Origin of the sequence: Prevotella merdae (assembly GCF_900290275.1) — a bacterium.
Lineage (GTDB): Bacteria > Bacteroidota > Bacteroidia > Bacteroidales > Bacteroidaceae > Prevotella > Prevotella merdae.
The window spans coordinates 1,289,020-1,346,690 of record NZ_LT985324.1 but is presented as its reverse complement, the minus strand read 5'-3'; the positions used below and the strand labels follow the sequence as shown (position 1 = coordinate 1,346,690).

The 57,671-nt window shown below is 43.6% G+C and carries 47 protein-coding genes (2 of these 47 only partly in view); 22 read left to right on the top strand and 25 right to left on the bottom strand.

The features are described from left to right. The 6 genes from C9991_RS12290 to C9991_RS12265 form a co-directional block, all read right to left on the bottom strand. On the bottom strand, positions 1-3,097 hold the 5' portion of the coding sequence (locus tag C9991_RS12290) for a helicase-like domain-containing protein (RefSeq protein WP_106812764.1). It extends 2,759 nt beyond the left edge of the window; only the first 3,097 of its 5,856 coding nucleotides appear in the window; the start codon lies at positions 3,095-3,097; its stop codon lies beyond the left edge, outside the window. Continuing rightward, complete coding sequence (locus C9991_RS12285; RefSeq protein WP_106812763.1) at positions 3,084-3,533, bottom strand: DUF1896 domain-containing protein; 450 nt, start codon at positions 3,531-3,533, stop codon at positions 3,084-3,086. The genes C9991_RS12290 and C9991_RS12285 overlap by 14 nt, the downstream gene beginning before the upstream one ends. 180 nt (positions 3,534-3,713) lie before the next feature. Then, the gene (locus tag C9991_RS12280; RefSeq protein WP_106812762.1) at positions 3,714-5,942 is read right to left on the bottom strand and encodes a type IA DNA topoisomerase; all 2,229 of its coding nucleotides are present in this window, start codon (positions 5,940-5,942) and stop codon (positions 3,714-3,716) included. Positions 5,943-6,040: 98 nt separating this feature from the next. After that, entirely contained in the window at positions 6,041-7,699 is a 1,659-nt protein-coding gene (locus tag C9991_RS12275; RefSeq protein ID WP_106812761.1) for a DUF3945 domain-containing protein, read from the bottom strand. Between the two features lie 31 nt (positions 7,700-7,730). Further along, the gene (locus C9991_RS12270; RefSeq protein WP_081978971.1) at positions 7,731-8,009 is read right to left on the bottom strand and encodes a helix-turn-helix domain-containing protein; all 279 of its coding nucleotides are present in this window, start codon (positions 8,007-8,009) and stop codon (positions 7,731-7,733) included. A gap of 77 nt (positions 8,010-8,086) precedes the next feature. Continuing rightward, on the bottom strand, positions 8,087-8,386 hold the full coding sequence (locus C9991_RS12265) for a helix-turn-helix domain-containing protein (protein WP_106812760.1): 300 nt from the start codon (positions 8,384-8,386) through the stop codon (positions 8,087-8,089). Between the two features lie 241 nt (positions 8,387-8,627). On the opposite strand from C9991_RS12265, the gene C9991_RS12260 reads away from it, so the two are divergent. After that, positions 8,628-8,915: a helix-turn-helix domain-containing protein gene (locus C9991_RS12260; protein ID WP_071122342.1), complete on the top strand. Its 288-nt coding sequence runs from the start codon at positions 8,628-8,630 to the stop codon at positions 8,913-8,915. A 93-nt stretch (positions 8,916-9,008) separates the two neighbouring features. Next, entirely contained in the window at positions 9,009-9,347 is a 339-nt protein-coding gene (locus C9991_RS12255; protein ID WP_106812759.1) for a helix-turn-helix domain-containing protein, read from the top strand. A 101-nt stretch (positions 9,348-9,448) separates the two neighbouring features. On the opposite strand, the gene C9991_RS12250 is transcribed toward C9991_RS12255, so the two are convergent. From C9991_RS12250 to C9991_RS12240, 3 genes are all read right to left on the bottom strand, one after another. Further along, positions 9,449-9,844 (bottom strand): virulence RhuM family protein, encoded by a 396-nt coding sequence (locus C9991_RS12250; protein WP_232823328.1) that lies wholly within the window; start codon positions 9,842-9,844, stop codon positions 9,449-9,451. Next, positions 9,841-11,112, bottom strand: coding sequence for a site-specific integrase (locus tag C9991_RS12245; RefSeq protein WP_106812758.1), 1,272 nt, complete (start codon positions 11,110-11,112; stop codon positions 9,841-9,843). The genes C9991_RS12250 and C9991_RS12245 overlap by 4 nt, the downstream gene beginning before the upstream one ends. A gap of 314 nt (positions 11,113-11,426) precedes the next feature. Next, positions 11,427-12,749 (bottom strand): ATP-binding protein, encoded by a 1,323-nt coding sequence (locus C9991_RS12240; protein ID WP_106812757.1) that lies wholly within the window; start codon positions 12,747-12,749, stop codon positions 11,427-11,429. A 315-nt stretch (positions 12,750-13,064) separates the two neighbouring features. Between C9991_RS12240 and C9991_RS12235 the strand changes: the two genes are divergently transcribed. The 9 genes from C9991_RS12235 (at position 13,065) to ilvC (ending at position 24,436) form a co-directional block, all read left to right on the top strand. Then, positions 13,065-13,553, top strand: a complete 489-nt coding sequence (locus C9991_RS12235; RefSeq protein WP_232823327.1) for an RNA polymerase sigma factor — start codon at positions 13,065-13,067, stop codon at positions 13,551-13,553. Positions 13,554-13,613: 60 nt separating this feature from the next. Next, complete coding sequence (locus tag C9991_RS12230) at positions 13,614-14,309, top strand: DUF4974 domain-containing protein (RefSeq protein WP_106812756.1); 696 nt, start codon at positions 13,614-13,616, stop codon at positions 14,307-14,309. Between the two features lies 1 nt (position 14,310). After that, positions 14,311-16,869 (top strand): outer membrane beta-barrel family protein, encoded by a 2,559-nt coding sequence (locus tag C9991_RS12225; RefSeq protein ID WP_106812755.1) that lies wholly within the window; start codon positions 14,311-14,313, stop codon positions 16,867-16,869. A 117-nt stretch (positions 16,870-16,986) separates the two neighbouring features. Next, complete coding sequence (locus C9991_RS12220; RefSeq protein ID WP_106812754.1) at positions 16,987-17,982, top strand: endonuclease/exonuclease/phosphatase family protein; 996 nt, start codon at positions 16,987-16,989, stop codon at positions 17,980-17,982. A 314-nt stretch (positions 17,983-18,296) separates the two neighbouring features. Continuing rightward, the gene (gene ilvD, locus C9991_RS12215; RefSeq protein WP_106812838.1) at positions 18,297-20,096 is read left to right on the top strand and encodes a dihydroxy-acid dehydratase; all 1,800 of its coding nucleotides are present in this window, start codon (positions 18,297-18,299) and stop codon (positions 20,094-20,096) included. Between the two features lie 19 nt (positions 20,097-20,115). Continuing rightward, the gene (ilvB, locus tag C9991_RS12210) at positions 20,116-21,825 is read left to right on the top strand and encodes a biosynthetic-type acetolactate synthase large subunit (protein WP_106812753.1); all 1,710 of its coding nucleotides are present in this window, start codon (positions 20,116-20,118) and stop codon (positions 21,823-21,825) included. 46 nt (positions 21,826-21,871) lie between these two features. Next, positions 21,872-22,396 carry an acetolactate synthase small subunit gene (gene ilvN, locus C9991_RS12205; RefSeq protein WP_106812752.1) on the top strand — a complete coding sequence of 175 codons (525 nt, stop codon included), beginning with the start codon at positions 21,872-21,874 and terminating at the stop codon, positions 22,394-22,396. 70 nt (positions 22,397-22,466) lie between these two features. Beyond that, on the top strand, positions 22,467-23,237 hold the full coding sequence (locus C9991_RS12200; RefSeq protein ID WP_106812751.1) for an acyl-[acyl-carrier-protein] thioesterase: 771 nt from the start codon (positions 22,467-22,469) through the stop codon (positions 23,235-23,237). Between the two features lie 149 nt (positions 23,238-23,386). Continuing rightward, positions 23,387-24,436, top strand: a complete 1,050-nt coding sequence (gene ilvC / locus C9991_RS12195) for a ketol-acid reductoisomerase (protein WP_106812750.1) — start codon at positions 23,387-23,389, stop codon at positions 24,434-24,436. A gap of 447 nt (positions 24,437-24,883) precedes the next feature. Here ilvC and C9991_RS12190 read toward each other — a convergent pair whose 3' ends face one another. Further along, on the bottom strand, positions 24,884-26,797 hold the full coding sequence (locus tag C9991_RS12190) for a hypothetical protein (protein ID WP_106812749.1): 1,914 nt from the start codon (positions 26,795-26,797) through the stop codon (positions 24,884-24,886). Between the two features lie 220 nt (positions 26,798-27,017). On the opposite strand from C9991_RS12190, the gene C9991_RS12185 reads away from it, so the two are divergent. Beyond that, positions 27,018-27,989: a helix-turn-helix transcriptional regulator gene (locus C9991_RS12185; protein WP_106812748.1), complete on the top strand. Its 972-nt coding sequence runs from the start codon at positions 27,018-27,020 to the stop codon at positions 27,987-27,989. A gap of 94 nt (positions 27,990-28,083) precedes the next feature. On the opposite strand, the gene C9991_RS12180 is transcribed toward C9991_RS12185, so the two are convergent. Both C9991_RS12180 and C9991_RS12175 read right to left on the bottom strand, forming a co-directional pair. Beyond that, positions 28,084-30,276: a beta-N-acetylglucosaminidase domain-containing protein gene (locus C9991_RS12180; RefSeq protein WP_106812747.1), complete on the bottom strand. Its 2,193-nt coding sequence runs from the start codon at positions 30,274-30,276 to the stop codon at positions 28,084-28,086. A 35-nt stretch (positions 30,277-30,311) separates the two neighbouring features. After that, entirely contained in the window at positions 30,312-33,542 is a 3,231-nt protein-coding gene (locus C9991_RS12175) for a S41 family peptidase (RefSeq protein ID WP_106812746.1), read from the bottom strand. Between the two features lie 381 nt (positions 33,543-33,923). Here C9991_RS12175 and hsdR point away from each other — a divergent pair, with 381 nt between their 5' ends. The 6 genes from hsdR to C9991_RS12150 are packed head-to-tail and all read left to right on the top strand — an operon-like array spanning position 33,924 to position 40,434. Continuing rightward, entirely contained in the window at positions 33,924-36,287 is a 2,364-nt protein-coding gene (gene hsdR, locus C9991_RS12170) for an EcoAI/FtnUII family type I restriction enzme subunit R (protein ID WP_106812745.1), read from the top strand. A 14-nt stretch (positions 36,288-36,301) separates the two neighbouring features. Continuing rightward, positions 36,302-37,810, top strand: a complete 1,509-nt coding sequence (locus tag C9991_RS12165; RefSeq protein ID WP_106812744.1) for a class I SAM-dependent DNA methyltransferase — start codon at positions 36,302-36,304, stop codon at positions 37,808-37,810. A 4-nt stretch (positions 37,811-37,814) separates the two neighbouring features. Further along, positions 37,815-38,831: a DNA-binding protein gene (locus C9991_RS12160; protein ID WP_106812743.1), complete on the top strand. Its 1,017-nt coding sequence runs from the start codon at positions 37,815-37,817 to the stop codon at positions 38,829-38,831. Continuing rightward, positions 38,824-39,297: a type II toxin-antitoxin system death-on-curing family toxin gene (locus C9991_RS12155; protein ID WP_106812742.1), complete on the top strand. Its 474-nt coding sequence runs from the start codon at positions 38,824-38,826 to the stop codon at positions 39,295-39,297. The genes C9991_RS12160 and C9991_RS12155 overlap by 8 nt, the downstream gene beginning before the upstream one ends. A 49-nt stretch (positions 39,298-39,346) precedes the next feature. Continuing rightward, positions 39,347-39,583, top strand: coding sequence for a hypothetical protein (locus tag C9991_RS17100; protein WP_232823326.1), 237 nt, complete (start codon positions 39,347-39,349; stop codon positions 39,581-39,583). Between the two features lie 2 nt (positions 39,584-39,585). Then, positions 39,586-40,434 carry a restriction endonuclease subunit S gene (locus tag C9991_RS12150; RefSeq protein WP_232823325.1) on the top strand — a complete coding sequence of 283 codons (849 nt, stop codon included), beginning with the start codon at positions 39,586-39,588 and terminating at the stop codon, positions 40,432-40,434. Here the strand turns inward: C9991_RS12150 and C9991_RS12145 are convergent. Next, entirely contained in the window at positions 40,414-41,238 is an 825-nt protein-coding gene (locus C9991_RS12145; protein ID WP_106812741.1) for a restriction endonuclease subunit S, read from the bottom strand. The two genes, C9991_RS12150 and C9991_RS12145, sit on opposite strands and share 21 nt — an antisense overlap. A gap of 352 nt (positions 41,239-41,590) precedes the next feature. Continuing rightward, complete coding sequence (locus C9991_RS12140) at positions 41,591-43,039, bottom strand: IS1182 family transposase (protein WP_106810833.1); 1,449 nt, start codon at positions 43,037-43,039, stop codon at positions 41,591-41,593. Positions 43,040-43,421: 382 nt separating this feature from the next. On the opposite strand from C9991_RS12140, the gene C9991_RS12135 reads away from it, so the two are divergent. After that, on the top strand, positions 43,422-44,228 hold the full coding sequence (locus tag C9991_RS12135) for a tyrosine-type recombinase/integrase (RefSeq protein WP_106812740.1): 807 nt from the start codon (positions 43,422-43,424) through the stop codon (positions 44,226-44,228). A 200-nt stretch (positions 44,229-44,428) separates the two neighbouring features. On the opposite strand, the gene C9991_RS12130 is transcribed toward C9991_RS12135, so the two are convergent. From C9991_RS12130 to kbl, 6 genes are all read right to left on the bottom strand, one after another. After that, positions 44,429-44,893 carry a hypothetical protein gene (locus C9991_RS12130; protein ID WP_106812739.1) on the bottom strand — a complete coding sequence of 155 codons (465 nt, stop codon included), beginning with the start codon at positions 44,891-44,893 and terminating at the stop codon, positions 44,429-44,431. A gap of 96 nt (positions 44,894-44,989) precedes the next feature. Continuing rightward, entirely contained in the window at positions 44,990-46,513 is a 1,524-nt protein-coding gene (locus C9991_RS12125; protein ID WP_106812738.1) for an ATP-binding cassette domain-containing protein, read from the bottom strand. 26 nt (positions 46,514-46,539) lie between these two features. After that, the gene (gene ruvC / locus C9991_RS12120; RefSeq protein WP_106812737.1) at positions 46,540-47,109 is read right to left on the bottom strand and encodes a crossover junction endodeoxyribonuclease RuvC; all 570 of its coding nucleotides are present in this window, start codon (positions 47,107-47,109) and stop codon (positions 46,540-46,542) included. A gap of 9 nt (positions 47,110-47,118) precedes the next feature. Beyond that, positions 47,119-47,760, bottom strand: a complete 642-nt coding sequence (locus tag C9991_RS12115; RefSeq protein ID WP_106812736.1) for an MBL fold metallo-hydrolase — start codon at positions 47,758-47,760, stop codon at positions 47,119-47,121. An 88-nt stretch (positions 47,761-47,848) separates the two neighbouring features. Further along, positions 47,849-48,472 carry a 16S rRNA (guanine(527)-N(7))-methyltransferase RsmG gene (gene rsmG, locus C9991_RS12110; protein ID WP_106812735.1) on the bottom strand — a complete coding sequence of 208 codons (624 nt, stop codon included), beginning with the start codon at positions 48,470-48,472 and terminating at the stop codon, positions 47,849-47,851. Positions 48,473-48,645: 173 nt separating this feature from the next. Beyond that, positions 48,646-49,833, bottom strand: coding sequence for a glycine C-acetyltransferase (gene kbl, locus C9991_RS12105; RefSeq protein ID WP_106812734.1), 1,188 nt, complete (start codon positions 49,831-49,833; stop codon positions 48,646-48,648). A 340-nt stretch (positions 49,834-50,173) separates the two neighbouring features. On the opposite strand from kbl, the gene C9991_RS12100 reads away from it, so the two are divergent. Continuing rightward, complete coding sequence (locus C9991_RS12100) at positions 50,174-51,130, top strand: NAD-dependent epimerase/dehydratase family protein (RefSeq protein WP_106812733.1); 957 nt, start codon at positions 50,174-50,176, stop codon at positions 51,128-51,130. 176 nt (positions 51,131-51,306) lie between these two features. Here the strand turns inward: C9991_RS12100 and C9991_RS12095 are convergent, their stop codons facing one another. The 5 genes from C9991_RS12095 to C9991_RS12075 all read right to left on the bottom strand — a co-directional run bounded on the left by C9991_RS12095 (position 51,307) and on the right by C9991_RS12075 (position 57,018). Next, the gene (locus C9991_RS12095; protein WP_106812732.1) at positions 51,307-52,188 is read right to left on the bottom strand and encodes a nucleoside phosphorylase; all 882 of its coding nucleotides are present in this window, start codon (positions 52,186-52,188) and stop codon (positions 51,307-51,309) included. Positions 52,189-52,266: 78 nt separating this feature from the next. Beyond that, positions 52,267-53,457, bottom strand: a complete 1,191-nt coding sequence (locus tag C9991_RS12090; protein ID WP_106812731.1) for a hypothetical protein — start codon at positions 53,455-53,457, stop codon at positions 52,267-52,269. Positions 53,458-53,530: 73 nt separating this feature from the next. After that, entirely contained in the window at positions 53,531-54,475 is a 945-nt protein-coding gene (locus C9991_RS12085) for a glycosyltransferase family 2 protein (protein ID WP_106812730.1), read from the bottom strand. 76 nt (positions 54,476-54,551) lie between these two features. After that, a complete protein-coding gene (locus tag C9991_RS12080) occupies positions 54,552-55,544 on the bottom strand; it encodes a glycosyltransferase family 2 protein (RefSeq protein ID WP_106812729.1) in 993 nt (330 codons plus the stop codon). Continuing rightward, positions 55,537-57,018 carry an oligosaccharide flippase family protein gene (locus tag C9991_RS12075; RefSeq protein WP_106812728.1) on the bottom strand — a complete coding sequence of 494 codons (1,482 nt, stop codon included), beginning with the start codon at positions 57,016-57,018 and terminating at the stop codon, positions 55,537-55,539. The genes C9991_RS12080 and C9991_RS12075 overlap by 8 nt, the downstream gene beginning before the upstream one ends. Before the next feature lie 186 nt (positions 57,019-57,204). Between C9991_RS12075 and C9991_RS12070 the strand changes: the two genes are divergently transcribed. Together C9991_RS12070 and C9991_RS12065 are read left to right on the top strand one after the other, a co-directional pair. Further along, complete coding sequence (locus C9991_RS12070) at positions 57,205-57,621, top strand: helix-turn-helix domain-containing protein (RefSeq protein WP_106812837.1); 417 nt, start codon at positions 57,205-57,207, stop codon at positions 57,619-57,621. After that, a protein-coding gene (locus C9991_RS12065; protein ID WP_106812727.1) for an IS630 family transposase crosses the window boundary here: on the top strand, positions 57,597-57,671 show its beginning. 543 nt of this gene lie beyond the right edge of the window; the window shows 75 of its 618 coding nt (coding positions 1-75); its start codon is at positions 57,597-57,599; the stop codon falls past the right edge of the window. The genes C9991_RS12070 and C9991_RS12065 overlap by 25 nt, the downstream gene beginning before the upstream one ends.

Here is a 57,671-nt window from a genome sequence, read left to right as displayed (position 1 = left end):
TCCGGTTGTACATTGTGGTCAAGCGTTCCTTAAAGGAGTCAGACTGCTCCTCCAGCCATTCAGAGAACCCGTTGCGAATTTCGTCAATCTTGGCATTGGCAAGCTGTATGCCCTCGCTGTCACGCACCTTGATGTCGTTGCCGTGTTCATCCTCACCGATGCTCTTCATCATGTCGGGACAGGTGTTGTGCAGGGCATGTTTCAGAAGACTCATGCCGTCATAGTGGCGGTAATAGCCCCTCACCCTATACTCATCCCTGATGGCCATGGTCTTCATACTGCATTTTTCCGAATATTTGTCCATGCTGTCGGGATAGACGATGCTGACCTGTGTATTTAATAGGTGGCTCATGTAAGCGGAATACACACCTGTAGGAATCCAACGCTCACCGAAGTTGAAGTCCAGGTCCTCAAAGGCTATCGGTTCGGGAAAGCTTGCCTTCAAGGCTTCCAACGACTCCCTCACGATTGGATGGTCTGGATTTTCCTTCAGCCATTCTTCTATACGCTCCGCTTTCTCTATGACATTACCAGCAATGAAGCGGTCGGCTATCTCGTAGCCATCTATGAGCGGATTGTAATAGATGCGTCCTTTAAGCGCTTCCGTCAGTTCCTGTTCCGGCATATCCGATAATTCTGTCATATACGGCAAGTCGATACGGCCGAACTTGTTGAGCGAGGCAGTGAGCGCTTCCTCTGGAGAATCCACATGACTGACCTCGTCAAGCGAAAAAGAGACCGGGTGGTCAAAGATGTCTGATTTTGTGAACAGTCCGTTTTCTACCCGTTCCAACGACAGCATGTCGCGCCCAGAGGCATCCATGAGGATGAACTTCACGTTCTGCTTGGCATTGAGGTTGCCGAAGCGGATGAAGAAAGTATCATAATAGACATTCAGACTCTCACGCATCTGCTTGTTTTCCGTCTGTTCTTCCGCTTCATAGGTGTAAAGTTTCTGATAGGCATCACGGAGGGCGATATACAAGACAGCCTTTTCTTTCTGCTCCATATTCAGATCCAACGGCATGAAGGTAGCACCATACTTGGTAAGGTCTTTCAATACACCGATGTTTCCGGCAGAGTCGAGCACCATAGAACCCTCACGATGAAAACTTTCCAGTTTCTCATCAAATGGACGGGGCTTCATTGCATCCTCTTTCTTCCTTGCCTGCTCTTCCCGCTTTCTTTCTTGCTCTTTTTGTTGTTCCCGCTCATGATTTGTTTCTTCCAATGTGCTCTGAATCTTGGAATCTTCTTTTGGCTCATTCCCTTTTGACTGTCCATGCCCGATTTGAGCTTTGAGAACTTCAATCGGTTCCATCGGAGGTTTGAATTTTGGATCAAGCGTATCTTCAACGCCCAAAGCCTTGAGTTGTTCCTGACGGTGCAGTTCCGCCTTTTGACGCAGCATCACCCTGTCTTCGGGAGCCATGGTCATCATCATCTCGTAAAAGCCGTTGATTGGCGGATTCTCTTCCCAAGAGATGCTTGCGTATGGTTCATCACCAGGCAGGATTGGTTTTGTCTCCTGTGTTGTTTCCTGCTCTTTTGCATCTGTCAACGAAGGCTTTTCTTCTTTTTCCACAGGCTTTGTCACAACTTCAAAAGTCGGATTGACGCTTTTTACCAACGGACTTGCTCTCTTCCTTGACACTTTCTTGGCGGCAGCACCCACTGTTACCTCTGCTTTCTTCTTCGTTGAATGGACAGCCTGACGGTTTTCTTCTTCCATTCCCCAAAGGTCAAACAGAGTCATTTGGACTGGCGGCTGCTGATGATTGGACTTTTGGGATAGCTCAGCATCATCATTAGGCTTTTCCTGCTTTTGCAAGGATAATACCGTATCGTTCTGCTTTTCCTCAATGGAAGGCTTTATCTTCTCTGTTTTTTCTATCTTTTCTGTTTCTTTAACCTCCTTAACTTCCTCAGCCTTTGTTTCCTCTATCCCCAAGTATCGGTTCAAATTGAGGTTCTTCTTAAAGTCTTCATGGAGCATCTTTCGCAAATCCTCTGCAATGCCTTCCACGCCATCCTCATGCGTGTATATCATTGCAGGCTTGCCGAACGGGTCAGTATCCAACTTTGCCGTTGTATGGATAATGCGTTCCGGATGCTCCAGAAAGTAGTTGTTTGTCGGAATGCGGTTCTCGTCATTATAGACGGTATCAAGCAGGTTGTCGTCTCCTCGCAGCGACTCCTTTTGGCTGTTTTTCTGGAGGATGATGAGGTCACTGCCCACTTCCGTATTGGCATTTTCCGTGAACAGGTTGTTGGGAAGACGAATCGCTGACACGAGATCAGCATGATAGAGCATCATAAAACGCGCGGCACTGTTGTTTTTGGCATTCAATACGCCTTGTGAGGTGATGAAGGCAACCAACCCACCATCCCTTACAGTATCAAGAGCCTTGACAAAGAAGTAGTTGTGTATGCGTCTGGTAACAAGTGCCCTCATGCCTTTCATGGCTGTATAGGACGGATCAAATACGGCAACATCGCCAAAGGGAATATTTGAGATGGCGAGGTCGAAGTAGTCATTGAAAGGCTTTTCTATCTTCTCGAATCCCTCTATGCGCACTTTCTGCTCCGGGTGCAGATGGCGGAGTATCTTTCCCGTAAGCAGGTCTTTTTCAAATGCCATAATGTCTGCCTTGGGATTGTTATCCAAGACGGAATCGACAAAGGCACCGATGCCAGCCGAGGGTTCAAGCACCTTTTCGGGGATGACCTGATGCTCTTTCAACACATCCGCCAAAGCCTCCGTAACGTCTGACGGCGTGTAGAATGCCGTGAGGACAGACTGTTTCAGACTGTCCATCAACTGTTTGTACTCGCTTTCATTCTTGCTGTTTTCACGGATAAGTCTATGCAGCTCCACTGTTGGAGCAAACAATTCAAGGTCTGACTTTGCCCAATGGACGGCATCCGCCAGTTCCCTGGCAGGGTTCAGGATGCACTTCAATCCACCGAATCCGCAATAACGCTCCAGAAGGAGACGCTCACGGGCAGTCGGCGTGCGCTGTTCCCTGTCAAGGATGAATGCCGTTTCTATCGCCTTGATGTTGTCGTTCAGCCGTTGTTTTCTATTGTACGCCATTAGACTCTATGAAAAGGGCTACGGCTCCAGTCAACTCTGTGTAGAGCTGCTCGTAGTCCGGTGACTGGGCAAAATCGTCATCGGTGAGGTCGTAAATGGAATACACGTTGTCAACCAAAGGCAGGAGGTGCTTGACAAACGCTTCCTGATCTTCTACTGCTACCTCCAGGGGAAACTCACGGTCAACAACATCATACAGGATGCTGTACTTGGAAAAGCGGAGACCTTTCAGCAATGCTGACATGGCAAGCTCTTGTGCCGCATCGGCAAAGAGGGCATCACGCCGTGCCTGCTCATATACTTCTGCGGCATGGTCTGCACGTTCGCGGATAAAGTCCGCATCGCTGGCTTGTGGAAAACGGTTCTCTCTGAGGTGGTTCAAGAGGTACAGTCCGTAATAGGACAGTTCTGTCTGTGCCTGTTTCTTTCTGTTCATCTGTCTGTTGAATGGATTAAGTGGTGAATAATAAACCGTGGATGGCGGTTGATGTTTGTGTGAAAGCAAGAAAAAGGCACTCGGTATCCCTCCGAGTGCCGCCACTTAATCCACAGTAAATAAAAGCATCCTGAATAAAGACACCATTTATGAACCATGTTTCGGTGGCAAAGGTACAAACTATTTCTTGTATCTCTTCACATTTCCTCGCTTTTCTGCTGTTTTGCGCTCTGCAAAGACGAATTTCGTGTTGAAATTCTCGTCAAAGGCTATGGCTGCGGAGAACGATTTGCCTTGCTTGCTGGTGAAACCATTGAGCGTTCTGGTCTTGCTCTTGGTAAGCAAGTCGGTGATGTCGGCATCAGTGAGCAACTTTCCTGCTACCTGCTTGAACACTGGCATACCGCACTCCTTGTTGCTGCATCTTACTACCTTTCCGAAGAACTGCATGGTACCTTGCTTGCATTTAGGACACTGGCAGCCGGAATCCTTGTGGCTGAAAAGTCTGTCACAACCTAACAATTCCGCAGTGATTTCACGGGTATAGCCTTCGATACTATGGGTGAACCCGTCTGCACTTGCTTCACCTCGTTCAATCTTGGCAAGTTCCGCCTCCCATTTGCCCGTCATCTCCACATTGGCAATCGCCATGTTCTTCACCACGGAATGCAGGGCGAGTCCTTTTTCCGTCGGCACAAGTTTCTTCTGCTGGCGCACCATATACTCTCGTTTGAGCAGGGTTTCGATGATGGCGGCACGTGTGGCAGGTGTGCCAATACCGCTGTCCTTCATTGCCTGGCGCATCGTATCATCTTCTATCTCTTTGCCTGCGGTTTGCGTTCCGCCAAATCCGGCTGCACTCGGCAAATCCAAACAAGTTTGGACCTGCTCTCGCTTGCACGGATTTTCCATTGCTGCAAGCAATGTGGATTCCGTATGCAATGGCTTTGGTTTGGTCTTGCCCTCCGTGATGGTGCAGCCAGAAAGAGTGACATGCTGTCCTTCTTGCCAGTTGGGAATGACTTGATCCTTGACCTCATTGTCTGTTGCGTCTGCATCCTTGTCCTGCCTGTTGTTCTTTTCCTTGAGCGACAACGCTCGCCAGCCAGTCTGTCGGATGATGGAGCCACTGATGCCAAACTCAACTTCATGATCCACTTGCGCCGATACTGATGTGATGTCCTTGATGCAGTCTGCCGAGAACGCTTCAATCATCCGGCACAATATCATGTCATAAACGATCTTCTCGTCCTTGAAAAGACCAATGGCTGCATTTTCTGTGATGAGCAGGGCATGGTGATCGGTCACCTTGGCGGCATTCACGCTGTTCTTGCTGTAGTCCTCACTGCCAGGCAAGAGTTTCACTTTTTCTCCATATTCCGAATGATTCTCCAGATTCTTGAAGAGTTTGGGAAGGGTGGCAAATACATCATCCGAGATATAGCGGCTTGATGTTCTTGGATAGGTGATGAATTTTGCCTCGTAGAGTTTCTGGGCGATGGAGAGTGTATGCTCTGCCGTGAAGCCATGCTGGGAGTTGGCTTCTTTCTGCAAGGTGGTAAGGTCGTAAAGGAGCGGTGCCTTCTCCACCTTTCGCTTGGTTGTGACCTTTGTGATGATGGCAGAGCCGGTATCTTTCACCTTATTATATATATCGGTTGCGGTAGCTTTGTCTGTCCAGCGGTTGACTGATGTGAACTTCAGTATATTGCCACTGTCTGCATCAACCACACCGAAGTGTACCTGCCAGAACGGTTTCGACTCGAAACGCTTGTGTTCCCAATAGCGTTCGCACACCATGCCAAGGGTCGGGGTCTGCACACGACCTACGGAATAGGTGCCACGTCCTGCAGCTATCGTCAGGGCTTGTGTGCCGTTGATGCCTACGAGCCAGTCTGCCTCACTTCGTGCCTTGGCTGCATGATAGAGATTGTCATACTCCTTGCCATCCCTGAGGTTCTGAAGTCCCTCACGGATGGCGGTGTCCGTAAGCGAACTGATCCAGAGACGGTCGAAAGGCTTCCTGCAACCGAGATACGCATAGAGGTATCGGAAAATCAACTCTCCCTCACGTCCGGCATCGGTTGCTACGATAATGCGCTCACTGCTGTCAAACAGCTTGCCGATAATTTTAATCTGGGCAAGCACACCTGCATCTGGTTTGCAGCCGTTCTCTGTCTTGACTTGTCGGGGAACAAGAACGAACGGGTCGGGAATCACAGGCAGATTCTCTGCATGGAATCCCTTCATGCCGTAAGTTTCCGGCATGGCTGGCTGCACTAAATGTCCGAATGCCCATGTCACATAATAGCCATTGCCCTGCATATAGCCTTCCTCACGCTTGTCAGCTCCAACAATGCGGGCGATTTCCTTGGCTACGCTTGGTTTCTCTGCGATGATTGTCTTCATTGTCAGTTGTTTTTGTGACATCCGCAACCGTGGGATAGACGGTCGCAGATGTCGGTTGTTATAATGGATGATTAACTCTGTGGATCAAGTGGCGGCAACTACATCTTCACGCTTCTTGCCTTTCTCTTTGGCTTCTGTTCCTCGGCGTTCTGTTCCTTCTGCTGCTTTTCGTTCTTTGGCGCAGACTGTCCCGGACTCAGCGGATCCTTGGTGTGCTTGGTCGCCTCATGGGTCTTGCCCTGCTCGTTGACGGCGACTTGTACCTTGTTCTCGTTGGTCGGAATCTGTTCCTTTGCTTGTTTGAGGTCTGGATTGTTGCGGTAGGAACGTGGCTGCATCTTGTCGAAGTCGAACTTCACATAGGCGGTATAGGTGCCGCTGCCGTTCTTGTTGGGCACTTCCTTGATCTCGATGGTCTTGCCTGCCACATAGTCGTCCTTCTGCTGCTCGGTCAGTTCCTTCTTGAAATAGGTGTTGAGTCGGCGGATGGTCCCGTCCTCATTGAGCCAGTGGTTGGGATCTTGCTGCTTCTTCTGGCCGCCCGCATCACCTTCTGCCTTCTGCTCCTGCTTGTCAACGGTCTGCTTCTTGTCCCCATTCTGTTTCTGACCTTGCGCCTGTCTTGTGCTGCCAGGCACGAACTCCACGCCACGCTGTTCCACATTCACCTGCAACAGCGGTGTAAACTTGCGCCCGTTGGCAAGCTCAATCTCCTTGCGAAGCGGAATACCTGAGTAGAGCACTCTCTTGTCGTCCTTGGTAATAGGTGTCTTGCCGATGGTATCGGGTATGCGCACCTTGTTGGTAGGGATGTCAACAATCTCATTGGTGAGACGATCGATACTGATGAAATGAGGACGCAGCTCACCTGTATTCTTGTCGGGGAAATCCACAACCTTTCCGAGGTTACCGTTCTGCAACAGGTTCTTCTTGTCCTCTGGAGTGAAGGTATAGCCTTTGTAAGCTACATCGAGTTTTGGCTCGTTGCGCACGAAATGCGGCACGAGTTGCAACTGGTCGTTATCGTCCTTGCGGAATGACAGACGGGCCTGTATCTCTATCTGTTCACCACCGAAGGTCGGCTTCACTATCACAAGCCCCGTCTTGCCGTAGTTGAGCAGGGCTTTCATATCCTTCTCATTCATACTGTTGAAGTCTATGCCATATTTGGCACCAAGTTCCTGCAGGTTCACATCGTTACCACTGATGAGGTTCTGCTTTACACCCGGAGCGGTCTGTGCCTGCTGTTCGGTTGCGGTCTGTTCTGGTTTCTGTTCCATGTCGTTCTCTTTTTCGTTGGTTTGTTCAGATGATACATTCTCTTTTTCTTTGTTAGCTTGCGTCTTGGACGCATCGTCCGATGATGCGGTTTCTTTCGCCTGACCTTCCGATTGCTTTGCCTCTTTCTCATAATTGGAGGTGTCAACCTTGTGGGCGGAAAGAATCTCTTTGTTAGCCTCCGGATCTTTCAGTAACTCCTTCATCACGCCAAGCAGGTTTTCCACCTGGTCTGCCGCTATGCGGTAGAATCCGAATCGGCTTGGCTCCTTGCACTGGCGGAAGAAGTTTCTAAAGAAACTGTCCAACAAGTCACTGTTGCGGTCAAAACGCAGGAAGTCGGACGTGTTCTCCGCCTTGGCGGGCGCTCGCTTCGGTGTGCCGTCCCTGCTGAGTCCGGCGACGACGCTGATCTCGCCCGTCTTCTCGTCACGGACTACCAGCACGTCCTGTTCATCACTCTTTTTCTTTTGTACCATAATTGTAAATTTTTAATGGTGAATACTGTTGTTATTTGAATTTCTGATGAATGCGGGTCAAGTAATGCTCCACATTCTCTTTCTTGAATTCTTTGACATTATTCTCTACAAACTGCATAACATCCTCTTCCGTGTAGTATGTTTTCTGCCCCAAACGCTTGTAGGGAAGCACTCCCAGACTGCGATAGCGTTGAAGGGAACGAGGGGAGATTTGAAATAAGAGGCAGAGGTCTTGGTTGTCGAGCAATTTTTCATTGATGGCAGAACTTCCTTTTTGCTCCGTCTCTCGTTCGTGTCTCAACATCAGCATATCGTAAATGCTGTCTATCTTTTTGTGTAGGTCATGGAGATATAACTCCAGTTTTCTCAATGTTCCATCTTCCATGCTCATGTTTCCTTTGCTATTGTTCGTTCCTCAACCATTCTTTCAATGGCTTCAACTTGGTATCGGCATTGATTACCAATTTTAATATAAACAATGCGGTTCTCTGAGCGCATTCGCTGCAAGGTGCGCTTGCTCACACCAAGCATCTTAGCTGCATCGTCATTGGTCAACATCGGCTTGAATCCCTTACCCGTCAAGTTCTCTTGAAACGCCATGTTTGCCAATCGCACGTACTGGACTATTTCTGTCAACTGTTCTGTCAGCTTTTTGAAGGCTGCACTTTCCATTGTTATTACTTCCATCCTAATTCCGTTTGAAATGTTATATAATTCGTTGTTTTGATTTCTCGGCGGCAAAATTAAGCATTTGCGAAATACCCGTTTAACAACTCATTAATGACCCACGTATAATTTTCTTGATTTTTCTTGCCAAGCGGTCGGCAAACCCCAGAAAAGCACTGCCACAGTTATTCATTTTCATTGTTTTTCAACATACACACATTAACTTTGCACCCGAATTTGTTGAACCAATAAAACAGAGAATATGGAAGTAGTAACAATGGAAAAGAAGGCATTCGACTTGATGATGGCAAGATACGATGCCTTGGTAAAGAAAGTTGAGTTGCTGAAGCATAAGGCTAACGGCAAGCGTCTGAACAAATGGCTTACAGGTCATGAGGTCTGCCAGCAACTTCGCATCAGCCAGCGCACCTTACAAAAACTTCGTGACCGCCGTTTCTTGGGGCATACCCAAATAGGTCGCCAATTCTATTACTGCCCCGAAGAGGTCAAAGCCATCGTTCCGCTTATCGCCAGAATCAAATCGGTATAGCGTAAAGCCAAACTCGCCCAAGGCAAAGCCGAAAACTTCACCCTGGGCGAGCCAACACATTTTATATTCACCACTTAATCCAAATTGTAAACAATGAACATGAACCAACTTCTTACGCATGAGAGCAAGTCGATAGACACCGCCATGCAATCCTTGAAGAAAGCCAACAACTGGCTATCCTCATTCATCGAGTCCTACAACCCTCCTTTGGACGGGGAGCGATACCTCACCGACAAGGAACTCTCCGAGCTCCTGAAGCTTAGTCGCCGCACCTTGCAGGAATATCGCAAACAAGGCATCTTGCCCTACATTATATTATGTGGCAAAACCCTCTATCCGGAATCCGAGATACAAGCACTTCTCACTGGTAATTACCGCAAGCCGATAATCGACGGCACTGTTTCACAAGGGGAGGGTACTGCTTCATTATAGCGAAACAAGAATAGCGTACAGGGTACAACGACAAAAATCGTTCTCTCTGTACGCTATTATATTATAAAGGTGTAGGAATCTTATTAAAAAGATGAAAAATTCTAACTTGCACCTCTTGGCATCGTTCCGTTCATCACAATAATCATCGGATACTCGTGTTTTACTTGCTCTGCTTGGCAATCCTTGCGGTTCACAACCTTACTGATAAGCCATTGTCTGAACAACAAGGCTTGGTATGTATCCATTTGAAGTGCTATGGCGATAATCACTTCCATATCATAGACATGCGCAGAATATCCATTTTCAAGTTTGACGTATTGCGAATGCTGGAAATCTTTCAGCACACTTTGTTTCCAAATGCGCTTGATGGTATTCTTCACTGCTGTCCCTGTTACATTCAACAGTTCGGCAATCTCCCAAACTGTCATCCACACCTCACCATGATGTGGGGCGTAGATGACCATATCTTCTTGTATTGTTATCACTTGTCGTTTCATACTCTGCCATTTATTGTGTTAGTATTATCGTTGCAAACATTTCCAAACGTGAATTCCTCAATGTTATTAATCTGCTGAGACAACTTTTCCACGTCTTTGCTCAATTTCTCCTTGGTTATTTTGGCATACACCTGAGTTGTCTTTATGTCCTTGTGACCAAGCATTGAACTCACGGTTTCTATTGGGACTCCGTTGGAGAGGCAAACCGAGGTTGCGAACGAATGACGGCTCATGTGCCAGGACAGCGGCTTGGTGATACCACATTTTTTGCCCAGTCTTTTGAGCGAATCCATACAACTTTTGTAGTTGGGTACAGGAAACACCCTGCCGTCTTCACATAATCCACGGTATTTTTCCATAATCTGCTTGGGATAATCAAGCAACTTGATGTTGGCTTCCGTTCCTGTCTTCTGTCGATGGATAACAATCCATTCACCTTCATCGAAAAATTCCTTGATGTTCTCTTCCTTCAAGTTGTACAGATCAATGAAAGCGAGACCTGTAAAACAACAGAACAGGAATAAGTCACGCACCATACTCATCTTCTTTCTTGTGATAGGTGTCTCCATCAACAGATGAATCTCTTCTTTGCTCAGAAACTCTCTTGTGGTCTCTTCTTCCTTGTACTCATATCGTCTGAATGGGTCTTTTACGAGCCATTCATTATCTATGGCACGGAATACCATTGCACGGAGATTGCGGACAAACACCATCGCAGAGTTTATCTTCAAGTGCTTGTCGGTTCTGAGAAAAGTCTCGTAGTCTGTGATAAAAGGCAGCGATAACTCTTTCAGAGCAATATCCTTCACATGGTAATGCGTCTGCAAGAACTCGCCAACATAGGCACACCCAATTCTATACTTCGTGTATGTACTCAAAGATTTCATGCCAGCCTTATATTGCTTTTCCATTTCATCACGGCTTTGAGAATAGACTTTCATCAGGGTATGGCAACGATACTCCAAGCCAAGAAAGGCGTTCTTCACCTTGTCGGCAGTGACGAAGTTGTCCCTGTCCATAATCTCCTGATAATGCTTACTGATACTCACACGCATCTTGTCCAATTTGCGGTTCACTTCCAAGGCCTGCATACTCTTACCTATCATGCGTCCGCCCTTGGTGTCCCACAAATCTGGATTGGCAGTTGTCTTGCAACTGAACTGCGACTGTGTTCCGTCCACTGTGATACGTCCCATAACTGGAACAGTACCATCTTTCTTTACTACCTGTCTTTTGAGGTAGAAGATAATTGAAAATGTACTCTTCATAACGTCATTCTTTTTTGCGTTCAAAATTAATACATGAAGAGTCTTTTCTTGCTACGCATTTCACGGCAGAACACGGCAAATTTGGTTCGTAACCAAAAATCTTACGTTACTCATCAGTAACTCACTATAAATCAGAGTATTAAAATTCAATTCGTAACCTTCCTTATTCTTCCGAACTTCAACATTCCCCATTTGGGGTATAGGTTACGGATAGGTAACGTTCCTCTGTCTCATCTTGTCATATTCCCGTCTTCGTCTGTCCTCGTCACTTTTAACCAGAATGAGGAAAGTAACTGATAACCAGTAAACTTTCCTCATTCTTCTCTCAAACACTTTTTATATGTACTTTCACCTTTAAAAACTCCGTATAGTGGCATATTGGTGATATTCTCTTGTTGGCGGTATGGCAACATTGAATAGCGTATGGCTGATATGTCAGGATGTTCCATAAGATAATTGTGCAATGAAGTGGCCTTTATGCTTGTTCCGCCCTTCACCTCTATAGGCAATATGGCACCATTGCGTTGAACAAGGAAATCCATTTCCATACGAGAGGTATCGGAACTGTAATAGTAGATGTGATTGATGCCCGACGCAAGTAACTGTTGAAGAACATATTGTTCTGTGAACGCTCCTTTATACTCTGTAAACACGTTATCGCCAAGCAACACATCCTTCGCAGCGGTATCTGCCATAGCCCCCATCAGTCCACAATCGCATAGATAAAGCTTGAATGCCGACAAGTCTTCATAAAACTTCAAGGGCAATTCCGGCTTTGTCACCTTTGTTATCTTATACACCAAACCAGCATCTACCAACCATTGTATTGCCAGTTCAAACTCCTTGGCTCTGCCACCTTTCTTCAATACACCATACACAAACTTCTTGTTCTCTTTAGATAGTTGACCCAATATCGACTGCCATACCATGTCTATGCGTGGCACCTCTTGCGTAGGAGCATGTTTGGAGAAGTCGCTGGCATAGTTGGAGAGTATTTCGTTCTGTATATTGCGCACTTGGTTTAGCAATCTGTTTTCTACATATGTCTTCACTACTTCAGGCATTCCACCCACGTAATAGTATTGGCGCAAATAGTCTTTCAACTTTTCGTGGAACGCATTCATCAATTCGTAGTCCTTGCTGTGCATTAGTTTAAGCAACTGGTCTTCGCCCATAGCCATTAGGAATTCTTCAAAATCCATAGGGAACAGACGCATTGTCTGTACCTTGCCTACCGGAAAGGATACACCTGCATGCAAGGCAACACCCAATAGCGAACCTGCCACCACTATATGATACTCTGGAGCATCTTCGCAGAAATACTTCAATGCTTCCAATGCCTGTGGGAATGCTTGCACCTCATCCAAGAATATAAGAGTCTTGCCAGGGATTATATCCACTCCAGTCAAGGCACTTAATCCTCGAATGATTCTTGCAGTATCAAAGTCGCCTGCATATATAGCATGCAGGTTCTCATTTCTATCACAACTGACGTAAGCAAGATTGTCAAATTCATTCAGACCGAATTCTTTTAGAATATAAGTCTTTCCACATTGTCTTACTCCATTTAGTATCAATGGTTTATGATGCTCTTGGTTCTTCCAATCTACAAGTTGGGTATATATCTTTCTTTTCATAGATTTACACTTTTAGACACATGATAATGTCAGAATATTACACTTTTAGACATATAATAATAGCTAAATATTACACTTTCTGACACATAAAATCATCGCAAAGCTACACTTTTCGACACATACGACCAAATAAACATAGAAAAACAATTAGGTTATTATATTTTTTTAAGCATAATAACCTATCTTTTTTATTACCTTTGTATAAAATAGGCTAAAATGTTTTCCCAAAAGAAACATGAATAATTCTTCATTTTAGGGGTGATTGATTTATGGAAAGCTTGTCTATAAGAGTAGAAACAAAAAGAAAATGACGTAATGACTGAAAATAATGAACAGCAGATGGAACAGCTGTTTCACGACCATTACGAACGGATGTATCGCTTAGCCTTTGCCTTGCTACATGACAACGATGAAGCGAAGGATGTGGTGAGCGACGTGTTCTCAAGGTTGTGGAATAAACAGCTGATTCCTGACCAGGCTTATCTGATGCGAAGCGTGAAGAATGCTTGCATCAATATTATTGCCAAGAAGAAACGGGATGAAAGGCTTAAACAGCTTCTTCCTCTCTCGGAAGAGAAACTAACGGAGGAAGAGCCTTACCGCCTGGAAGAGCGATGGCAAGCAACGGTGGATTGCATCGACAACGACTTGACCAATCAGACCGCTTCCGTTATCCGATTGTGCTATCGCGAAGGCATGTCGTATAAGGATACAGCGGAAGAATTAGGCATCAGCATCTCGGCTGTGAACAAGCACATCGTGAAAGGTTTGCGAACGCTCAGAGGAAAGTTGAAAGGAAAGTAGCATAACAATTATTATATTGTATTAAGCTTACAATAGAAACCCTAAAATGAAGAAAAGAAAATGAAACAAGAGTTATATAGTATAGATTCTAAGAAATGGGATATGCTCCTCGACCTCTTGGAGCGTCTTGAAAGCTATTCCGAAACACAGAAGGCCGAACTTTTGGGCGATGAGGAAATGAAAGAACTCTATCAGCAGATGGTAGATACCCGACAGGCACTTGATTTCGACAAGTCGAAGGAAGAGATGAAGATGCCTTCGATAGATGAGGAATGGAAGAAACTGAAAGAAGAAAAGAAGCAAAGCACCGAAGTGGTTTCTTTTTGGAGTCCGATGAGAAAGGTGGCAGCCGTTGCTGCAGTCCTTGTTGTCTCAGGCTTCGCCTTTGCAGCCATTCATCTGGCTTTGCTTTCTCGTCAGACATCAGACAAGAACAATACCGAACTCATTGCTGCAAGCAAGGATTCTGTGCTGGAGGTTTCTTTCACTCGGAAAGCTAACATAGAAGAAAAGGCAGATTCTGCAAGTATTGCCAAGTTTCCGTTGGTTTATGAAAACGCTGAGCTTAAGAATATCCTGACCCCTATAGCAGAGCATTTCCATCTTAAGGTGACTTATCAGAACGAGTCGGCCCGACATATCCGTCTGTTTCTTCAACTGAAGGAGGATATGAGCATAGATGATATCATCAAACTGATGAATCATTTCGAGAAAGTGAACATTCGTCATGAAGGTCAAACCCTAATAGTGGAATAAGATGAAAAGATTAAGATACGTTATATTGCTCGTGGGCTTGATGAGTATTTCTCTTCACTCCGCTTATGCCCAACGCATTACCCACAATTTCCGCAACACTTCAATGTCAGAAGCTCTCACCGTCCTTGCCAAGAGCACAAAGGATTATCACATCAATTTCATATATGATGAGTTGGAGGACTTCACGGTTACCACTGATGTGGTGAAGCGAACCGCTCCTGATGCCATCAGGCAAATCATTGGTTTCTATCCGATGAAGATGACGATAGATGGCGACAATATATTCGTGGAATGCACGCAGAAATCATCTACAAAAATGATTGGTCGCGTAGTTGACAGCAATAATCGCCCGATAGATTATGCCAATGTAGCGTTGCTTAATGTGGGTGACTCTTCATTGATAAATGGTGGTGTGACTAACGAGAACGGTCAGTTTGTGATTCCCAGCAAAGCCCGTAAGGCAATAGTAAGGGTGAGTTGTGTGGGCTATCAGACCGTATTCCACTCATACAATACCGGTATGATAGGAGCAATCGTTCTGCATGAGAATACGATAAACCTTAAAGGCGTGAAGGTAAAAGCTATGCGCGAGAACATAAAGTTGGGACAGGAGGGTATGATTGTTGATATAGAACACTCCGATCTTAACAAGATTGGTACAGCAACTGATGTGTTGCGCGAAATGCCTCGCGTTGATGTCAGTTCGGATGGAACGGTGAATGTGTTTGCCAAAGGTTCGCCGCTTATCTATATCAACAACCGACAGGTGAGAGATCTTAACGAACTGCATCAACTTAAATCGGATAATATAAAGAATGTAGAGATTGTCACCGCACCAGGTGCTAAATATAATGCAGAGGTTAAGTCCGTAATACGTATCAATACAATACGCCGTCAGGGCGAAGGATGGAGTGGCGAGAACTATACTACTACAATGTTCAACAAGTGGTGGGGTGGTTCGCAATACATGTCGTCAATATATCGTACTAATAAGGTAGAAGTATTTGGTGAACTATGGGGTTCAACGACACCCGGAGGTGAGGATAATGTATTGTCTAACGAAATCAATGGTACGAAGAATATATTCATTGAACAGGCAGCACCGCTTAAGTATCGTTCAAAAGGAGCCGGAGCTAAGGCTGCCTTTGCTTATTCCATAGATGATGACAATACATTTGGATTGAGCTACGAAAATCAGTCGGGTTTTGGCAAAGGAGAGATGACCGGCTCTTATCAGAAGATAATGGAAAACGGAAAGCAAACAGCATTCGTAAACGAAGCGGCCAATATGAGTGATTGCTTTAGTCCTACACATAACGCTAATGCATATTATGTAGGTAAGATAGGCAAGTTGGGTGTGGATTTCAACGCTACTTATTTCTGGAAAAAGAAAGGTAGGACGATGTCAATCAAAGAGAGTAGTGCAGATATTGAGAGTCGCGACGTGCATACATGCAACAGACAGCATAGTGATATGGCTGCCGCCAAACTCATTCTGTCTTACCCAGTTTGGAAGGGAACGCTAAGCATAGGCACCGAATTTACATCCTCACGTATTCGTGGCGAATACGCTAATGCCGAACAATATGTCGCTGCGTCGAATACAAAGATAGAGGAACATAACATTGCTGGCTTTGCTGAGTATGGCTTGAAGTTTGGCGACATCACGGTAAATGCAGGTGTGAGATACGAGAATGTAAAGTCCGATTATTATTATTTCGGGGAATTGCAGACTGAGCCGAGTCGTAGATATTCCGATTGGTTTCCTTCTGCTTCTATGTCATGGAATAGTGATAAATGGGCATTGCAACTTGCTTATACATGCAAGACTCAGCGACCCAGCTATAACAGTCTGCGTGATGAGGTGCAGTATGATAATCGCTATACTTATGAGGGTGGAAATCCTTATCTCTGTCCTTGTATAATAAATAATGTGGACTTGAATGTGGTGTACGATTGGTTGTCGTTCAATGCCGGCTACAACTATATCGACAAACCTATGGTGTGGATAGCTACATTATATCAAGGTAAGGACATTGTCTTTCTGCGCAATGTCAACTTCAATAATAGTCAGGATGTGTATGTGTCGATAGTGGCTTCGCCCCGTTTCGGTTGGTATAATCCTATGACAGAGATAGATTACACACAGTCGTTCTTGTGTACTGATGGTTTTGATATCAACAAACCATCAAACAGACCATGCTTCAACTTCCGTCTAAACAATCGTTTCAACATAACGCCTACACTAAAGGCTTTCCTCAATATGAGATATAAGACGGGTAGGTTTAATGACCTGCAAAAAACAAAATCATTTGCTCGTGTGGACGTGAAGTTCACAAAGTCATTCCTCAACGACGCTCTTGTAATAGGCGTTTATGCCAACGACTTGTTCAAGACCGACAAGGAACAATGGACAATGTATGGCAGCCATACCGTAATGAAAAAAGACTGTTATGGCTATGAACGTTGTGTAGGTATGACCTTATCGTATAACTTCAATACAGCAAAAAGTAAGTATAAAGGTACGGGTGCCGGCAATGAGGAGAAGAGCCGCTTGTAGCTTTGGGTTTGTCTTTATGAAAGTTTTCGTTTCAGGTGTTTGTCAACTCAGATTTAATGCTTACTTTTGTGTTAGTGATTATACCTTGAAGTTGAATCTATAAAAAAACTACAACAAATGACTCTATCAATGCTTCTAATCTCCCTCTTCACATTCGTAGAACTTAACTGCGAAAATCTTTTCGACTGTAGGCACGACTCTTTGAAGAATGACACAGAGTTTTTGCCGGATGGTTCGTATCATTGGACGCGTACACGCTATTGGCGCAAGCTTAATAGAGTGGGGCAGACAATAATAGCGTGTGGAGAGAAACAAGTAGGCGTGTTGCAAGGCAAGGAACTTAAAGATGTAGACTATGTAAAAGGTCGGTCTTGGCAGTTGCCAGATATGGTTGCTCTATGCGAGGTAGAGAACGATAGTGTGTTGCACGACCTTACAAGGCGTAGCTTGTTGCGCAATGCCCGGTATGAATATGTTATGACAAACTCGCCAGACGAGCGTGGCATAGATGTAGCATTGGTATACTCTCCTTTTTCTTTTAGGTTGATAAATAGTCATAGTGTGAGGGTGGAGCCAATAAGGAATATGCGACCTACACGTGACATACTATATGCTTCGGGTATTATCGCATCTGGAGATACCTTGCATGTTGTTGTGGCACATTTGCCCAGCAGACGTGGTGGCGAACGACAATCGCGACCTTTTCGTATAGCGGCAGCCAGTAAGGTGGCCGAAGTGATAGACTCTATATATAATAATGTGTCGAAAGATGCGAAGATAATCATTGCTGGCGACTTTAACGACTATAGCCAATCGGCAAGCGTGCGTCTGTTGTGCAGCAATCGTATGAAAGACATCTCGGAAAAGGCAACAGGACACAACGGGGCTAAAGGAACATATCGTTATCAAGGCGAGTGGGGAAGCTTAGACCATATACTTGTAAGCGAATCGTTGGCTGCAAGTGTAGACAATTGTTATATATACGATGCTCCGTTTCTTATCGAACCAGATGATAAGTATGGTGGCGTGAAACCGCGCCGCAATTATCTTGGTCCGCGTTATCTTAATGGTTTTAGCGACCATTTGCCACTTGTTGCCACTTTTGGGTGGTAGCCAAGATAAAGCATGAGGTGTGATAATTCTTTGTATTTAGTTAAAGTGATAAGTTCAGATAACTCTTGATGATGTATTGTATGAAGATTGTTGTAAGATAAATTGCACAAAATAAAATAAATTGTGTCATATGGCTATTAATTTGTTACTTTTTTATCTGTTTTTACTGTATAACCTTTGCAAAAGAGCAAAAATTACTTAGAATTTGTTGGCTGTTATACAAAAACTAATTACCTTTGCACTATGCAGGTGTTGTTCAGGACACTTTATACAAGAACATAAAAGAAATAGATAAAACAAGAAACAATATGCAAATGAAACATCAGTTAAGAAGCGCAGTGTGTACCGAAGGCCGCCGTATGGCAGGAGCTCGCGCTCTTTGGGTCGCCGCAGGTATGAAACACGAACAGTTTGGCAAGCCCATTATTGCTATTGTCAACTCGTTCACACAGTTTGTACCTGGTCACACACATCTACATGAGATAGGACAGATTGTTAAGCAGGAAATTGAGAGTATGGGTTGCTATGCAGCCGAGTTTAATACTATCGCTATTGACGATGGTATTGCTATGGGACACGATGGTATGCTATATTCATTGCCGTCACGCGACATTATAGCCGACTCGGTGGAATACATGGTCAATGCCCATAAGGCTGATGCTATGATTTGCATTTCTAATTGCGACAAGATTACTCCGGGTATGCTTATGGCGTCGATGCGCCTTAACATTCCTACTGTGTTCTGTTCGGGTGGACCTATGGAGGCTGGTCGTTGGAATGGCGAAAATGCCGACCTTATTACAGCTATGATTAAGGGTGCCGACAAGACGGTGTCCGACGACGACCTTGAGCAGATAGAGAAGTGCTCGTGTCCAGGCTGTGGTTGCTGTTCGGGTATGTTCACAGCCAACTCAATGAACTCCTTGACCGAAGCTATTGGTATGGCTCTGCCTGGCAACGGCACCATCCTTGCCACACACAAGAATCGTATCGAGCTGTTTAAGGCTGCTGCCCGCCAGATAGTGAAGAATGCCTTTGCTTATTATCAGGATGGAGACGATAGTGTGTTGCCACGCAACATTGCCACACGCAATGCTTTCCTCAATGCCATGACTCTTGATATCGCAATGGGAGGTAGTACTAACACTGTGCTGCACTTGCTTGCTATTGCTCAAGAGGCAGAGGCAGAGTTTACTATGGCAGATATAGATAAACTTAGTCGTCATGTGCCTTGCCTGTGCAAGCTTTCGCCAAATACTCAGAAGTATAGTGTACAGGAGTGCAACCGTGCAGGTGGTATTCTTGGTATTTTGAACGAGCTTAACCGTGGCGGACTGATACATGGCGAAACAAAGCGTGTTGATGGATTGACACTTGCTGAGGCTATGAACGAATATGATATTACGGGTGAGAAAATATCGGCTGAGGCAGACCGCATTTATCATAGTGCACCAGGTAGAAAGTTCTCTACAAAGATGGGCAGTCAGGATGCACAATGGGAATCGCTTGATGTAGATCGCGAGAATGGTTGTATACGTTCTCTCGAACATGCTTATACCAAAGATGGTGGATTGGCTGTTCTGTTTGGCAATATTGCTCAGGACGGATGCGTGGTTAAGACTGCTGGTGTTGACCCTTCGATATGGAAGTTTAGTGGTCCTGCAAAAGTGTTTGACTCACAGGAAGCAGCTTGCGAGGGTATACTTGGTGGAAAGATAAAGAGTGGCGACTGCGTTGTTATAACCCACGAGGGTCCTAAGGGAGGCCCTGGTATGCAGGAAATGCTCTATCCTACATCTTATATTAAGAGTATGCACCTTGGTAAGGAGTGTGCTCTCATTACTGACGGTCGATTCTCTGGTGGCACATCTGGTCTGAGTATCGGACATATATCTCCTGAGGCTGCAGCTGGCGGCAACATTGGAAAGATTAAGGATGGCGATATTATCGAGATTGATATCCCCAACCGTTCAATAAATGTCAAGCTAAGTGATGAGGAACTTGCCGCACGTCCACAGCAACCACTTACACGCGACCGTAAGGTGAGCAAGGCATTACGTGCATATGCGCAGAGCGTTAGTTCGGCAGATAAGGGTGGTGTGAGAATAATCTAAAGCAAAGGAGAAGGACTATATGGAAAAAATTACAGGAGCAGAAGCCTTGATGCGTTCTCTCAAGAACGAGGGTGTAAAGACTATCTTTGGCTATCCCGGCGGAGCTATAATGCCGGTGTTTGATGCTCTATACGATTATACAAGAGGCGAGAAAAAAGTTTTCGATCATATTCTCGTGCGTCATGAACAGGCAGCTGCTCATGCTGCAGAAGGTTTCTCGCGTGTTAGTGGTGATGTCGGAGTATGCTTGGTGACAAGCGGTCCTGGTGTTACCAATACATTGACTGGCGTAGCCGATGCGATGATCGACTCTACCCCAATCGTGGTTATTGCTGGACAGGTAGGTGTAAGCGCTCTTGGTACTGATGCATTCCAAGAGGTAGACCTTGTGGGTTTGGCTCAGCCTATCAGCAAGTGGAGTTATCAGATACGTCGTCCAGAGGATGTGGCTTGGGCTATAAGCCGTGCTTTCTATATAGCACGTACAGGTCGTCCAGGTCCGGTAGTTATCGATTTTCCTAAGAGTGCTCAGGTAGGTACATGCGATTGGCAGCCTGCAAAGGTTACATCTGTTCGCAGCTACGATCCATATCCAAAGATTCAAGACGATCATGTAGCTGCTGCTGCCAAACTTATAAATAATGCCGAGCGTCCGTTAGCACTTGTTGGACATGGTGTAGAATTAGGTGGTGCGCATAATGAACTTATAGAGTTTCTTGAAAAGGCAGACATACCGGCTGCCCGCACATTGCTTGGACTCTCTGCGCTCCCGTCAGACCATCCTCTAAATGTTGGTATGCTTGGTATGCATGGCAGTTATGCGCCCAACGTTCTTACACAGCAGGCCGATGTTATTATAGCTATTGGTATGCGTTTCAGCGATCGTGTTACCGGACGTCTTGACACATACGCTAAGCAAGCCAAGATTATACATCTTGATATAGATAATGTAGAGATAGACAAGAACATTAAGACTGACGTGTCGATTGTAGGCGATTGTAAGATGTCGCTTCCGGCCATCACTCGTTTGCTTAATAAGAACGAACACAAGGAATGGATAGACAGTTTCAAGCCATATCTTGAACAGGAAACCCAGAAGGTTATAGAGCCTGCCATACATCCCAAGGATGGTCCGCTGCTTATGGGCGAAATTGTAAATGCTGTAGCTGAGGCAACAAATGGCGAGGCTGTATTGGTGAACGATGTTGGTCAGAACCAGATGTTCTCATGTCGTTACTTTAAGTTCAAGCGCAAGCTTAGTGTTGTTACAAGTGGTGGTCTTGGCACTATGGGATTTGGATTGCCAGCTGCAGTAGGTGCAACATTTGGCTCGCCCGAACGTACAGTATGCCTATTTACTGGCGATGGCGGATTCCAGATGAGTATACAGGAACTTGGCACTATCATGGAACAGCAGGCTCCAGTTAAGGTGATACTTATGAACAACAACTACCTTGGCAATGTGCGCCAGTGGCAGGACATGTTCTTCAACCATCGCCAGTCGTTCACAAAGATGCTTAACCCTGACTATGCACAGATATGCAGTGGTTACCATCTTAACTACGATGTGGTGATAGAGCGCAACGACTTGCATGCTGCTATAGAGAAGATGCTTGCAACACCTGGTCCATATATCCTCGAATGTGCCGTTAAAGAGCAAGACAACGTTCTACCTATGACACCTCCGGGTAAGAGTGTGGACGAAATGCTTCTTGAGATTAATGTTTAACCATTGATGAAGCATTGGACAGTAATAATTAAACATTGAAGAAAAAGTGGAACAGAAATTATATACATTACTGGTTTACTCGGAGAATATCGCCGGTATACTCAACCAGATAACCTCAGTGTTTACACGCCAGCAGGTCAATATAGAGAGTCTTAATGTGTCGGCTTCCAGCATAAAAGGCATACATAAGTACACCATTACGGCTTGGAGCGACGAAGAACAAATAATAAAGATAACAAAGCAGATAGAGCGCAAGATAGATGTGATTAAGGCCGACTACTATCTCGATAGCGACCTCTTTATCCACGAGATTGCAATATACAAGATTTCAACTCCCGTGCTGATGCAGAATCCAGAGATATCGCGTGTTATACGACGCAGCGGAGCACGTATGATGGAGGTAAACCCTACATACGCTACTGTACAGATAGCAGGATTGACAGAGGAAGTGCAGAATCTGTTTAGTGCTTTCAACGACTTTGGTTGTCTGTTGCAATATTCGCGTTCTGGTCGTGTGGCTGTAACACGCAGCTTCAACGAACCGGTACAGGATTATCTGCATAATAAATAAAGATATTTATTAATCATCGCCCACTCTGCCCAATAGGGCGGGGTGGGACTTTTCTATTTTATATTTAACTATGAATCTACTAAGCAAAGTTGGAAGCTATGACTTCCTTGTAGAGCCTTTCCACTGTGATTTCTCTAATCGAATATTTATTGGTCATCTTGGCAATCATCTGCTAAATGCAGCCGACTTCCATAGCAACGAGCGTGGCTATGGTATGGACTATCTCAACACTGTGCACAAGACATGGGTGTTGTCGCGATTTGTTATGGAGATGACCGATATGCCTAAGGCATACGACCGCATAACTGTTGACACATGGGTGGAGAATGTTATGAAGTTCTTTACAAGCCGAAACTTTACCATTCGCGATAAAGAAGGTAAGATGTATGGCTATGGTCGCAGTATTTGGGCAATGATAGACACCGAAAGCCGCCAGCCTGTAGACATATTGCAGGAGCGTGACGGACTGATTACAAAGTATATTGAAACAGATAAGGAATGTCCTATCGAACCTTTCAAGCGTGTTAAGGTGGCCAAGACAACTGAGGTAAGTCACAGTATTGACACACATTATAGTGATGTGGACGTTAATGGACATATCAACTCGGTTAAGTATATTGAACACATTCTTGACATGTGGCCATTGGATTGGTACAATAAGTATAGATTGCAACGTATCGACATTGCCTATGTGGCAGAATCATACTTTGGCGACAAACTTCATTTCGCTGTTGAGCAACGTTCGGACGAAGAATACGACATAATGGTGCTAAAAAGCAATGATAATAGCACAGATATGAAAGAAGTGTGCAGATGTAAACTTATTTTTGTAAAAAACTGATAGAAAAATTTGCTGGTTAGTTATAATTTATTACCTTTGCAGTCGTAAAAGAAACAAAATAACACCTCGACCAGTATTTGTACGAACAACTGATATAAAGAAAATATAAACCCGCGGTCGTTTGTAGACCGCCTTAAAACTATTGTAATATGGCACAAATGAATTTCGGTGGCGTTGTAGAGACAGTAGTCACCAGCAAAGAGTTTTCATTGGAAAAAGCACGTGAAGTTCTGAAAAACGAAACGATTGCCATTTTGGGATACGGTATTCAGGGTCCTGGTCAGGCAGGAAACTTGCGCGACAATGGTTTCAACGTTATCGTTGGTCAGCGTCCAGGCAAAACTTATGACAAGGCTGTAGCTGACGGTTGGGTTCCTGGTAAGACATTGTTCTCTGTTGAAGAGGCAGCCGAGAAGGGTACTATTATCTGCATGCTTCTTTCTGACGCAGGTCAGATTGCAGTATGGCCAAAAATAAAGAAATATCTAACACCTGGCAAGACACTTTACTACTCACATGGTTTTGCTATCAACTGGAACGACCGCACAGGTGTAGTTCCTCCAGCAGATGTAGATGTTATAATGGTTGCTCCTAAGGGTTCGGGTACATCGCTCCGTACAATGTTCCTTGAGGGTCGTGGCTTGAACTGCTCTTATGCTGTTTATCAGGATCACTCAGGTAAGGCAGAGGAGAAGACTATCGCCTTTGGTATTGGTATCGGTGCCGGCTATCTGTTCAAGACAACTTTCCAACGTGAAGCAACAAGCGACCTTACTGGCGAGCGTGGTTCACTGATGGGTGCTATTGAGGGATTGCTTGAGGCTCAGTATGAGGTTCTTCGTGAGCATGGTCACTCTCCTTCTGAGGCTTTCAACGAGACTGTTGAGGAGCTTACACAGAGTCTTATGCCTCTCTTCGCCGAGAAGGGTATGGACTGGATGTATGCAAACTGTTCTACAACAGCACAGCGTGGTGCTTTGGATTGGGCTCCTCGGTTCCGCGAGGCTATCAAGCCTGTTATGGAGTGGCTTTATCTCTCTGTTAAGACTGGTAACGAGGCTCAGATTTCTATCGATTCTAACTCTAAGCCAGACTACCGTGAGAAGCTTAACGCTGAGCTTAAGGCTATGCACGACATGGAAATGTGGCGCGCTGCCGAGACAGTTCGCGAGCTCCGTCCGGAGAATGAGGCTAAGTAAAGAGTCACATAGTAATAGGTCAAAAATAAATAAGGTATGGCAGGGATTTTCCTGCCATACCTTTCTCATTGTATAATGCCTTTCTAATATGGTGGCACTTATTCTTGGTATTATTGTGTTTTCTTACATAATTGTATTGATATTTACTCATGATTATAAAAGAAAGAACGAGATACTTTCTATATTATGTGTATTAGTATTTATTCTAATCAGTAAACTTATGAGAGTCGCTTTTGACGCAAGTTTTATTGAGACAATATTAATTTCGTTAATATACATATTTTTATTGGCATTAGGAACACGTTTTCTTTTGCGTAGTAAATAATCGTAAAAGTTGGTAACTATAGCAAAAACGGCTAAGAAGTTTATTTAAACTCTTAGCCGTTTTGCTTGTTATGCTCGGCATTTATTAGCCTAATGTTTCCTTATTTTTGTTCCTTCACGATGTTATTTTGCATCTTTATTTATTTTTACAGCGGGCGAGGCAGAGAAATTAACGTCATACACTCTTATGGCATCTGTCTTGTCGTTAGGGATAAACCTAAGTTGGAAGGGTTTAATTTTACGCTCCAAGAAGATGTCCTTATGCGTTGAGAGATCCTTAGCTATAGAGTCCATTCGTCTGCCAATTTCATATCTGTCATCGTTTTTTACAGTGTTTAGTGAGAACTTCGACTCAAAGTTTCTGACATACTCCTTCATGTAATTGTAGTCATCATCGTTGCGCTCTTTCATCACCATCAGCCACACCTGCTCATAACGCGATGGCGGCGTGAGCTGATAGGTTACGTCAATATGGTTGGGGAAGATGTGATATCCGCTCCTTTTGAAACCTTTATCATACCAAAGAGCTTCCATGTTTAGGGTGACATGAGTGTCGAAGCTAAAGGTTTTGTCATTGTGTTTTACCTTCCATATCCAACTGTGCCCTACAATGAAAGTGGAGTGGTAAGACGGCTTGACCACGTCGTGTTGCCAGATGTCTGAGCCAAATTTTTTTATAATTTTAGGCTGTTGTGTGATGGCGTATGACCATTGTGGGCTGATGGCGTCTTTTCCTAATTTGAAGTCGGTGCTAATGTCGGGAATTGTTCGTGTTACCGAGTTTGTCATGTCCAGTCCGCCCTTTATTTCAGGATTCAGAAACGCCACACTGAGCGACATGTGTGTGGTTTGGGTGTAGGTGGTGCTACCCTTGTCTATTTGAGTTGGAGATATGTCTTTTATGCTTGCGCTACCGTCAGAAAACTTCACGTTTGTAGACAGATCTTTAAGATATGGCCAGTGAGCATATATTGTTTTGCTGGGATTCTTAGCATAAGTAAGGCTTTCAATAACCGCTTCTCTCACTCCCCAAGATGTCCACTTCTTCTTGTCATCGTATGCGAAATTAAACTGGTCGTTGGTGCAGACAATTTCCTGTTGGAGGAGATAATAGTCGTAGCCTTTGGTGTCGTTCACAGCCCAAACGTTATATTGCAGTTTCATGATGGCACGCTTGTGTCCAGTTCTTGTGACCATAGCATATTCAAACTGGTCGGTTGTGCTGATGTTGTCGTATATTTCTTGTGGGCCGTTAGCTTGCTGTGCCATGAGTAGGCGTCCTTTCGCCATACGTTCCTTGTTATCGTCACGTCGGTCAAGCCATTCTGCAGTCTCGTCGGCAAGCTTACCATAGAGATAATCTGTAGGTGGGTTGTTGGCATTCTCCTTTTCCTGCTCGGTGACATCGGTTACAGCGTGTTTCATATCGCCGCGTAAAGCTAAAAGGTCGAAAAGAATGTCGTTGCTGTCGATGTTGTCGGTCATGGCTGGAGAAAAATCCTTGTTTTCTTTAAACATAAGTAACAGTCGATGAAAAGCGCGGAAGCCCACATCATTGAATGTTAGTTCTTGGTTTTTGTACATCGACAATGCCGTGTCTTTCAGTTTCACAGCCATTGTTTTTAGTACCGCTTTTGTTGGCTGGCAAATAACCAAGTTTCCTCCACGTGCCACGAGAAGAGCCATGTTACGATAATCGAGGTCTGTAAGTGTTGCCACGCTGTTGTTGTCTACAATAAATGTCTGAACGCTTGCGTCCATAACCTCTGCCACGTCTTGCAAACGTTTGACGAGAGCCTTTCCGCTATGCCTATAGTTGCCAGCAACAACATAGGTTCGTAGGTACGATTTCACCTTCATCTCGTCGATGGTGGGTGTGGAATCATCGTTGTCATCGACAAACACTACATCATCTTCGCCTCCACCTTCAGCAATATTTTCGTCATTGCTACATGCGCAGAAAACAAAAGAAAAGAAAAATGCCATAGCTGCACATAGTGCGAAGCAATGGTCGATGGTTTTGTGTTGATTGTTCATAATGTAAATTTTTTAGAGATTATTTGAATTGTTGTTCTATTTTTCTTGGTGACAAATTTAGCTTTTAAATAAATATTTATCAAATCAAACTACCCTAAAATATAGTCAAAAGACTTTGCATCTTTAATTTTTACACGTCAAAAAAAGGCAAAACGCTATTTTTTTACTAAATTTGCAGCTATAAGTAGGTGTTAAAACTAAAAAACTAAACATAACTATTATGAACATAATAAAAGTTAAAGAGAAATCATTGCTTAACCAACGTAGGCAACGCTTGGCTGTGTGGTATGTGCCTATACTTGTGTTAGGCGCTCTGTCTGATTTGTTAGAGCTATCTGGTTCATTCGATATTTTCTATAAATTCACCAACAGCATATTGTTGTTGCTAACCTTACTGTGGTCCACATGTTACATTGTCAAGAAGATGAGCATCTTGCGCACAGTGTCGCTTCTCTCTTCTACAACACAGGTGCTCATAAGCATAGACACTGTATATTGTGCTTTCACACCCGCGGTGCCTCACACACAAATGGTGATTCTTGTAAACATCCTTATTCTCACAGCCAACACCATGTTTTCGGTCGCCACCTATCAGGGCATAACAATCTTGACCAATGTGGTCATTTCTATCGTCACCTTCTTTGTGTGTATGCTATTCACCAACGGTCACGACTTCCAGCAATATGCCGTTATGGTGTTGCTTGTATTTGCTTATATAGGCATACTTGGCTTACACATTGCCCGTATATCCGAGCAGTTGCAGGACGAAAACGAGACAATAAAACAAGAGGAGGAAGAGCTTATGCATGTGCTGCGGCTAAACAAGGAACAGCTTAAGTTGTATATAGAATTGGCTAAAAAGGAGCAAAGCGAGGATGAGACACTTCTTATTCTTAATAAATTTAGCGAGAAGACCCAAAAATATGTTGTCGATAATGTTATGAAATATGTGAAAGCGCAAGCGACAACGAGCAAACAAATAGAGGAGAGTTTCCCTGAGCTCTCTTCATCTGAACGTGACATTGTGCAACTGATATTGAGAGGATATAAATTAGGTAGCATCTGCACGATGCTGAACAAATCAGAATCGAACATCAATACACAACGAGCTAACATACGACGCAAACTAAGGTTGCAGTCTGCAGACAATCTTAATGATGCGCTACAAAAACGGATGATGAAAATAGAATAGTCAAGAGGTGGAAACAAAAAAGGAAGCTATCATGATAGATAAGCTTCCTTTTATATTGTTATGCTCAGCATGAGCATTAACGCCCATTGCGCCTTTACTTCGTAGCAAACTTAAAGCTACGGAAGTAAACCTTTAGGTCTTCGCCCGACGTATTGGTAAGTCGTAGCTTCTTTGCCTTTAGTCCGTCAATCTCGTGTCCTGCGTTCACCAAGGTCTTATTGCGCTTGTTCATACTTAGGCTTATAGGCTGCCATATACCGTTTGTCATAACCTCGAGCTTGAACTTGTCGGCAATGTTCTCAACGTCAAAGTTGAAGTCCATACCATTGAGCATAACCACGTGTTCGGTTTCAATCTCAACGAAGCCGTCCTTTTGCCAGTTGATAACCTCGTTGGATGGAGCCACATTCACATTAGTGTTCTTGATGCTTATAGGCAGCAAGCGCAACTGCTCTACGTTGCTCGTCAGCTTATACGGCATATATTCTGCCACGTTAGAGAGGTTTGTGCCGTTCTGCTTGTTGTAGTTGTCTACAGCCAGAGTAAATAGCTTGTGCAGTGTAGGCAGCATCACCTTTGTGCCTACCTTTATGCCTGGTTGCAAGGCATGGCGAACGTCAGAGTTTTCAAGCTCAAACATCTGCTCTTGTATAGATTTGGCTTGCTGATAGAGATTGTTGAAGTTGATAATATTATTGCCCTGATTCATCATTACAACCGTAGTACCATAGTCGGCAAGATTCTTTGCTTGCAGCAACCACGGACGCAACTCGCGTATAAGTTCCTTGTTACTCTTGTCGGCAAGCAACAGGTCGCAAGCGTTCTTCAGTTGTATGCACTTAGTGTTAATCTCCTCAATAGCCTTGCTGTCGCCTTTCACAGCTGCAGCAGCTATATCCTTAAGCTCTTCACCTTCCTCGCGACGGAACCCGTGTCCATTTTGTCCAAGGTCCTTATTATAAAGGGCAAATGTGCGAAGTGCTTCGGTATTGCCAGGAAGAAGGTCTTCTATGCCCTTTAGCCAATCGGTCTTGGCATCATAAGCCTTCATGTTCCAAGTATAGTCGGCTATACCATAAAGCGAAACCTTGGAAGCCTCGGCATGTTCCATAGGGTTAGATACAAATCCAGACACGTCGCTTGCAATGTCTTTGCCGTTGCCATAGGCTGGACCAAGAAGTATATGGTCTCTAACAAAGTCGCTCACAGGGAAGTTCCACCAAATGTAAGCCTTACGGTCAATTCTGCTGTTAATCCATTGCATCGACTCCTTGTCTATGCAATGCACAACCGAATTGCCTGTCCACATTATCCGTATGTCCTTATTCATCTTTGTGCCAAGTGTGCGCAGATAACCCTTCTCGTCGTTGGCCCATGCTTTGTTGTATTCGGTAGGACACATTATAAGAGGCGATATGTCCTTATGTCGGTTGATGAAGTTGTTGTCAACATAGTTCAGCAGTTCGGCTTGTTTGTCGGCCTTAGCGCCTTCTCCCCAGATGTCATCAAAGAAAACGGCGAACGAGCGTATGCCAAGAGCGTACATCATCTCAAGTTTGTTGATAAGATTGTCGCGGTCTTCGTTGTTCCACTTTATGTCCACTCCTGGGTGAATTGCCCAATAGAAGTTTACACCATTCTTCTTGGCTACCTCGTTTAGTTCTTTTATGCGGTTGCCCTCTTCTGTAGGATAAGGCTTGCGCCATTGGTCGCGGTGATAAGGATCGTCCTTTGGACCGTAGATGTAAGTGTTCATCTTGTTGCGTCCATAAAAGGCTATCTGGCTAAGACGTGCTTGATGGCTCCACGGTGTGCCATAGAAACCCTCCACAGTACCGCGGAAGTCTACGTCAGGCCAGTCGGCTACGGTGCCAGTTTCAAGTTTGCCTTTGGCAATAGAGCCAAGGAAAGTCTGTACACCATAAAAGAGTCCTTCCTCGTCGTTACCTATTATTATAGCACCCTTGTCGTTTATGCTGAGCCAGTAGCCTTCTGCCTTTTTAGGCAAATGCTTGGCGTATGCCTTGACACACTTGTCGCCTTTTATGCCGAGTGTGATTGTGTACTTTGCATTAGATTCCACCCTAATGCCATTCTTCAGGGCAGCTACGGCAAACGAATTGTCACGATTGTTGCTTGTCTTAATATTAACGCATTGTGGCAACTGTGCAAACCCAGTGCTTTGTATATTCTGCGGCACCGGGTTTACAAGTTTAAACTGTGCTTTGGCTGGCATTGTACCAGCCAAAGCAAGAGCGGAGATAATTCCGATAGTCAGTTTGTTCATTTTATGTAATGTTGTTTGTTAGTAGAGTATGGGTTTTACTTGTTCTTATCAGCCTCTTTCAACATCTCCTCTATAGCTTTCTTCAGCTGTCGGTCGTTGCCAGAGAGGTAGTCTTCAGGTGTATTGTACACCACGATATCTGGATTTAGCTGAGTATTCTCGCCGTATATGCCGTCAAGAGTTCTGCATCCCACTTGCGGAATACCGTAAACCATAGTCGGATCTATCATCTTCTCCCACCAAACGGCAGTCATGGTTCCTGCTACAGGAGCACCAATAAGCTTGCCTATGCCAAGTGTCTTGTATACCATTGGGAACCCATGTCCATTGCTGTAGTCGTCTTCACAAATAAGCACACACGATGGTTTAGTCCACTTGTTGAATGGGTCTCGACCAATATATTTGCCTTGTGGAACAAAGTTTTGATATTCCTTGCCACTGAGCAAAGTGCAAAGGTCATCGTGTAGCCATCCGCCTCCGTTGTGTCGTTCGTCTACGATAACCGCCTCGCGGTTGCGGTTGCGCTCGCTAAGCAGTTCGCTATAAACATCGCGGAAGCTCTTGCTGTTCATTGCTCTAACGTGCACGTAAGCCAGACGTCCGTTAGACAGACTGTCTACAAGCTTGCGGTTGCGCTCTACCCAACGCTTATACAAGAGGTCGGTAAGTGCGCCTTTAGATATGCCCTTTACCACAACATCGAATGTCTTGCCGCCCTTAGCCTTGCTTACAGTAAGGCGTATTGGCTTGCCAATCTTGCCATCCAGCAACGGGAAATAGTCCATACCAGTGGTTATGTCGGTACCGTCAATCTTTTGGATTATGCAACCAGGCTTGATGTCGGTATTCTTTACAGAGCAAGGACCATTGTTCACCACCTCCTTAACCTTTAGTCCGTCGCCTTCATAGCTCTCGTCGTAGAACAGTCCAAGGTTAGCTGTCTGAAGCGAAGCCCAGCTTCCACTGTATCTTGCACCAGTGTGTGATGCGTTAAGCTCGCCTAACATCTCGCTCAACATTTCCTGGAAGTCGTAGTTGTTGTTGATGTACGGCAAGAAGCGCTCGTAGTTTTTGCGGTATCCGTCCCAATCCACTCCATGCAGATTGGCAACATAGAACTTGTCCTTAATCTGTCTGTACACATGGTCGAACATATAAGCACGCTCGTCGTAAGGCTTATAGTTGAATGTAGCCTCAAAGTCCACGTTCTTCATCGATCGTCCGGATGTGTCAAACTTCTTTATGTTGCCGCCACTTAGGAAGTATAGATTCTTATAGTCCTTATCAAATGTCATTGAGCCACCACCAACATTCTTGCTTATAATCTCGGTGCGACTCTCCAGTAGGTTGTGACGCCACAAGTCGTATCCGCCCTCAAACGCAGCCTTGTAGTATAGATTTTCGCCATCCTTATCAAGTATAGCGTCGCCAAGGTTAGACGAGTTTACGGTGAGTCGTATTATACGGTCGCGACAATTGTCAAGGTCAAGCTTCAGAGGTTCCACTTCTGCAGGCTTCGGATTGTCCTCGTTCTTCTTTTCATCCTTTTCCTTTTTCTCTTCCTCTTTCTTTTCCTTCTTCGTCATGTTCTCCTTGGCAAGCTGTCGCTCCTCCTTTGTCATTTGAAACTTTTCCATAGCGTCCAAGTCGAAGAACATGATGTAAGCATCGTACTCAGCACCCCAACTGCCGTGACTGCGGTATCCGGCGCGGTCGCTACTGAATAGCATTGCTTTGCCATCAAGTACCCAACGTGCATTGCCGTCGCTATAGCCACTGTTTGTAAGGTTGTGTATATTGCCGTTACCTGATGCGTCTACCAAGGCTATGTCGGTATTGTTCCATCCGCCATTGCCCATATACGATGCAAGCAGCCATTTGCTGTCTGGACTCCACGAGAAGTCGATGTCGCCATCACTATAAGAGTAGAGATACTTGCCGTCCATCGCCGTGCGCACCTTACCGCTCTTTATGTTGATAATACGCAGTGTGCTGCGATTCTCCCAAAAGGCAATCTCCTTGCCATCCGGACTGTATTGCGGACATAGGGAAGTACTGTCTGATTTTGTAATTCTTTCCTCTACCAACTCAGTAGCATATGCAAACTGTTTCTCGTCCTTATTCTTGATAGACGTTGTGTAGATCTGCCACAATCCATTGCGTTCTGAGTCGTAGGTTATGGTACGTCCATCGGGAGCAAAATCGATGTTGCGCTCTTGTTCAGGTGTATCTGTTATCTGTTTGGTTGTGCGATATTCGATATTAGTAACGTACACATCGCCGTGCAGAACAAAAGCTATCTCCTTACCATTAGGCGACAGCTTGATGTTGCTTGCGCCAGATCGCTGTATCTGTCTAATAAGATGCTTGCCCTCGTTGTCGGCAGTAATGCGTATGTTTAGTTTCTTGGGCTGTTCGCCTTCGCGCACTGTGTATATCTCTCCATCGTATCCGTAGCACAGCATACCATTTGAGGCAGCCGATAGAAAACGCACAGGATTCTTCTCGTGTTTTGTTATCTGTGTGTCCTTGCCTTCGAGGGTGCGGCGGTATACATTGAATGTGCCGTCAAGCTCGCTAAGATAGTAGAACGATTTGCCGTCGGCAGCCCATACAGGGTCGCGGTTTTCGCCGTTGAAGGTAGTAAGTTGCTTAAACTTGTCGCCGCTTTTAAGCCATATGTCACGTGTTATAGGCGAGCGGTGATGCTTGCGCCACTGGTCCTCATAACCCTTGTTGTTCATATACAGCACGTCACCCTTGTCGTTGATGTCAAGAGCATCCATTGTTATTTCAGAGAATAGTTGTGGACGTCCACCCTCTATTCCTACGGTGTAGACTTGTGCAAACGATCCACTGTAGATAATGGATTGGGCAGTAGGCATAACGTCTGCCTTGAACATTACAGTTTTGTCGTTAAGCCAACGCAATGGTAGCTCGCTTCCACTGTTTGTGGTCAGTCGGCGAGGTATACCACCATTTGCATCCATCACCCATACGTCCATACTGCCCTCGCGATTGGATGCAAAGGCAATATGTCGGCTGTCTGGACTCCATATCGGATATGAGTCGAACGCAGCATTTGATGTAATTTGTTTTGCTGTTCCGCCTTCAATAGGCACTGTGAATATATCGCCACGATAGGCAAAAGCTACTGTCTTTCCGTCTGGCGAAATGGCAGGATGGCGCAACCATAGCGGATTGTCTTCTGCCATAGCAGCAAGACCGCAAGATGCGAGGAGTGTTGCTAAAAAGAGTCTTCTCATCGTTGTTGATTTTATGTTCGTGATGTTTGTTTAATTGTTTATATTTGGTTGTTTAATTGTCTATAATAGATAGGGTTTTGTTATGTTTTGCAAACTTACATAAAAAAGTCGAATTAAACGCTAAATAACGGCAAGAAAGTACAGCTGTTGTTGTGATATTTCTTTATAACTTTTCGCTGAAGTCCTCCGAAGGGCTTAAAAAGAGCTATGTATTGGTTTTTATAATATTTATCCTGCACAGCTTTATTGGAGAAATTACATAAAATGCCTTAACCAATAACGATTATAGCAAAATTTAATGTATATTTGTAGCAAAATTCATGGTTTTTCGGTATCAGCAAGTATGTTGTATAACTTCTGATAATAAAATATTATTTGAATATGGGCATAAGTAAAGAATTAACAGAAGAGGACATCAAGTTCCGCTATATCAACGAAGCCATCACAAGCAAGGGATGGTCAAAGGATAGTATATTCATGGAACAGAAGGTTAAATTTACTGACGGTAAAATTAGCCTTCATGGTAATCTTGTGCATAGAGAGAAGCCTAAGTATGCCGATTATGTGCTTTATGCAAATAAGGCAACACCCATTGCTATTGTAGAAGCAAAGGATGCCAATCATTCTGTATCTCATGGCTTGCAACAAGCCATGACTTATGCCCAAATGTTTGATGTGAAGTTTGCATACAGTTCAAATGGTGAAGGTTTTGCCGAACATGACTTCTTGACAGGCAAGGAGCGCACTTTTGCCATGGACGAGTTTCCTACAAAAGAAGAACTTATCGAAAGATATAAAAGTGAAGCTAACGATGGCAATGGACTTAATGAGCAAGAGCTGGCTGTTATTGAGCAACCTTTCTGCACAGGTCAGAACATTTTTCCGCCACGATATTATCAGCGCAATGCAGTAAACCGCACAGTTAATGCCATTGCGAAAGGACAAAACCGTGTGCTCCTTGTTATGGCAACTGGCACAGGCAAGACATATACTGCTTTTCAGATTGTATGGCGTTTGCTTCACAGTAAATTAAAGAAAAAAGTATTGTATCTTGCCGACCGCAACATATTGGTTGACCAATCCATACAGCAGGACTTCAAGCCATTAGAAAAGGTAACACACAAGATAGATTACTCAAAAGACAAGAATCACTTGGAAGAATTGGGCTCTTATCAAGTATTTTTTGCCCTCTATCAACAGTTGATTGGACAGAATGATGCCAAAAACTATAAGGAGTTGTTCCCTAATCCAGAATATTTTGACCTTGTTATCGTTGATGAGTGTCATAGAGGCAGTGCAAAGGATGATAGCAACTGGCGTGATATTTTAAAATACTTTTCTTCGGCTACTCATATTGGTATGACTGCCACACCTAAAGAAACAAAGTACCAGTCAAGTATTGGCTACTTTGGTGAGCCTATATATACATACAGTCTTAAAAACGGAATTGAGGACGGTTTCCTTGCTCCTTTTAAGGTAATCAACATCACAACCAACATTGGCGATGAGTGGAGACCGACAAAGGGACAAAAAGATATAAACGGTAACGAGATAGAAGACCGTATTTATAACAACAGCGACTATGATTATAACATTGTTATAGAAGACCGTATAAGGGAAGTTGCGCAAGAGATAACCAACTATCTGAAAAGTACAGATCGCATGGCTAAGACCATTGTGTTCTGTGCTGATGAAACTCATGCGGAACGTATGCGTATGGCTTTGGCTAATGCCAATGCTGATATGTGTAAGAAAAATCCCGACTATGTGGTTCGTATAACAGGTAGTGATGAATACGGGAAAAGTAAATTAGATTACTTTATTTCTGTTTCTTCTAAATACCCTGTCATAGCGACAACAAGTAAGTTGCTTTCAACTGGTGTTGATTGCAAAATGACAAAACTGATAGTTCTTGACCAACAAATCGGCTCTATGACAGAGTTCAAACAGATAATTGGTCGTGGCACTCGTCTTCGTGAGAAAGAAGGAAAGACATACTTTACTGTAATGGACTTCCGCAACGTAACACGATTGTTTGCTGACCCTGATTGGGACGGACCGATTGAGATAGATCCTAACTATCCACCCAAACATAAAGAGCCAAAACAATATGTATTTCCAAATGAAGTAGACGAACCTAAAGGCTCGAAAGAGCCAGACCCCGAATCACGACCAAAACCGATTGTTGACAAAGACGGTTGCCAAGTTATGGTTATTAACAAGGTTGTTTCTGTCTATGATACAAATGGCAAGTTGCTTCGTACGGAAAGCATTACTGACTATACAAAGAAGAGTATTGTTGATACATACGCAACGATTGACACGTTCACTACCAAGTGGCAAGAGACCAAGAAAAAGTCGGACATCTCTGAAATGCTCAAAGAAAGTGGTATCGACCTTGCGTCATTGAAGCACGATCAAGACATGGACAATGTTGACGATTTCGATTTCATCTGTCATATAGCCTATGGCAAGAAAACGCTTACACGACATGAACGTGCCGAGCAGGTGAAGAAGCGTGATATATTCAGCAAGTATGGCGAACAGGCACGACTTGTGCTTGAAGCCTTGTTGGATAAGTACACCAAGGAAGGTGTGTCAGAATTGGAAAGCCTTACTGTTCTTGAAAATGACCCTTTCCGCAAACTTGGCTCCAAGGCAAACATTGTGAAATTCTTTGGTGGAAAGCAAGGTTATCTTGACGCCGTGAAGGAACTGGAGCAAAACATATATAGTATAGCATAAAGTAAAAACAAAATATGAGCTTATCAAATTTCGTAAAACGAGTACGCAATATAATGCGCAATGATGCCGGTATCAACGGTGATGCGCAACGTATAGAACAAATGGCGTGGATGCTGTTCTTGAAAGTCTATGACGAGAAAGAGAATGATTGGGAGTTGGACGATGATGATTACAAGTCTATTATTCCAGAAGAATGCCGTTGGCGTAACTGGGCGCATGACGATGGAAGCGGTAATGCCTTGACTGGTGATGAGCTGCTTTCGTTTGTCAACAACACATTGTTTGTGGAACTCAAGAATATAGATGTAACACCTGATACGCCAATTCGTCAAGCTATTGTAAAGACAACCTTTGAGGATGCCAACCAATATATGAAAGATGGTGTTCAGCTTCGTCAAGTGCTGAATGTGATTGACGGGTTGAACCTTGGTGATTATGAGGAAAGCCATGCTTTTGGTGAGATATACGAGACAATCCTAAAAGAAATGCAGTCGGCAGGTTCATCTGGAGAGTTCTACACCCCAAGAGCCTTGACCGAATTTATGGCAGAGATAGTCAATCCGCAGATTGGTGAGAAAATGGCAGACTTCGCTTGTGGTACAGGAGGTTTCATCACAAGTTGGTTGGGTGAATTGGACAAGAAGGTAAAGACTGCTGAAGACCGCAAAGAGTACAATCAGTCTGTATTTGGCATAGAAAAGAAACAATTCCCATATATGCTGTGCGTAACAAATCTGTTGCTTCATGGCATAGATACACCATTGGTATATCACGACAACTCGCTTACAAAAGATGTTCTCAATTATACAGACGAGGACAAGTTTGATGTTGTGTTGATGAATCCACCATACGGAGGTAATGAGAAGGCTGATGTCAAGTCACATTTCCCTTCTGATATGCGAAGCAGCGAGACAGCTGACTTGTTCATGGTGCTTATCATGTATCGTTTGAAGAAGAATGGTCGTGCAGCAGTCATTGTTCCAGATGGATTCCTGTTTGGAGCGGACAACACAAAGATAGCAATCAAGACCAAGCTGCTCAGAGATTTTAATTTGCATACAATTATCCGTTTGCCAGGCAGCATCTTTGCGCCTTATACTTCGATTGCTACCAACATTCTGTTCTTCGACAATACCAGTGCAGATGATGCTCCAGAAGGTTATTCTACAAAGGAAACGTGGTTCTATCGCCTCGATATGCCGGAGGGTTACAAGCATTTCTCCAAGACAAAATCAATGAAGTCAGAGCATTGCGATCCTATCCGTGAATGGTGGAACGACCGTAAGGAAATTATCATTGCCGATGGAGATGAGAAATCATGCTGCTATCCTGTACAAGAGTTGATTGATTCTGATTGCAACTTCGACTTGTGTAAGTTCCCGAAAGAGGATGAGGAGATTTTGCCTCCAGCCGAACTGCTTGCCGACTATTTCAAGAAGCGCAAGGCTCTTGATCATGAGATTGATAAGACATTGGCTGAGATACAGCGTATTTTGGGAATTAAAATAAACATTGAAGAATAATACAATGAAGGATTTAACCGTATCAAAGATAGAAAGGCTAAACGTGTTGAACAACCGTTTTGCAATAGAAAAGATACAAAAGACATTGGACATTACTGGTATGATGTTTGATGGAGAATACCGTTTTACGAAAAAAATGGTGGCCGATTTCTATGAAGTTGAAGAAAGAACAATTGAAAGATATCTTGAGAATTTCGGTTCTGAATTATCTGGCAATGGATATGTTTTATGTAAAGGTAAACGCCTGAAAGACTTAAAGTTACAATTTGCTCCCGTCATCAATGTCGGGAGCAAAACTACACAACTCGGTTTGTTCAACTTCCGTTCGTTCCTAAATATTGGTATGTTGCTTACGGAGAGTGAAAAAGCGAAGGCTTTGCGTAGTACCATTTTGGATCTTGTGATAGCTACGATAAATGAGAAAACAGGTGGCGGAACAAAATATATCAATCGCCGTGATGTGAACTATATTCCAGCAGCTATTACTGAAGAGAACTATCGGAAGAACCTAACCTCCGCAATGAGCCAATGTGTGGGTGGACACAAAACCTACAAATATGCACAAGTAACAGACTGGATATACGAAGCTGTGTTCAAGGAAAATGCCAAAGAATACAGAAGGGTTCTTTCTCTTGACTCCAAGGATAATGTGCGCCATACCCTCTATGCCGAAGTGTTGCTTGTCATATCTTCATTTGAGAATGGTATTGGTGCTGTTATACAGCAGCAATACAAGGAAAATGGAGGTAGATTGTTATCAATGGACGAGGTAAAACAAATTGTTGACGACTTGGCAGAACATCCGATGCAAAAGCCTTATCTTAATGATGCTCGTACCAAGATGGCTTCTCGTGATTTCAGCTTTCGTGATGCCTATCATGGCAATATAGCCGAATACCTCAGATCGGTAACACCAGAAGAATTTGAACGTTTTATTGGAGACCAGTCAATAGATTTTGACAGAATTCTTGAAGATAACAAGGATGTCTTGAAAAGATTAAAGCAGGCAGATAATGAATGAGGAAGTAAAATACATCAGTTACGAAGAGGCCATAAGCGTTTATGCTAAGATGATAGATGCAAGTGATGGTGGCTTCGATGGAGTCAGAGATGAAGGGGAAATACGAGCTGCTCTTGAGTTTGTACAGAACGATATGTATTATCCGAATTTCTCCGATAAACTTTGCTCTCTTGTATACAAGTTCTGCTCTGGTCATTATTTCAATGACGGCAACAAACGTATAGCCTTGACGCTCGGAGCATACTTCCTTTACAAAAATTCATACTTCTGGCAAGCTACAATATTCATGCGACAAATGGAGTCTATCGTCTATCATGTGGCAGCATCAAATATCGACAAAGACTTGCTTCTCCGCATAATGACTTGTTTCATGAATGGTGAGGATTACGATGAGGAATTGAAAATTGACATTGCCAATGCGATGAGTAAAGGGGAGTTAGGTGTCAGAGGTGAGGACTATGAATAATTTATGAATTTGCTAACCAGTGGTTAGCAAATTCGCAAAGTAAAGAACAATGAACGGAAAACAATTAAAGAATAGCATATTACAATGGGCGATACAAGGCAAACTTGTACCGCAGGATCCTAATGACGAACCTGCAAGCGTTTTGCTTGATAAGATTCGCCAAGAGAAAGAACGCTTAATCAAAGAGAAGAAAATCAAGCGTGACAAGAACGCATCCATTATCTACCGTGGTGAGGACAATTCCTATTATGAGAAGATGTCCCACCCAAAATACAAATTTGCATAAACATGGAACATCTGAAAAAGAAATTAAATCAACTTTTAGAAAAGAAAATAGAACTGGATAATTATTTGGGCAAACAATTGCCTAAGGCTATTCTACAAGAGGCTATTCAAGGAAAGCTTGTGCCTCAAATAGCAAAAGAAGGTACTGCCAAAAATTTGTTGGAGCAGATAAGAGCTGAGAAGCAAAAACTCGTCAAAGAAGGCAAGTTGAAGAAGTCTGCCCTCAACGATAGTGTTATCTTCAAGGGTGACGATAACAAGTACTATGAGAAGATAGGAGAGGATACTGTATGTATTGATGATGAAATACCTTTTGATATACCAGTTAATTGGGCATGGGTACGACTTGATGATATTTGCTCTTTTATTCATAGAGGAAAATCACCAAAATACAGTCTAATAAAAAAGTATCCAGTGGTTGCTCAAAAGTGTAATCAATGGTCAGGATTTTCAATAGAAAAGGCAAAATTCATTGAGCCACAGAGTATTTCGTCTTATAAAGAAGAGTATATTTTGCAAGATGTAGATTTGATGTGGAATTCTACTGGATTAGGTACATTAGGGAGAATGGCTATATATTACAAAAAGCTGAACCCTTATGAGTTAGCTGTGGCTGACAGTCACGTTACAGTTATTCGTCCTTACAAACAATATGTCGTTTCTGAGTACCTGTATTATTATTTTGCTAGCAACACTGTTCAATCTGTTATAGAAGATAAATCTGATGGCAGTACAAAACAAAAGGAGCTTTCAACGAAAACCGTCAAAAGCTACCTTGTTCCGCTTCCTCCGATGGAGGAACAAATGCGTATTGTTGAAAAAGTTGAAGAATTAACGCAGTTGCTCAAATAGTTTTTCTATTTGAGCGACAATGCGTTGTTGCTCTTCCTTTGGCGGTAAAGGAAACAACTTGCTTTCCAAATACCCGACGACAATACGCTGTTGGTTTGCAGTTCCTTTAAACGTTGCCTCATCAATGAAATATGGAGACTCTAAGAAATACAACAGATACCATCTACCTATTGTATTTCCATAGGGTCTCAACACTTTCAATTCTGTAGTTCCTGCCCCGATTCCATTAGGTAAGTCATGGAAAATTGCAGACTTCCTGTTTTGAAAGCATGGCGTGATTTTAGCAAAAGCAACGTCACCATTTGCAAAATGAGTAAATCCCTTTTTTATATTTCCCCATTTAACCAAATCAAAAGTGAAATCTGATTTATAGCCTGCACTTACCTTTTCCATTGGAATAAATGCTGCTAAAGTCTCATCCTCAGCCTCATTCTTTGGATTTAATTGAAATACATCACGAATCCTTACCCATTGCCAAGTTTCAGGAATTACAAATGGTATTTCATCAGTTATATCCAAACACTTTTTGCCTATCTGCTCATAATACTTGTTATCGTCACCCTTGAAGATAACACTATCGTTGAGGGCAGACTTCTTCAACTTGCCTTCTTTGACGAGTTTTTGCTTCTCAGCTCTTATCTGCTCCAACAAATTTTTGGCAGTACCTTCTTTTGCTATTTGAGGCACAAGCTTTCCTTGAATAGCCTCTTGTAGAATAGCCTTAGGCAATTGTTTGCCCAAATAATTATCCAGTTCTATTTTCTTTTCTAAAAGTTGATTTAATTTCTTTTTCAGATGTTCCATGTTTATGCAAATTTGTATTTTGGGTGGGACATCTTCTCATAATAGGAATTAATAGAATTTAATGTTCATTCGGAACTGGGTGATATATAATAATATCTTCGAGGTTGTGTCAGGACTTTTTGGTAACGCTGATAGTTAATGTAGCTTGAGTGGTACGGTTCGGAGACGAGGGCACTGAAAAAGTTAGCCCTTTAAGACTTTATTCCACTCTTTTAAATAAAAAAGCAGATTGCATTAAACATTATGTCGGTTTTGCAATCTGCTTTTAATTTGCTTTGATATGGTCTAATATACAGCCTTATAGAGGATGTAGGGCACTTATGTCACAAGTGTATAATTCTTCTAATTATTCTTAGCTTAGTCTCAATATTCTTTTGATATTTACGGCAAATATTGTCATTGCACCTTGCATTTGCATACAATCTAGCCCATACGACAATGCCTTATCATAGCCGTATACCTGTTTTAACTCCGAATTTTTTGCCTCTATCTTGTATCTCTGGCGGGCTATTTCTTTAAATTCTTGTGTCTTCTGAAACTCCAGTTGTCTTTTATGTTCTCCTTTCTTGATAGGTACACTATAGGTCTTGCTTTTAGCTCCATCCTTGTAGCATCCGTTTCTTCGTGAGCAAGTCTTGCATTTATCCACATCAAAGAAATAAGTCATGGATTGATTCCAGTTCCTATTCTTTCCCATTATTACTTTTCTGATTGCCATATGGCCAGCAGGACAAACAAACATGCCTGCATCCTTGTTGTAATCAAAATTGTCTTCACTCTTTCTAAATCCACTACTAATAGACGGATGTAATTTGGACACCAAACGAAATCCCCTCTCTTCATCTTCTGCCAGTTTGAGGTTCTTGCAGCCAGAATATGCGGTATCACCAACAACCGTGTCAACCTCCATTCCGTTCTTTCTGCTTTGCTCAACAAGCTCTTCCAACTGAGGCCCGTCACCCTTCTCGCCAGATGTGACTGTGGCAGCAGTTATGATACGCTCATCACTCATTGCGATGTGAGTCTTGTAACCGAAGAACGACGTGTCTTCTGTCTTATGCCCAACACGTGCGTCTGTATCCTTTGAGGTTGTATAGTGGTCTTCTATGTCCGCAAGCGTCTCCTTTAGCATATTTAGTCGCTGTTTTACTGCGGGCACTTCCGAAAGGCAGGAATCCGAGGTGATATGATTTAGAAGGTCCTTGGTATAATCCAACTCATGAACAAGGTCATCGTCTTCATTCTTAGCCGGAAGTGTTTCCTTTATATTATCATCCATGGCATAAAGCGCCTTGCGGAGTTGCTTCGAACGGAGTTTCAGTATCTCAACTGGTGAATACGGATTTGACCTGGCTTTTGTATGAGTCGAATCTACAATAATAGTCTTTGATGTGATGATTCCTTTCTCTATTGCTATCTCTACAGTTTTTTTGATAAGCAGGTTCATAAGATCCGTGTCTTTCAGGCGTAATCTGCGAAACTTACAAAGACTGCTTGGATTGATAACGCCTTCCTCAGGAGTCATATCAAGAAAATACTTAAACGACATGTCATAACGGGAACGCTCTACAACATCCACGTCAGATATATCGTATATTGTCTTCAATAGAAGATATTTGAACATACGAATGGGCGATTCAGCTGTACGGCCGTTATCAGGACAATATTTATTGACCAGTTCCTGATAGACAAAGCTGAAGTCTATCAGGTTATTAATACGGCGGAGAAGGTTGTCCTGGGGGACGACTATATCATAAAGTGAGCTATATTCACTGAGTGGAAGTTGTTGTTGTGACAGCATAAGTACCTTGGATTTTATTCCTTAAAGGTACAAAAAAATCTGCACATAGCCAAATTATGTGCAGATTATAATTGATAAATATATCGCAAGGGACTTTTTCAGTGCCCTCTTCGGAGACCGTACCTCCTACAGATAATCGCAAGCAACGAGTGTTGGGCAAAGCCCAACCAAACCTCATGTTCTCATCTCACACAAACGAGTCTTCACCCCACTCACATGTTCTCATGTTCTTTTGTCTTTAAACCATGTTCTTCAGTCTTAAAAACCATGTTCTCTTGTCTAAATTCATAAACCTCAGTTTGTATCATTCCAAGTATAGTATGAACCAAGTTTATATATATTTATTAGAATAACATAATGTTTCACTAATAAACAAATAGAGATGGAATTAAACAAATTTGAAGAGTTCCTAAGTCAAGGCAATATGGCTAAGAACACGATTTCGGCATATCTGTATGCCGTGAATGAGTTTTGCTCTCGTCACAAAGAGATAAACAAGAGAAACTTGTTGGTTTACAAGACCTACTTGATAGAGACTTACAAGCCAAAGACAGTAAACCTCCGTATTCAGGCAATGAACAAGTATCTTGTGTTTGCGGGTAAGACAAAACTCCGCTTAAAGTCGGTAAAGGTGCAGCAGCGTAGTTACTTAGAGAATGTCATCAGCAATGCCGACTACACCTTCTTGAAGAATAAGCTGAAGAAAGAAGACAACTTGGAGTGGTACTTTGTTGTGCGTTTCTTGGCTGCTACTGGTGCCAGGGTGAGCGAACTTGTGCAAATCAAGATAGAACATGTACAAGTAGGGTATTACGATATCTATACTAAGGGTGGCAAAATACGCCGTATTTATATCCCAAAGACACTGCGCACAGAAACAGAAAAGTGGTTGCAGACAGTCAATCGCACAAGTGGCTATCTCTTTCTAAACCGCTTTGGCGAGCGTATCACAACAAGAGGCATATCACAACAGTTGAAAAACTATGCCATGAAGTATGGCTTAAACGAGAAAGTGGTTTATCCTCACTCGTTCCGCCATCGTTATGCCAAGAATTTCTTGGAAAAGTTTAACGACATTGCTTTGCTTGCCGACCTAATGGAACATGAAAGCATAGAGACCACACGTATCTATCTGCGAAGAAGCAGTATGGAACAACAAGAAATTGTGGATAAGGTTATCACTTGGTAAGAATCTTAGATATATATATTACTTGCCCATTTAATATATATTACTTTGCCATTTAATATATATTACTTTGTCAAGTGATATATATGCTTGAAAACATAGATATTTGATTGTTTAGACAAGCTGCATATTAAAGAAAAAATCCATAAGAAACTGCACGTTTCTTATGGATTTTTTTTAATTACTTGTCTTATATAGTGGCTTTACTGTTTTACAGCTTCCAGTGCCTTAACCCAGTCGGTGTCGAGCGAGAAGTTGGTTATGAACTTGTCGTTGTCTACATAGCTGTATACCACTTCCTTGTCTACATCGTTGAAGAGCGAGTTGTTGATGGATGCGGTGCGAAATTTTGCCTTAACCATATCCTTGTCTTTCTTGTTGGCAGAGGCAAGGCGTTTAACGTATAGGTTGACAAACTCGATGAGGGCATCGGTCTGCTGACCAAGCTCGTACTCAGTAAAGCGGTCTTCCTGACTGGCACGGTCTACGAGGTAATATATGGCATCGTACTTGAAGCATGCTATCTTGCGCTCGTCGAGGTTCTTTGTTGTGTCGTTGGCAAATGTCTCAGCCTGCTTCTGTATTCTTTTTACCTCTTTGTAAATCTCCTGTGCCGATACGCTTGTGGCGGCAAAGAGAATGGCGAAAATCATTAATAATTTCTTCATTGTTATAAGTGTTTTATTAGCCCCCTCCCTCATGCCTGTCTCTCATAGGGTATAGAGTGATATGTTTTAAGGGTATAGGGTGAGGCTCCTGTTTAATTATTTATTTCTTACCAATGTTTTGCGGTGGTCGATGCACGATGGCAATTCGTCCTCGTAATGGGTTACCATTATCAGTGTTTTGTTACGTCGCTTGCAGAATGTCTCTATCACTTTTTTAACGCGCAAGCGATTTGGCTCGTCAAGACCATGTAGTGGTTCGTCGAGTATCAGAAGCTCTGGATCCTTGACCATTGCTCTTGCAAGTAGCACCAGACGTTGCTCTCCACTTGATAGTTTCAGGAAACTCTGTTCGGCAAGATGTTCTATTCCGAACACGCGCATCCAGAAGAGGCATGTGTCATGATTCTTTGGGTCGGGCTTTACATATAGACTCACTGCATTGCTGAATCCACTTGCCACAATACGCTCTGTAGTGACATTGCTGCGGAATGCACGGTGCATCTCTGGCGATACATAACCAATGTGCTTCTTTATATCCCAAATACTCTCGCCCGAACCACGCGAACGGTCAAATAGAGTTATATCGCAAGCGTAGCTCTGTGGGTTGTCGGCGCATACAAGACTAAGTAGTGTAGATTTGCCACTGCCGTTGCGTCCAGTAAGAGCCCAATGCTCACCGTTGAGTACAGTCCAATTGAGGTCTTTTAATATGGTGCGTTCTCCGTATCGTATACATACGTTGTGCATATCTACTACGTGCTCGGCGTTATAATCTTCGTCTTTGTATGGCAGGTCGAGTATTTGCTGTATGCACGAGTTTGCTGCTGTTGAGGCTGTATTGGCAGCGTTAGTGGCAGTATCAGATAATGTGTCGTCGCCCTTGGATACAGCTTGCATATAATCCTCACGTGTGAGTTTTGCGCCAACCGTCATATCCTTCACCTCCACAACGTGCGAGATAAAGTTTGGAATATCCTTTGTTCGGTTTACCACAAGCATTATCTGTATGCCGTGCTCGGTAGATAGTGTCTGCAAGAGATTTGTTAGCTGTTCTCTTGCTTCGCTATCAAGACCTATATAAGGATTGTCTATAATTAGGAGACGTGGCTGAGAGAAGATTGATGAAGCAATGACAAGTTTGCGCAGTTCGCCACTTGACAATAGGATGACATACTTGTCGAGCATAGTATCAAGTCCGAATAGTGAGTAGATATGCTGCTGCAAGGTACGTCGTTCAGGCGTATCCTCTCCGGCTGCATTGTATGCATCCTCAAGGCGTGAGCGCACTGTAGCAGTCTCGGGATCTATTTCGGTTTGGTTCCAACGTTGCTGCAGATAGTATGTAGAGTCGTTGTCGCCGCCGTAGGTATCCTTAAAGCAAACATACTTGATATTGTCAGATATGTACTCGCGCTTTGATGGTGCGAAATCGTATTTTATAGCATCGCCCAGTAGAGGGTGTTTGCCTGTAATGATATCTACAAACATCGACTTGCCGCCACCGTTAGGTCCCATGACAGCAATATTTTCGCCATCGCATAAAGTAAAGTTTACCGGTTGGCTCATACGCCAGTCGGGCATACGTGTCACACCGTCAATGATACTGATAATCTTCTGCATAGTGTCATCCTGATTTAATATGTTGATTACTTTGGTTGTCCGTGCATTCGCCCCTGGTTCTTATTTATAAAGTCTTTCCATCCATTATAATGGGTGTCGGCTACAGGTGCTCCTTGTTGCATAAAGTGGCAATAGGCCACGCCTAAGGCGTCGGTTGCATCCATAAACTTAGGCATCTCCTTAGTGTCGAGGCGCAGCAGACGTTGCAGCATAGCCGCTACTTGTTCTTTAGAAGCCGAACCTTGTCCGGTGATAGCCATCTTTATCTTCATTGGGGCATATTCGTGTACTGGTACGCTATGTCCTACTGCAGCAGCTATAGCCACACCTTGCGAGCGTCCAAGTTTAAGCATCGACTGTACATTCTTACCGAAGAAAGGAGCCTCGATAGCCATCTCGTCTGGTAAGTATTGGTCGATTATCTCGGTTACGCGTGTGTGTATCATGCCAAGGCGCAGATAAGGATCGGTGTCCTTACGCATATCGATGACACCCATAGCCATCATCTCCGCCTTGTTGCCCGTAACACGCAGCACGCCATAACCCATAAGATTGGTACCGGGGTCGATGCCAAGAATTATTTTTTCTGTTTTCAATGTCGTGTCTTATCTATCCAAATAAGGGTTGTGAGCCAGTTCGTATCCCATTGTTGTTTCCTGTCCATGTCCTGGAAGCAGGCGTATATCGTCAGGGAACTGAACGAACATACGTAGGCTCTGTATAATCATAAGCATACTACCACCCTCAAAGTCGGTGCGACCTATAGATCCGCGGAACAGAGTGTCGCCAGTAAATGCCAATTTCTCGTCCTTGATATATAGCACAACACTGCCCATAGAGTGGCCCGGAGTTTCGATAACCTCTATTTCGTGTGAGCCAAACTTGATGCGGTCGCCCATATGAAACATCTTGATGTCCATATCCATAGGCTCGTTGAGTGTAATTCCGAAGAGAGCGGCTTGTTTCTCTGTGGCACGCACAAGCGCAACATCAGACGAGTCTATCTCGAGTGGCAAGCCATAAGTCTTGGAAATAAACGGGTTACCAAAATTATGGTCGAGATGTCCGTGTGTTGCTATTAGGTGCACAGGTTTCAACTCGTTGTCGGTGATATACTTCTCTATGGCAAGTTTCTCAGCCTCGTAGTAGGCACCGCAGTCGATGATGACACACTCTTTTGATTCGTCGCTAACAACGTAGCAGTTTTCCTGCAACATGTTACATGTGAATGTTTCTATTTTAAGCATACTAAATGTCTGTCTTTTTTTTACTTACTTTTCTCTTTTCCCTTCTTCACTATAGGATTCTTCACTTTTCACTTTTCACTTTTCCCTTTTAAAGCGGTAAGTATATAAGGTATTTCTCCTTGAACCATTCCTCCTTGAACATATCATGAATTTCTGTCAGGCTTACAATCTTCTTGAATGGCTGAGTCTCGGCCTGAAGATTGCCGCCCTTAAGACATATAAGTCCGTTGGGCAGAGCATTGTGCTGGTTCTTGTGCTCAATGTTTTTCTTTATAATCTTAACAAGGTCGGGTAGGGGCATAACGGCACGGCTTACCACAAAATCGTATTTAGCCTTCTCTTCCTCGCCAGAGAGTTGTTCGGCAACAACGTTATTCAAGCCTATAGCTTGAGCAACCTCGTTAACCACACGAATCTTCTTTCCGGTGCGGTCGATAAGCTTAAACTGTGTATCAGGGAACATAATAGCCAATGGTATACCAGGAAATCCACCGCCAGTACCAAGGTCGAGCACATTTGTGCCTGGTTTAAACTTAATCTCGTGAGCTATGGCAAGCGAGTGGAGCACATGATGCTCGTAGAAGTTGTCCATATCCTTGCGCGAGATAACATTTATCTTGCTGTTCCAATCCTCGTATAGAGCCTTGAGTGCAGCAAACTGTGTGCGCTGTGTGTCGGTAAGGTTGGGAAAGTATTTAAGTATCAATTCCATATCTTTGCTATATAATGTGTAATAATTGTGCAAAGATACGATTTTTTTGGAGATAAACGTAATAATCAATAATAAAATAAATAGAAGCCACACCCTTCAACTATTGCAATTATTGAATAAAGCTCCCCTCCCTTCGGGGAGGGGCTGGGGTGAGGCTTCTATATTGTATTTTCTTACTTCAGCACACCAAGTTCCTTGCCTACCTTGATAAATGCGTTGATAGCCTTATCAAGCTGTTCCTTAGTGTGTGCGGCAGAAAGCTGTACGCGTATACGAGCCTCGTTCTTAGGTACTACTGGATAGTAGAAGCCAGTAACGTAGATGCCCTCTTCGAGCAATCGGTTGGCATAGCGCTGTGATAGAGGAGCATCGTACAACATAACTGCGCAGATGGCACTTTGTGTAGGCTTGATATCAAAGCCGGCTGCCATCATCTTATCGCGGAAATAGTTTACGTTCTCTACAAGGCGGTCGTGTATAGAGTTGTCTTCCTTAAGCATCTTGAATACCTCAAGGCTTGCACCGATGATAGATGGAGCCAATGAGTTGGAGAAGAGATAAGGACGGCTGCTCTGACGCAACATGTCGATAATCTCCTTCTTGCCTGTGGTGAAACCACCAAGAGCACCGCCGAATGCCTTGCCTAATGTACCTGTGTAGATATCTACACGGTCGTATGTTCCGCAAAGTTCGCTTACACCATGACCAGTAGCGCCAACAACACCAGCTGAGTGGCTTTCGTCAACCATAACAAGTGCGTCATACTTCTCGGCCAAGTCGCATATCTTGTCCATAGGAGCAACGTTGCCGTCCATAGAGAATACGCCGTCGGTACAGATTATGCGGAAACGCTGAGCCTGAGCTTCCTGAAGACACTTCTCAAGTTCCTCCATATTTGCATTGGCATAACGATAACGCTTAGCCTTGCAAAGACGTACACCGTCGATAATAGAAGCGTGGTTGAGTGCGTCAGATATAATGGCATCCTCGTCTGTTAGAATAGAGCCAAACAAACCACCGTTAGCATCGAAGCAAGCAGCATAGAGGATTGTGTCCTCTGTCTTAAAATAATCTGAGATAGCAGCCTCGAGTTCCTTGTGTATATCCTGTGTTCCGCAGATGAAGCGTACAGATGACATACCGAATCCGCGGCGGTCCATCATCTTCTTAGCACCCTCAATAAGGCGTGGATGATTAGACAGGCCAAGATAGTTGTTGGCACAGAAGTTAAGTACTTCCTTACCATTAACTTCAATAGCTGCGCCCTGTGGGCTCTCAATAATGCGCTCTTCTTTGTAGAGTCCGGCTTTCTTCAAGTTTTCTAATGAGGTGCAGAGGTGTTCTTTGATTTTTCCGTACATTTTGTTTAGATTTAATAGAGAATATAAAAAAGTTCTTAAGCACTGTTGGCAGCGTGTCGTTAGCGTAGGCTGCCGTAATTTNGCGTGTCGTTAGCGTAGGCTGCCGTAATTTCTTTGCAAATTAACTAAATTTTTTTCAGATACGACATTAATTCGTGTTAAATTTTATCATAAAACAATTCCTTTAATTTTTATGCGCTTTTCTTATTGTAGATTGAAAAAAAAATTGTTACTTTGCACTCGAATTGCAAGGCTATTAAAATACCTATATATAAGGTGAAAAGCTTATGTGATAATTAAAACGCCTAAATAACAAACAACTTATTAAATATCACTTGAAATGAAGAAAATCTTGGTAATCGGTTCTACTGGTCAGATTGGCTCAGAACTGACAAAGGTATTGCGTGAAACTTACGGTAACGAAAACGTTGTTGCTGGATACATTAAGGGAGCTGAGCCTAAAGGATGGCTTGCAGAGAGTGGCCCGATGGCAGAAGCCGACGTGACAAATCCGCAGATGATAGCTGATATTGTTAAGCAGTATCAGATAGACACTATCTACAACCTTGCAGCTCTGTTGTCGGTTGTGGCTGAATCGAAGCCTCGTCTGGCTTGGAAGATTGGAATAGATGGATTGTGGAACATCCTTGAGGTGGCTCGCGAACATGGTTGTGCTGTATTTACTCCAAGTAGCATCGGTTCGTTTGGTTTGTCAACTCCTAAGATGATGACTCCTCAGGACACTATCCAGCGTCCACGTACTATATATGGTGTGTCTAAGGTAACTACCGAGCTTCTTAGCGATTATTACTTTAATAAGTATGGTGTCGATACTCGTGCCGTTCGCTTCCCTGGTGTAATCTCGTATGTAACACCTCCAGGTGGCGGAACAACCGATTATGCTGTGGACATCTACTATAACGCTGTTCGTGGCGACAAGTTTATCTGCCCTATTAAGGAAGGCACTCTCATGGATATGATTTATATGCCTGATGCTTTGAAGGCCGCTGTTGACCTTATGGAGGCCGATCCTGCACGCCTAAAGCATCGCAATGCTTTCAACATCGCTTCGTTGAGCTTTGCTCCTGAGACCGTATTCGCTGCCATCAAGAAGTATAAGCCTGAGTTTGAGATGGAGTATGATGTAGATCCATTAAAGCAGAGCATTGCAGAGAGTTGGCCTGATCGTATGGATGACTCTTGCGCTCGCGAGGAGTGGGATTGGTGTCCTCGTTACGACTTGGATTCAATGACAAAGGATATGCTTGAGAAGCTTGAGATAAAGCTTAAGGGATAAAGATACCAAACATTACTTCCCTACCTATTGGGAGGGGAGTAATGTGTTTAGACTATTATATAATAATAGGTATATAATACCAAAAGGATAATTGGCGAATATAACGACAAATAATTCAAGTAGTCGTTATATCCGCCAATTATCATTTTTATATGTTTGCCTTCTGTACAATTTTCTTACAATCTTTCCAGTACAGTCTTTATCAAGTCGTCAATATGACTCTTGTATCCAGTATCGGCGTTCTTTGTGCGTCGGTTGGCAATAACCATACATACTGTAGTAGCCTTATGTCCCATAAGCTTGGCAAGTCCGGCAAGAGCCGAGCTTTCCATTTCGAAGTTGTTGATGCGTATGCCTTCATACTCAAAGCTCTCAATCTTCTCGTTCTGATGCGGATCGGCAAGAGGAATGCGTAGCTCGCGACCTTGAGGACCAAAGAATCCACCACATGCAACAGTAAATCCTCGTACCATGTCATCCTTGGCTATACGTTCAACAAGTTCTTTATCAGCTGCAACAACATAAGGAGCAGGCTGGCACATATTACCCGACCATCCAAGATGATTAAGCAAAGCACGTTCCATTTGCAGGTTGCATACGGCATTGCGTCCGGCATAGAAGTTCAGCAAACCGTCAAAACCGATAGAATATTCAGAGCATATGAATGTTCCTGGAGGTGTATTAAGTTGCAAACCACCACAAGTGCCTATGCGCACAACCTCAAGCTGTCGCAACTGTTCCTTTTCCTCACGGGTGTTGAAGTCGATATTGGCAAGTGCATCCACCTCGTTCATAACGATGTCGATGTTGTCGCATCCGATACCGGTAGATATAACTGTTATGCGTTTGCCTTTGTATGTACCGGTGATGGTATGGAATTCGCGGCTCTCAACATTACACTCTCTTGAGTCGAAGTGTGAGGCTACAAGTTCTACGCGACCAGGGTCGCCTACAAGTATCACCTTATCGGCAAGGTGTTCTGGTTTAACGTGCAGATGGAATACTGATCCATCGTCGTTAATGATAAGCTCAGATTCAGCGAAATGTTTTTTTGCCATAATAGATTGTTCTTTTTCTTTAATTGTTGTTGTAATTATTTGTTCTTTGAGATAAGCCTGATTATTCGTTAACTGCTATTAGTTATTCAATAAACTGCTCTCCTTGCGGCGCAAGTCCTGTTCGGCTCTCTTTATAGCAGCTCTTGTGTCAAGCTCCTCTTTCTCTAGATTTGCTATGCGTGCGCCTATCGATGTTCTGCCCGATTCGGTTGCATTGTGGTATTGTACACGTAGTGTCTCAATCTTGTTGCGGATAGATCGCAAGTCGTTGTTCTGTCGCACAATGTCGTAGTAGGCTCTGCGTGTGGCGTCAGAAGCAAACTGATTGATATTGGTATATGTATGTTTGTCGTCTACCACAAATAGTATTATGTCCTTCTCTGCCACAGCTTTTCCCGCATTGGCTCTTAGTTTATTGAGCTGTACCATAGCTTTGTCGCGATTTTTGGGCGACGACCATGTCTCGTTTATGCTCATAAGCGATGCAAGTTTGATAGTGCGGTTGCGTCCCAACTCGTCAATATTATAGTTGGAGCGTTGTTCTGACGGCACAAAGGCATATACGCAAGCCTTGCCTTTTGGTTGGCGACGTGTAGAGGCAAACCATGCCATACGGTCAGCATCGGCTACAATATAGGCATAATCGTCTGCAACAGAGTTGAATGGCAGTCCAATATTTTCGGCAGACATGAATACGCCAGCCTCGGCATCATACTTTGTCATATAGATGTCGCGTTGTCCCAGTCCTTCTGTCTTGGATACACCAGAGAAGTAAAGCGTCAGTCCGTCTGACGACATATACGGATAGCTTATATCTGTAAATTCGTTATTAATCTCTTTTACCGGTCGTGGTGTTCCCCAACCATCGCCCAAACGGTCGCACATATACAGACGTGTTATGCTGTCTGTGCCAAATTTGGTATAATAGCATTTATTGCCAAATCCGTTTACAAACACTTGCTGTTTGCAGCCCGTTTGCTTGTTAAAGAATGTATCGTAGTCTACATAAGTGCCGTATGCCTTAGGCAGAGGTATTGCGCTCAGCACATTATCGCAGTCTACAACAGTACTGTCTATAACAAAAATGCGTTGTGTGTTTGGCAGCATGTCTTCGTATAGAGCCTTGGCGTGTGTGGTCATAGTGGCATGCTCGCTGTCGGTCTTAACAGCAACTACAGGTTTCTTCTTTGCAACAGGTTTCTTCTTCTGTGCGTATGTTGCAGTAGAGAGCAATGCGAGTGCTATCAGTATGTAATGTCTTGTCTTCATTTCCGATTTTCTTAAATTGATAGTTTTGCAAAGATAGTCAAAAATGTTTTGATAATCATCTAAAAAGATGTTATTATTTCCTTATGAGCATAAACAGCACATTGCGTGTAATCGAATTTGCAATCATGCGACGGAAGTATTTATACTTTTTAGTATAGTCGCGATCGGGCAGCGGATATAGTCCGTAGCCTCTCAGTCGCTCCATTGTTTCAGCCAAAAATTTTTTGTCGTGTGTGCGCTTGATGATTTTGTATAGATAATCCATCGTAAGTTGTGCTATGCGACGATTTAGTGCTGCGCGGTCTTGTTCGGGTACAACAAGGTTTTGCAGATGTAGCAAGATGCGTTCGGTATCGGCAAATAGCTTCTCGGTGTGGTTGGCATCTTGATTGTTTATGATTGAGTTGTCGCGCTGTCGATAGAAGTAGGCCTCCGAGTCGGTAGAGTAGAAGCGTTCAGAGCGTAGGAACAATAGCGGTGTAAACTCTTCGTCCTCATGCAGCAAACCTGGAGTAAAGCGTAGGTCACCAAGGATGTTGCGCTCGAAGATGTAACCCCAAGCAGCAGCTCGTATATTGTTGTTGCGCATATACTCGCTGCCGGTGGTAGGACCATTGTAAGTGAATGGGGTCTCCACATCCTTATCGTCCTGTGTAGCCTTAAAGAACACGAGGTCGGGATTATGGTATCTAGCAATGTCGAGACAATGCTCGTAGGGGGCTCGTATAAGTCGATCGTCGCCGTCTACAAATTGTACAAACCTTCCTGTAGCCATACGCAGTCCGATGTTGCGAGCTGCCGAAAGCCCCTGATTGCGCTGTCGGATATATATGATATCATCGCAGATATCAGGCAGATTGTTAAGTGGCGTAAACTCTGATCCGTCGTCAATGACAATTATCTCTCTTTCCTGCCTACTTAGCGATAGTGCCATGATGCTTTCAAGGCATTCGCGTATCATTTCTGGATCGAGATTGTATACAGGTATGATGAAACTTACTAATGGTTGATTGGTCATAGTTGTTGTTTGTTTTAATTGTAATGATGATGTTGTCATTCGGTCTTATGATATTATTGTTGGCTTTGTGTGGCCATTATCCGTTTCGTCCGAGTATTTGGCGTAGACTGAAGAACACCCATTCTTGTATTCTGAACAATGTCCAGCAAGGCATAGGCATGAATCCAAATTTGCGTCTTGTTGCATGTGTCAGTATTTTATGGTCTATCAACTGCCATGTCCTATGTATTTCATCAAGGCCAAATTTCCTATCGTTCTTATTGAGATCTTTGGCGTGCAGGTAATAGAACTTGTATACGTCTATCATATGCAACCAGCGTATATTTTCAAATCGCTTTATAATGTTTTCAGATATGTTCCACTGGTGTAGCGAATGCTTCATACTTTCATCGGCACGCAATTGAAGGAACCGTCTTGCCGACACCTTATTGGTAGTAGACGTTGGATTGTAACGGTAGAAGTAAATACCATCGCATATGCGCACCTCACGCGAGTGTAGATAGTGGGCACGTGTTGTATTGTCGTCACTATAGGCATGGCATGTATCATCGTATGGATACTTGTCGAACAAGTCTTTCCTTGCAACGTATACTCCATGTATCGACCAGTCAAGACAAAGTTCGAAAGCTTCCTTGCCCGAATACATTTCAAAGTCTTGGTTCTTGAACATCTCGCCCTTATACTCTTGTGGGTTGCCGGTACAAAGCATCAGCTTCAGCAGTACCGAGTCGGTAAGTGGATTCTGTTCGAATGTATCCAAAGCCTTCTCTAGTGCATCTTTAGAGAACCAGTCGTCGCTGTCGAGAAACGTTATGTATTGTCCTTTGGCTATTTTCAGTCCAATGTTTCTTGCCTTTGCCTGACCTTGATTGGTTTCAAGACTGATTACCTCAATACGCTTGTCGCGTGCTGCATATTGCTTCACTATAGACAGGGAGTTGTCTGTAGAGCAGTCGTCTATGCATATTATCTGTATGTCATGCAGCGTCTGTTCTACAAGCGAGTCAAGGCATTCGGCTATATGTTTCTCGTCGTTGAATACAGCAACGATGATAGATATCTTAATCATGTCGTGATATTTTGTTCTTAATCTTATCCCAGACAGATGTCTTCTTATATATAATAATGTATAGCGATATGGCTGCACTTACTGCCACGGTAATGATACTCAACGTCCAGTGTATCCAAAAGTTTTGTATGAAGGTTGTAGCATAGGCGATGATACCTAATGGCAGATGAATGGCTGCCGATGTCAGTACATCCTTCGACAAACTTACATTGTATTTCACACGCGAGTATATCAGCACAACTATAAGATTTAGTAGGTGGCATAATGTAAGAGCGAGTCCGGTGCCCCATAGACCTAACGTTCTGTAGCCGTATACAATAAACACAGCCACAAGTACGTCGTATACAATCTCCAGCATAAGATAATCCTTAGAGTTGCCCTTTGCCAGATTGATGTATTCGAGTGACAGTGTCACAGCCTTGAAATACATGGAGAACACAGCAATCTGTCCCATCGGTATTATCTCGGCAAAGCATTTACTGTATAGAAGAGGCAGGATGATAGGTAATAAAACTATCAATGCGGCAAGCATTGGCGACACAAGCAACAGCGACATTTCTATCTGTCGGTTGGCTATAATCTGTATTGCTCTTGTATCGTTGGCGGCTGCAGACAGTCGCGGAAAATAGTCGGTATCCATTGCCGAGAACACCATGCCAGCGTATGTAATGGTAAGCATATATCCGGCATTGTACAGACCTACAACGTCAAGACCGCCCTCTACATTTAGAAAGGATCGTATAACAAGCTCAGAACCGCTGCCAAATACTCCAGCTAAAACAAAGGCAATACCAAGCTTAACCATTCCTGTACCTTCGCCAAGAATGCCTTTTACTCCACGCAGACGGTAAGGAAAATACTTACACGAAGAGCGGAGCGTGTACATCATTGTTACGAAAGCCAGGATGAGGAACACGGGAATAATACCCGTTATGCCGAAGAAATAGTATACAGGCACAGTTACAATAAGGGCTGTTATCATTGTTAGTACCTGAATCGTGGCAAGTGGCTTAAGCATCCTTGCTCCCTTAAGTATGGCTGTCTCGCCACCGGTTATTGCCGTCATGGCTATTACGGGCGACAGGAGGATGAAGTCGAGAGCGCTGGCTTCCCATCCGAATACACTTGAGCCGAGCAACGGACCAAGCACGCCAAGCAGAAACATTCCGGCTAAGGCTGTAAGCAATGTCCATCCGCGTACCACCTTGACAAAGTGATGTGTTTGTTTAATGTCACCAGTATCGAACAGTTCGGAAACGTGACGCACGGCACTAAATGAGATGCCGAGGCTTGTAGCTTGTGAGAAGAAGGTGACTATTGTGCTATAGAGTGCCACAAGACCCATACCTGCAGGACCAAGCAGCAGCGCAACAAACTTGTTGCGCACCAATGTTATGGCAATGTTCAGTCCTTGAACACCGCCAAACATTCCAGTGTATTTCAGTATGTGTGTATAGCTCTGTTTGCCGCTCATGTGTATAGCCGTCTTTATTCTTCTTTAAGTAAGTGATCTAAATTATTTATATATATATCAGTACTAATATGGGGCATTTCACGCTTTATAGATAATTTGAACAGTTACTTAAGTAAGTGATCTAAATTATTTATATATATCAGTACTAATATGGTTCATTTTCCGTTTTATAGAAAAAGTAGAATTATGAAACCAATAAAAGTACTTGAATTATCAGAGGTTGATCGCCTCAAATTAGAGAAAGGCTATCATAATGGCCCTACTCATAGTTTTCGTATCAGATGCAAATCCATATTGCTGAAGTCAGAAGGTAAATCAGCTCCCAAAATAGCAGAAATGCTTGAGGTGACTGTACCTACTGTCTACGCATGGGTAAAACGTTATGAAGAAAATGGCATCAAAGGCTTGGAGACACGTCCTGGTCAGGGTCGAAAGCCTATTATGGATTGTTCTGATGAAGAAGCAGTCCGCAAGGCAATTGAGGAAGACCGTCAAAGCGTGTCTAAAGCACGTGAGGCATGGCAGAATGCGACTGGCAAAGAAGCCAGTGACATTACCTTCAAACGTTTTTTAGAAACATTGGTGCAAGATATAAGCGTATAAGAAAACGCCCAAGGGGCAAACCCTCACCGCAGCTCTACGCATACAAGAAA

Bases quoted from the DNA above. Each gene is read 5' to 3' on its own strand.
- C9991_RS12285 (WP_106812763.1), bottom strand. From the start codon at position 3,533: ATGAACAGAAAGAAACAGGCACAGACAGAACTGTCCTATTACGGACTG.
- C9991_RS12280 (WP_106812762.1), bottom strand. From the start codon at position 5,942: ATGAAGACAATCATCGCAGAGAAACCAAGCGTAGCCAAGGAAATCGCC.
- C9991_RS12275 (WP_106812761.1), bottom strand. From the start codon at position 7,699: ATGGTACAAAAGAAAAAGAGTGATGAACAGGACGTGCTGGTAGTCCGT.
- C9991_RS12270 (WP_081978971.1), bottom strand. From the start codon at position 8,009: ATGCTGATGTTGAGACACGAACGAGAGACGGAGCAAAAAGGAAGTTCT.
- C9991_RS12265 (WP_106812760.1), bottom strand. From the start codon at position 8,386: ATGGAAGTAATAACAATGGAAAGTGCAGCCTTCAAAAAGCTGACAGAA.
- C9991_RS12260 (WP_071122342.1), top strand. From the start codon at position 8,628: ATGGAAGTAGTAACAATGGAAAAGAAGGCATTCGACTTGATGATGGCA.
- C9991_RS12255 (WP_106812759.1), top strand. From the start codon at position 9,009: ATGAACATGAACCAACTTCTTACGCATGAGAGCAAGTCGATAGACACC.
- C9991_RS12250 (WP_232823328.1), bottom strand. From the start codon at position 9,844: ATGAAACGACAAGTGATAACAATACAAGAAGATATGGTCATCTACGCC.
- C9991_RS12245 (WP_106812758.1), bottom strand. From the start codon at position 11,112: ATGAAGAGTACATTTTCAATTATCTTCTACCTCAAAAGACAGGTAGTA.
- C9991_RS12240 (WP_106812757.1), bottom strand. From the start codon at position 12,749: ATGAAAAGAAAGATATATACCCAACTTGTAGATTGGAAGAACCAAGAG.
- C9991_RS12235 (WP_232823327.1), top strand. From the start codon at position 13,065: ATGACTGAAAATAATGAACAGCAGATGGAACAGCTGTTTCACGACCAT.
- C9991_RS12230 (WP_106812756.1), top strand. From the start codon at position 13,614: ATGAAACAAGAGTTATATAGTATAGATTCTAAGAAATGGGATATGCTC.
- C9991_RS12225 (WP_106812755.1), top strand. From the start codon at position 14,311: ATGAAAAGATTAAGATACGTTATATTGCTCGTGGGCTTGATGAGTATT.
- C9991_RS12220 (WP_106812754.1), top strand. From the start codon at position 16,987: ATGACTCTATCAATGCTTCTAATCTCCCTCTTCACATTCGTAGAACTT.
- ilvD (WP_106812838.1), top strand. From the start codon at position 18,297: ATGAAACATCAGTTAAGAAGCGCAGTGTGTACCGAAGGCCGCCGTATG.
- ilvB (WP_106812753.1), top strand. From the start codon at position 20,116: ATGGAAAAAATTACAGGAGCAGAAGCCTTGATGCGTTCTCTCAAGAAC.
- C9991_RS12200 (WP_106812751.1), top strand. From the start codon at position 22,467: ATGAATCTACTAAGCAAAGTTGGAAGCTATGACTTCCTTGTAGAGCCT.
- ilvC (WP_106812750.1), top strand. From the start codon at position 23,387: ATGGCACAAATGAATTTCGGTGGCGTTGTAGAGACAGTAGTCACCAGC.
- C9991_RS12190 (WP_106812749.1), bottom strand. From the start codon at position 26,797: ATGAACAATCAACACAAAACCATCGACCATTGCTTCGCACTATGTGCA.
- C9991_RS12185 (WP_106812748.1), top strand. From the start codon at position 27,018: ATGAACATAATAAAAGTTAAAGAGAAATCATTGCTTAACCAACGTAGG.
- C9991_RS12180 (WP_106812747.1), bottom strand. From the start codon at position 30,276: ATGAACAAACTGACTATCGGAATTATCTCCGCTCTTGCTTTGGCTGGT.
- C9991_RS12175 (WP_106812746.1), bottom strand. From the start codon at position 33,542: ATGAGAAGACTCTTTTTAGCAACACTCCTCGCATCTTGCGGTCTTGCT.
- hsdR (WP_106812745.1), top strand. From the start codon at position 33,924: ATGGGCATAAGTAAAGAATTAACAGAAGAGGACATCAAGTTCCGCTAT.
- C9991_RS12165 (WP_106812744.1), top strand. From the start codon at position 36,302: ATGAGCTTATCAAATTTCGTAAAACGAGTACGCAATATAATGCGCAAT.
- C9991_RS12160 (WP_106812743.1), top strand. From the start codon at position 37,815: ATGAAGGATTTAACCGTATCAAAGATAGAAAGGCTAAACGTGTTGAAC.
- C9991_RS12155 (WP_106812742.1), top strand. From the start codon at position 38,824: ATGAATGAGGAAGTAAAATACATCAGTTACGAAGAGGCCATAAGCGTT.
- C9991_RS17100 (WP_232823326.1), top strand. From the start codon at position 39,347: ATGAACGGAAAACAATTAAAGAATAGCATATTACAATGGGCGATACAA.
- C9991_RS12150 (WP_232823325.1), top strand. From the start codon at position 39,586: ATGGAACATCTGAAAAAGAAATTAAATCAACTTTTAGAAAAGAAAATA.
- C9991_RS12145 (WP_106812741.1), bottom strand. From the start codon at position 41,238: ATGGAACATCTGAAAAAGAAATTAAATCAACTTTTAGAAAAGAAAATA.
- C9991_RS12140 (WP_106810833.1), bottom strand. From the start codon at position 43,039: ATGCTGTCACAACAACAACTTCCACTCAGTGAATATAGCTCACTTTAT.
- C9991_RS12135 (WP_106812740.1), top strand. From the start codon at position 43,422: ATGGAATTAAACAAATTTGAAGAGTTCCTAAGTCAAGGCAATATGGCT.
- C9991_RS12130 (WP_106812739.1), bottom strand. From the start codon at position 44,893: ATGAAGAAATTATTAATGATTTTCGCCATTCTCTTTGCCGCCACAAGC.
- C9991_RS12125 (WP_106812738.1), bottom strand. From the start codon at position 46,513: ATGCAGAAGATTATCAGTATCATTGACGGTGTGACACGTATGCCCGAC.
- C9991_RS12115 (WP_106812736.1), bottom strand. From the start codon at position 47,760: ATGCTTAAAATAGAAACATTCACATGTAACATGTTGCAGGAAAACTGC.
- rsmG (WP_106812735.1), bottom strand. From the start codon at position 48,472: ATGGAATTGATACTTAAATACTTTCCCAACCTTACCGACACACAGCGC.
- kbl (WP_106812734.1), bottom strand. From the start codon at position 49,833: ATGTACGGAAAAATCAAAGAACACCTCTGCACCTCATTAGAAAACTTG.
- C9991_RS12100 (WP_106812733.1), top strand. From the start codon at position 50,174: ATGAAGAAAATCTTGGTAATCGGTTCTACTGGTCAGATTGGCTCAGAA.
- C9991_RS12095 (WP_106812732.1), bottom strand. From the start codon at position 52,188: ATGGCAAAAAAACATTTCGCTGAATCTGAGCTTATCATTAACGACGAT.
- C9991_RS12090 (WP_106812731.1), bottom strand. From the start codon at position 53,457: ATGAAGACAAGACATTACATACTGATAGCACTCGCATTGCTCTCTACT.
- C9991_RS12085 (WP_106812730.1), bottom strand. From the start codon at position 54,475: ATGACCAATCAACCATTAGTAAGTTTCATCATACCTGTATACAATCTC.
- C9991_RS12080 (WP_106812729.1), bottom strand. From the start codon at position 55,544: ATGATTAAGATATCTATCATCGTTGCTGTATTCAACGACGAGAAACAT.
- C9991_RS12075 (WP_106812728.1), bottom strand. From the start codon at position 57,018: ATGAGCGGCAAACAGAGCTATACACACATACTGAAATACACTGGAATG.
- C9991_RS12070 (WP_106812837.1), top strand. From the start codon at position 57,205: ATGAAACCAATAAAAGTACTTGAATTATCAGAGGTTGATCGCCTCAAA.